Consider the following 45,639-nt stretch of genomic DNA (forward strand, 5'->3'; position numbering starts at 1 on the left):
CGGGCCCGCGTATAGGGCGGAATTTTCTTGAGTTCGAATTCTTCGAACCGGATCGCGCCGCCCGAAATCGGATGTGTTCCCGTGATCGCGCGCAACAGCGAGGATTTTCCAACCCCGTTGCGCCCCAGGACAGAGGTGATCTTGTTGGGCTGGGCGGTGATCGAAACTGTCTTGAGCGCCTGCGCGGCGCCATAATGCAGATCGACATCGGTAACGGTCAGTGTCGTCATTTCAGCGTCCCAGGTAGCGTTCGATGACCAGCGGATCGGCCGAGACATGTTCGAGCGAACCCTGCGCAAGCACGGAGCCTTCGGCAAGACACGTCACCCTGCAGTCGAGATCGCGCACAAAGCTCATGTCGTGTTCCACCACCACCACAGAGTGATGTTTGGAAATCGACTTCAGCAATTTCGAGGTTTCCTCGGTTTCCGAGTCGGTCATGCCGGCCACCGGCTCATCGACCAGCAGCAGCTTGGGATCCTGGGCGAGCAGCATGCCGATCTCAAGCCACTGTTTTTGACCGTGAGAAAGGTTGGCAGCGTATTCATCCTTCCGGTGAGTGAGCCGCACAGTGTCCAGTATCTCCGCTATATGGTTCGTGTCCGTCGCATCGCGAGTGTAGAGCCAGGACGAAAACACCCCGCGCGGCTTTTTGAGTGCCAGTTCGATATTGTCCCAGACCGTATGGCTCTCAAACACCGTCGGCTTCTGAAATTTGCGTCCGATCCCCAGATTGGCGATTTCGGTTTCATCCTTTTTGGTTAGGTCAACCGATCCCTCGAAAAACACTTCCCCGGTATCGGGGCGCGTCTTGCCGGTAATTATGTCCATCATCGTCGTCTTGCCCGCACCATTGGGGCCGATAATGGCCTGCAAATCGTCGCGCTTGACGAGCAGCGAGAGCGAGTTGAGCGCCTTGAACCCGTCAAAGGAAACGGTGACGCCGTCGAGATAAAGGAGCGATCCTTCGCGCAGTGTATCAACCATTTGCTTACTCCGCCGGAGAGGGTCTTGCGCCGTGGGGCGTCTGGTCGTGTTCATGGCTTTCGACAGGTGCATCGTCCAATACCGGTCCCGGTGCGGGCCCGGCGCCTTTTTCGAAAGTATCGGAGGCACGGCGCTGCTTGAGTGCCGTCCAGACCGATGTGCAGATCCCCACGATCCCCTTTGGCATGAACAGCGTCACGAACACGAACATGCCGCCCAGGATAAACAGCCACAAATCGGCGAACGTGCCGGTGAAGTAGGACTTTGCGGCATTGACGATCACCGCGCCGATGATCGGTCCGACAAGCGTCCCGCGCCCGCCCACAGCCGTCCAGATCACCACTTCGATGGAGTTGGCCGGTGCAAATTCTCCAGGATTGATGATCCCCACCTGCGGCACATAGAGGGCCCCGGCAAGCCCGGCCATCACCGCCGAGACGGTAAAGGCGAAGAGTTTGACGTTTTCCACCCGGTACCCGATGAACCGCGTCCGGCTTTCCGCATCGCGCACCGCAACCATGACCTTGCCGAGCTTTGAGCGAACAATCAGCGAGCACAGGGTAAAGCACAGCGCCAGAAGGATCGCAGAGGCAGCGAAAAGGCTGGCGCGCGTGCCGGCCGCCGAGATCGGCGCGCCCAGTATTTCGCGGAAGTCGGTGAGCCCGTTGTTGCCGCCAAATCCCATGTCGTTGCGGAAAAACGCCAGCATCAACGCGTAGGTCAGTGCCTGGGTGATGATCGAAAGATAGACCCCCGTCACCCGGCTGCGAAACGCGAACCAGCCAAAGACGAACCCCAAAAGTCCCGGCACGAACGCCATCATGACAAGGGCGAACCAGAACATATCGAACCCCTGCCAGTACCAGGGCAACTCGGAATAGTTCAGAAACACCATGAAGTCGGGCAGCACAGGATTGCCATAGACACCCCGGTCGCCGATCTGGCGCATCAGGTACATGCCCATGGCATAGCCGCCCAGCCCAAAGAATGCACCGTGTCCGAGCGAAAGAATGCCGCAATAGCCCCAGACCAGATCGAGCGCCAGCGCGAGCGTTGCATAGGTCAGGTATTTGCCCATCAAGGGCACGAGATAATTGGGTACCCGCAAGGGATGACCGGTCTGGAGCATCAGGTTGGAAAGGGGAACTGCGATGGCTACGACCAGCAATATGGCGACCACCCAGACGGCCTTCGCTCCGAGCTTTTCAAAGATCTTGCCGGTTATCATGGCGCGGTCCTTCGCTGGGCAAGCCGGCCGGTGTCGTCGCGACCATCCTTTTGTTCTGTGACGGGCCGCGCCATCGTGCCAAGAGCGCGAAAAATAGCGGTATCCACGGTCAGCCTCATGCCTCCACCGCCCTTCCCTTGAGCGCGAACAGGCCCCGTGGGCGGCGCTGGATGAACAGGATGATAAGAACAAGGATCAGGATCTTGGCCAGCACCGCTCCGGCATAGGGCTCAAGGAATTTGTTGGCGATGCCCAACGTCAGAGCGCCGACCAGTGTCCCCCACAGATTGCCGACCCCGCCGAACACAACAACCATGAAACTGTCGATGATGTAGCCCTGTCCGAGATTGGGCGAGACGTTGTCGATCTGGCTCAACGCGACCCCGGCCAACCCCGCAACCCCCGAGCCGAGCCCGAATGTCATGGCGTCCACCCATGGGGTTCGAATGCCCATGGCCGATGCCATGCGACGGTTCTGGGTCACCGCCCGCATCTGCAGACCGAGCGGGGTTCGATTGAGGACCAACAGCAGCAAGGAAAACACAACGATCGCAAACACCACGATCCACATGCGGTTCCAGGTGATTGCCAGCCCCCCCAGCTCGAACGCCCCCGACATCCAGGAGGGATTGCCCACGTCGCGGTTTGTAGCGCCGAAAATCGTGCGCACGCTCTGCTGGATGATCAGTGAAAGCCCCCATGTGGCCAGAAGCGTTTCCAGCGGTCGGCCATAGAGCCAGCGGATAACGCCACGCTCAATGGCGATGCCGATCATCGCCGTGACCAGGAAGGCCATCGGTATGGCGATGGCGAGCGAATAGTCGAACAGGCCCGGGCTGGTCGTACGAATGATTTCCTGGATGACGAAGGTGACATAGGCCCCCAGCATGACCATCTCGCCATGCGCCATATTGATGACCCCCATCACCCCGAACGTAATGGCAAGTCCGATCGCGGCCAGAAGCAGCACTGAGCCGAGCGAGATGCCATACCAGACGTTCTGGCCAACGCCCCACAGCGCCAACGCCTGATTGATCTGGGCCATGCCCGCCTCGATGGCTGGCCGCTGGTCATCGCTGGCGCCAGCGAGGCTGGAATTGAGAATGGCCAGGGCCTGCCGATCGCCGCGGGCCGAAATGACCGCAACGGCATCAGCGATCTCTTCCTCGCTGGCGTCGGTGTTGAGCATGGCGGCGGCCCGTGCCTGCTCCATGACTCTGAGAACCGAAGAGTCGGTTTCCTGGGCAATCGCCTCGTCCAGCATCGGAATGGCGTCGGGCTCGGCCGTGGAAAACATTTCCCGCGCTGCGGCCAGTCTGGCGCCGGGATTGTCGCTCATCAGCGTCAGGCTGCCCACGGCGGCCGCAATATCGCGGCGCAGGGAATTGTTGATCCGGATGACGCTCATTTCTCCCGTCGTATCGAGATCGGCCGCCTCGCCGGTCAGGGCGTCGGCGTAGGCATTGCGCCCTGTTTCGATGAAGATGCCGCCGGTGTCGGATTCGTAGAGTTCGCCCTCGCCAAGTGCTTGCAGGATCGGCAGCGCCGCGTCCTCGCCGCTGGCGACAAGCGCCGCAACGGCATCTTCGAGTTCGCCGAGGCTGGCGTCATACATCGTGGGCAAGATTTCGGAAACGCCTTGGGCCCGCGCGCTACCAGCCGCAAGAACGGCGAGCGCGAGAAAAACCATTAGAGAAAGATATCTGGTGAGCCGATTGAGACTGCGCATGATCGCGATCCCCTTTCACAATCGAGCCGGTCGGAAGGATTTCTGGTCAATGTTGACAGCAGAGCCGGGGGCGGGACGACCCGTCCCCGGCAAACGCGAAATGTTCGGCCTATTCGGCTGAGCCGCCGCCGCAGGTTTCGGTTTCGGTGTTGTAGTTGCCGCACATGATCGGGTCGGTCCAATCGGCTTCGAGCATTGCGGACTCGGGCAGATAGTCGGACCAGGCATCGCCCGGCACCAGATCGTCGGTTTCAGAGACCACGAAGAACTGGCCGTCATCCTGAATTTCACCGATCAGCACCGGCTTGGTGATGTGGTGGTTGGGCAGCATCTCGGCCATGCCACCGGTCAGGTTCGGCGTTTCCAGCCCGACAATCGCTTCGATCACCGCGTCGGCATCGGTGGTTCCTGCCGCCTCGACGGCATCGACCCAGAGATTGAAGCCGATGTAATGGGCCTCCATCGGGTCGTTGGTCACACGATCTTCCGAGCCGATGAAGTCCTGCCATGAGGCAATGAATTCTTCGTTCTCGGGCGTTTCAACGCTCATGAAGTAGTTCCAGGCGGCAAGGTGGCCCACAAGCGGTGCGGTGTCGAATCCCGAAAGCTCTTCTTCGCCCACCGAGAACGCGACGACCGGAATGTCTTCGGCTGCGACGCCCTGATTGGCCAGCTCGCGGTAGAACGGCACATTGGCATCGCCATTGATGGTCGAGACCACTGCTGTCTTCATGCCTTCCGAGCCGAAGGCCACGATGTCGGATACGATCGTCTGCCAGTCCGAATGCCCGAACGGGGTATAGTTGATCATGATGTCTTCCGAAGCCACACCGCTATCGAGAAGATACTGCTCGAGGATTTTGTTGGTGGTCTGGGGATAGACATAGTCTGTGCCGGCCAGCACCCAGCGCTCGACGCCTTCTTCGTTCATCAGATAATCGACAGCGGGAATCGCTTGCTGGTTGGGCGAGGCGCCGGTGTAAAACACATTGCGCTGGGATTCTTCGCCTTCGTACTGGACCGGATAGAACAGCAGCGAGTTCAGCTCTTCAAATACCGGAAGCACCGATTTGCGGCACACCGATGTCCAGCAGCCAAAGACCGCGTCGACTTCGTCGACTTCGATCAGCCGGCGCGCCAATTCCGCAGCGAGCGGCCAATCCGAAGCGATATCCACGACAACGGGTTCGAGCTGGCGGCCCATCACGCCACCGGCCTCATTCTGTTGCTCGATGAGCATCAGCATGACGTCTTTGAGCGTGGTTTCCGAAATCGCCATCGTGCCCGACAGCGAATGCAGAATCCCGACCTTGATCGGCCCCTCGTCCTGCGCAATGGCCGGCGCCATCGGCAGGCTCATGCCACCGGCCAGAACCGTGGCAAGCAAAGCGCGCGATGCGCTGAATTTCTTCATGGTGATGTCCCTCAGTTTGGTTCCCCAAGGCGTCATTGACTGACGCCCTTGCCGGACTTTGGGACACTTCGTTGAGCTGACCCTATACGTCGATTGACGTAATCAGGAAGCCATTGCAGGAGCCAACTCTTGCGCCGGGGCATGAAAAGCCGCGTGATTCCAATGCAATCCATGCTATGGAGAGGTTGGAAAATTTTTGTGCAGCCAAATAAAATGGCTAAAAACTAGACGATTCATGGCGCGACAAAGAATCATCCCCATCCGGCGCGAATACAACCGCTGGGTGGCCAACGAAACGCTGGAAGACTACGCCCTGCGCTTCACCGCCAAGTCGGCGCGGCGCTTTTCCAACGACCGCATTTCCCAGACTGCAATCGGTGCAATTTCGTTTCTGGCGCTCGAAGCCATCGGTGGCGCCATCACTCTGAGCTATGGCACGACCAACGCGATGATCGCCATCGCGGTCGCCTCCATAGCGATCCTGTTTGTGGGAGTGCCCATTGCCCGCTATGCGGCGCGCCATGGCGTCGATGTGGATCTTTTGACCCGCGGGGCCAGCTTTGGCTACATCGGGTCGACCATCACCTCGCTGATCTATGCGGGCTTCACCTTCATTCTCTTTGCCATTGAAGCATCGATCATGTCGAGCGCCCTGCAACTGGCCTTCGGCATTCCGCTGTGGCTCGGCCATATCATTTCGGCGATCGTTGTGATCCCGCTGGTCACCCATGGGATCACCATGATCTCGCGCTTCCAGATTCTGACCCAGCCGGTCTGGATCGTCCTCAACATACTGCCGTTCTTTTTCATAGCCTTCATGGATTGGGAAAAGTTCGATCTCTGGCGCGCCTTTACCGGACTGGACCAGCCGCCGGGCGAACCGGGCTCAATCGCGCCCTTCGAAGTCGCCAAATTCGGTGCCGCATCGGCCGTCATTCTGGCGCTGATGACCCAGATCGGTGAGCAGGTGGACTTTCTGCGCTTCCTGCCGGCGGAAAAAATGCCCAAATGGCGGCACAAACTGGGGGTGTTTCTTGCCGGCGCGGGCTGGGTGGTGGTTGGCGCACCCAAGCTCTTGGCGGGTTCTTTTCTTGCCTTTCTCGCACTTTCGGCCGGCGTTTCGCCCGAACACGCTTCCGAGCCGGGCTACATGTTTGCCATCGCCTTTGGCTACATGATCCCCAACGAGTTTCTGGCACTGATGCTCATGGCCGTATTCGTGGTCATAAGCCAGCTCAAGATCAACGTAATGAACGCCTATGCGGGCTCGCTCGCCTGGTCCAATTTCTTTTCCCGGCTCACCCATTCCCATCCGGGCCGCGTCGTCTGGCTGATGTTCAATGTGTCCATCGCGCTGCTGTTGATGGAGTTGGGCATCTACCGGCTTCTCGAAGAAACGCTTGGCATCTTTTCGATTGTTGCCATGGCCTGGCTGTGCTCGATTTCCGCCGATCTGTTCATCAACAAGCCACTGGGATTGGCCCCGCCGGGGATCGAGTTCAAACGTGCCCACCTCTATGACGTCAATCCCGTCGGTGTCGGCTCGATGTTTCTCTCGGCCACCATTGCACTGGCCGCCCATTTCGGAGCCTTCGGCACCATGGCAGCGGCCTTGTCTCCCTACATCGCGCTGGTTGTGTGCTTTGTCGCATCCCCCACTCTCGCCTGGGCCACCAAGGGCAAATATTATCTGGCCCGCAAGCCTCGCCGCCAATGGCAAAAGCTTAAAACGCTCACCTGCTCGATCTGCGAACACCCTTTCGAGCCCGAGGACATGGCCTGGTGTCCGGCCTACGCCGCTCCGATCTGTTCGCTGTGCTGCTCTCTCGATGCGCGCTGCCATGACATGTGTAAGCCACACGCCCATTTCCGTGCCCAGACTCAGGCCGTGGCCGCCACAATATTGCCCGGCTGGGTCGTGGAAAAGCTCCAGTCCCGTCTGGGGCGATACGCGATCGCGACGCTGGTTGCCGTATCGATGCTCGGCGGCGCGCTGGCGCTCATCTATGGACTGGCCGCCCAATACGCGCCCGAAACCGCCGATGTCGTGGGCGGAACGCTGCTCGTGGTCTTTTTCGTTTTCTCGGTGACAGCAGGGATCATGACCTGGTTCCTGGTGCTTGCCCATGACAGCCGCCTCGTTGCCGAGGAGGAAAGCACGCGCCAGAACACCTTGTTGCTCAAGGAAATCGATGCGCACTCGAAAACCGACGCCGAACTGCAGCGCGCCAAGGAAAAGGCCGAAGCAGCAAACAACGCAAAGTCCCGTTACGTCGTTGGATTGAGCCATGAACTGCGCACCCCGCTCAACGCGGTTATGGGCTATGCCCAAATCCTCGAGCGTGATCGCGAGATTCCCGTCAATCGACGCGGCTCGGTCGAAACCATCCGCCGCAGCGCCGAGCATCTGTCGGGATTGATCGACGGGTTGCTCGACATCTCGCGTATCGAGGCGGGGCGGCTCCAGGTCTATTCCAACGAGATCAATATCGAGGACTTCCTCGACCAGCTCGTGGAGATGTTCCGGCCGCAGGCGGAGGCCAAGGGACTCGCGTTCAACCATGTGCGCTCGCCCATGCTGCCCCAGTATGTGCGAACCGACGAAAAGCGCTTGCGTCAGATACTGGTCAATCTCTTGTCCAATGCCATCAAGTTCACGTCCGAAGGCACGATCACATTCGAAATCGGATATCGCTCCCAGGTCGCGACCTTTACCGTCGCGGACACGGGAAGCGGCATTTCCGAAGACGATCTGCAGCATATTTTCGAGCCCTTCGTGCGCGGCGAGGCCGAGCGCTCCCGCTTTGCCCCTGGTCTCGGGCTGGGGTTGACCATCACCAGGCTGCTGACCGAAACCCTCGGCGGTGAAATCACCGTCTCCAGCGCGCTCGGTTCAGGCACCCGGTTTCAGGCACGGCTGATGCTTGCCCGCGTCGAGCGCCTCGCCAAGGCAGGTGCGGACCGGCGCCGGGTGACGGGCTATAGGGGTGAACGCCGCACCATCATGGTGGTTGATGACAATGCCGAGCATCGTGACGTGATGGACCAATTGCTGACGCCGCTCGGCTTTACGGTCCTGACCGCTGTCGATGGCCCCGATTGCCTCTCTCGTCTCGACGCGGTTCGCCCGGACCTCTATTTCCTCGATATCCGCATGCCGGGCATGAGCGGGTGGGCGCTGGCCGCGGCCTTGAGGCAGAGGGCCGTCAGTGCGCCAATCGTTCTGCTTTCGGCCAATATCGGAGATGGCGCCGGCCCGACGGGCGGGGATGCCGGCCACACCGACACACTGGCCAAACCTGTCGATCTCTATCAGCTGCTCGACAAACTCGGCGCCCACCTCAAGCTCGATTGGGAGTACGCCAACCCTGGCCCTGCAGCGGAGGTCCGGCCCAAAAAAATGCGCTCTCCGGGCAGCGAGCACCTGCGCGACCTTGCCGGCCTGGGACAGATCGGGCATGTGCGGGGCATTGATGCCAAGCTTGGCGAACTGGCCGGCGACCCCGAAAATCTCCCGCTGGTCCAAGCCCTGCGGCGGCATATGGAGGTGTTCGATTTTGACGGCTATGCCGAGCTTCTGGAACGGATGAGCCATGAGCCCGATTGAGCGCGAAAACGATATCGTGCTTCTGGTCGATGACTCCCCGGAGTCGCTGGGGTTCCTGACTGCGGCGCTCGAGGATGCCGGCCTGACCGTGCTCGTTGCGCGGTCAGGAGAAATGGCGCTCGGTATTGCCGATCGGGTGACGCCGGACGTGGTGCTCATGGACGCGGTCATGCCGGGCCTTGACGGCTTTGAAACGTGTCGCCGGCTCAAAACTGTGCCTGCCCTCGGCCACATCCCGATCATCTTCATGACTGGTTTGACCGAGACCGAGCATATCGTCCATGCCCTCGATAGCGGTGGGGTCGATTATCTCTCAAAGCCCATAAACGTCGATGAATTGAGGGCTCGCATCCGCGTCCATCTGGCCAATGCCCGACGCGCGCAAAGCGCACACATTGCGCTTGATGCCGCCGGGCGCCACCTTGTGGCCTTTGCCGCCGAGGGGCCGCTGCTCTGGTCGACGCCGCAGGCCAGCCGCCTCTTGACGCGCTCGGGCATTGATGCCGAACAGGAGGGCCCCATGTCGGAGCGCTTTCTGGAGTGGTTGAAGAGCGCCGGTGGTTCCCCCGATGCCGGCGGGGGCTTTGATGTCGCTGCTGCCGGTTCGCCCGGTTTGCAGTTATCGTTTCTGGGTCTTGTTGCCGGCGAAGAATATCTGTTCCGTCTGTCGAGCGCCCGGACGGAAGGCACCGAGGATGCCCTGCGCCAGGCTTTTGGATTGACTCAGCGCGAAAGCGAAGTGCTGCTCTGGATTGCCCGCGGCAAGTCAAACAAGGACATCGGCGATATTCTCGGGCTCAGCCCCCGGACCGTAAACAAGCATCTCGAACAGGTTTACACCAAACTCGGCGTTGAGAACCGAGCTTCGGCCGCGATCAAGGCCGTGCAAGCGCTTCAGGTTGTTGCGGAATTCTAGAAGCGATTGCGCAGCCGGTAGGTGATTAAAAACTGACCGCAACGATTATGGTTGCTCCTGCGATATGCACATTTTTCGGGCATTTGTTAAATGACAAACCCGTCATAGTGCGCTAAGACAATTGCGCCGGATATCCTCCGGCAGAGGTTGTTTGCACCACAATCTCAGCGCCCCGTACGTTCGCGAGGCGTACGGGGCATTATCAAAACCGTGCGCGCACCCAGATAAATGGCAACAGAGTTGACCGCCTTGGGCGGTACGGTCACGGTTCTGGCCAGTGATTCGATGCGCAAGGACCGCCATGACCGCTCTTGCCGAGTTTGCAATGCTCGCCCATGGGTGGCGGCGCATCCTGATGCTGGTCCTCGCAGGTGCGTTGGCAGGGCTGTCGGCACCTCCGATCTTTTTTCTTGTTGCTCTGTTTGTCACAATGCCGGTGCTGGTCTGGGCCCTTGATGGTGCGGAACGCAAGCGCTCGATCCGTTCCATGGTGGTGGGTCCTGCATTTCGCATCGGGCTTGCCTTCGGCTTTGGCTATTTCCTCGTCGCCCTGCACTGGATCGGCGCAGCGTTCTTTGTCGACGGCGGGTGGCTCCTTGTCGTCATGCCGTTTGCCGTGGCCGGGCTTGCTCTGCTGCTTGCGGTCTTCTGGGGGCTGGGCACGGCCCTGGCGCATTTCTTCTGGTCGGCCGGGCCTGGACGGATATTTGCCCTTGCTACGGCGCTGACCCTGGCCGAACTGGCGCGCGGCTATCTTTTCACCGGCTTTCCTTTCGATCTCTTGGGTTACGCGCTGACCGCCAACCTCGAAATGATGCAGGCAACCAGCCTTGTCGGTGTTTACGGGCTGACATTTGTGGCCGTCCTTATTTCAGCCACCCCGGCGCTGGTGTGGCCGGCCGCGGAGCGTTCGCTGATTGCCCGCATCCTTCCCTTGTTCGCCGCGTTCGGGTTGCTCGCCGGCCAGATCGCCTGGGGCAATTTTCGACTCAATGAGACGCAGACCGAGCCCTTCGAGGACGTCGTTCTGCGAATCGTCCAGCCGGTCATCCCCCAAGACGTCAAATGGCAGACCTTTGCGCGCGAGGAGACAGTTAGCCGCCTGCTCGATTTGTCCACCATGCAGACCAATCCTGACGATCAGGCACTTGGCGACGTCACACATCTGGTCTGGCCCGAGGCCGCCATTCCCTTCTTTTTGTCCGATGAACCCGAGCTGCTCGCCCGAATCGCCCGCATCCTGCCCGACGACATCTGGCTTCTGACCGGCGCGCCCCGCCAGCCCTATGGGGCCAATGGTGAGATCGTGCCTGGCGCCAAGCCATTCAATTCGGTGCTGGCCTTCAACGGGGAGGGCGAGGTCGTCACCTCCTACGACAAGACCCATCTCGTTCCGTTCGGCGAATATTTGCCGTTTGGCGACTTTTTGCGTCAGTTCGGCATCACCCAGCTGGCCGAAGGGTCGCAGGGTTGGGCCGCCGGCGCCGAGCGCAGATTGTTTCACCTGCCTGGCTCGCCCGCCATCCTGCCGCTCATTTGCTACGAGATCGTGTTTCCCGGCAGTCTTGGTGCATCGGTCGATGAAGCGGGCTTCATCCTTGTCGTCACCAATGACGCATGGTTCGATGGATCAATGGGGCTGGCCCAGCATTTTCACCATGCACGGGTCAGGGCGGTCGAAGAGGGAAAGTCGGTGGTTCGGGCGGCAAATTCCGGCATTTCGGCCATTGTCGACCCCATGGGGCGCATCGACGCAATGATGGCAGAAGGTATGGTGGGTGCCATCAAGGGCACGCCCGCTCAACCGCTGTCTCCGACTTTTTTTGCCCAATATCGCCATTGGCCACTGGTCGGCATGCTGATTTTGGGGGTGCTGTTGTCCTTGCCGGGCCGGCGCCGCCGCCTCAGGCGTCTCGACTGACCCTGTCCATATAAAGCTTTCTTTATATGGCCCTTGCTTTCTGCGTCCCAACCTGCGAAAAGCAAGTTCGAAAGTGCCCGGGATTGAGCCTGGACACGCGCACTTCCGCGTGCGCCCTCGCCAGTTGAAATGAGGTTTAACGTGGCCAGTTCTTCTTATCTCTTCACCTCGGAATCGGTTTCCGAGGGTCATCCCGACAAGATTTGCGACCAGGTCTCCGACGCCATAGTGGACGCATTTTTCGCGCAAGATCCCTATTCGCGCGTTGCCCTTGAAACCTTGGCGACCACCAATCGCGTCGTTCTGGCGGGTGAGGTGCGCGGCCCTGCATCCATAGATGCCGGTCGTATGGAAGATATCGCGCGCGGCGTTGTCAAACGGATCGGCTACGAGCAGGAGGGGTTCAATTGGCGGACCCTTGATGTGTCGTGCCATGTGCACGAGCAGTCCGCCCACATCGCCCAGGGCGTCGATGCCTCGGGCAACAAGGATGAGGGCGCCGGCGATCAGGGCATCATGTTCGGCTTTGCTGTCAACGAGACGCCCGAGCTGATGCCGGCCCCGCTCACTTACGCTCACAAGATCCTAAAGAACATGGCGGCGGCCCGCCATTCCGGCGCCGTTTCCGAATTCGGCCCCGATGCCAAGAGCCAGGTGACCCTGAAATACGAGAACGGCAAGCCGGTCGGTGTTTCCGCCGTCGTCGTTTCGACCCAGCATATCGAGAATGTATCCCAACAGTGCGTCCGGGACCTCGTGCGCCCCTTTGTCGAAGACGTCCTGCCCAAGGGCTGGATGCCCCCTGAGGACGAATTCTACGTTAATCCCACTGGCGCTTTCGTCATCGGTGGGCCCGATGGTGACGCGGGGCTGACAGGCCGCAAGATCATCGTGGATACCTATGGCGGCGCGGCGCCTCATGGTGGCGGCGCGTTCTCGGGTAAGGATCCCACCAAGGTCGACCGCTCGGCAGCATACGCAGCCCGCTATCTGGCGAAAAATGTTGTGGCGGCGGGCCTGGCGGAAAAATGCGTCATCCAGCTCTCCTACGCCATTGGCGTGTCCAAACCGCTCTCGATCTTTGTCGATACCTACGGCACCGGCACCGTTGATGAGGACCGGTTGGGCGCAGTGCTGCAAAAGGTCATGAACCTTTCCCCGCGCGGTATCCGCGAGCATCTGGGGCTCAATAAGCCAATCTATGAACGCACGGCCGCCTATGGCCATTTCGGGCGTGAGCCGGAGGCCGATGGCGGGTTCTCATGGGAGAGAACCGATCTGGCCGAAGCGATCCGGGCCGAGCTGACCTGATCCTTGCTCGTCCGATCCATTGATTGTAAAGCGCGGCGCAACACGCCGCGCTTTTGTTTTCGATAGTGAAACCATGACGTCCAAATCCATCCCGCAGGACCCCAAAGGACCGCGCGCCTTTTTCGGACGCCGTTCGGGCAAAAAACTCCATAAGGGCCAGCAGGCGCTGTTCGAAACGCTGCTTCCCGAGCTGACTGTCGATATTTCCGCGCCTGTCGACCCCGGGACGCTGTTCCCGCAGGCAGGGCGCATTCATCTCGAAATCGGCTATGGCGGCGGCGAGCATCTCGCCCGCATGGCGCGCGAAAATCCCAAAGACGGTTTTATCGGCTGCGAGGTGTTTACCGGCGGCATCGGCAAGCTGCTGGAAACAATCGACATCGAAGGCATCGATAATATCGCGCTGTTCCCTGACGACGTCATCAAGCTTCTCGGCGTGATGCCCGCCGCCTGCATCGATTGTCTCTACGTTCTCTATCCCGATCCATGGCCCAAGCCGCGCCATCACAAGCGACGCCTGATCCAGTTCAACATGCTTGCCGAGTTCGCCCGCGTGCTCAAACCCGGCGGCACATTTCGGTTTGCCACCGACATCGAGGATTACGCCAACTGGACCTTGGCCCATATTTTAAAGACCGAAAGATTTGCATGGCCCATCGCCGAACCCGGCGCCTGGCATCTGCCCTATCCCGGCTGGCAGTCCACGCGGTACGAGCAGAAGGCCCGCCGGCAGGGACGCATGAAGAGCTTTTACTTCGAGTTCTTGCGTTCGTGACGATGCGGCGCTATATGATGCCTAACAATCTCGGAAAATGAGAGAGTGGGTGCCGACCGGCCCCGCTCTTTTTTATTACCTCAATCAGGGTAAGCATGACTGCCAATACAAAACGCTACATCCGCGAATCCGCACTCGAGGCGCGTGTTGCGGCAATCGTCGAGCCGGTGGCCCAATCGCTGGGCTATGATCTGGTTCGCGTGCGCATCAGCAATGACAATGGCTGCACGCTGCAGATCATGTGCGAGGACGAAAATGGACATTTCGCCATCACCGATTGCGAAAAGCTTCACCACGATCTCAACCCGGTACTGGATCTCGAAGATCCCATCGACCGCGAATATCACCTCGAGATATCCTCACCCGGCGTCGATCGGCCGCTGGTTCGGGCCCGCGATTTCCAGGCTTGGGTCGGACACGAAGCCAAGGTCGAGCTCGGCGAAATGATCGAGGGCCGCAAGCGCTTCCGCGGCGATATCGTCGGCGCTGACGATGACACGTTTTCGATCCGCCTGCCCGACGCACCGGTTGGAACCGATCCCGTTCATGTGCTGCCGCTGGCACTCTTGGCCGAAGCAAAGCTTTTGATGACCGACAAGCTGCTCGATGAGGCGCGCAAGCGTCAGGCAGAAAATCCCGATTACGACGAAGCCGATGAGGACGTCGAGACCATCATTGAAGAAACCGACGGCGGCGACGCCGACGAGCGAACCCAGGAGAATTGATCCAATGGCCGTTTCAGCGAACAGGTTGGAGCTTTTGCAGATCGCCGATGCCGTGGCGCGCGAAAAGTCCATCGACCGCATGATCGTCATCGAAGCTATGGAAGAGGCCATTCAGCGCGCCGCCAAGGCTCGCTACGGTGCCGAAACCGAGGTCAAGGCCGAGATCAATCCCCGCACCGGCGAATTGCGCCTGTGGCGCCTGCTCGAAATCGTCGAGCGTGTCGAAGAATATGGCCGCCAGATTTCCCTCAAGGAAGCGCTTGCCAAAAACGACGCCGCCAAACTCGGCGATTACGTGACCGAGCCGCTCCCCCCGATCGAATTCGGCCGTATCGCAGCCCAGTCGGCAAAGCAGGTCATCGTCCAGAAGGTGCGTGATGCCGAACGCGACAGGATGTACGAAGAATATGCGGACCGTGTCGGCGAAATCGTCAACGGTTCGGTCAAGCGCGTCGAATATGGCAATGTGATCGTCGATCTCGGCCGCGGTGAAGCCATTATCCGCCGCGACGAGCTGATCCCGCGTGAACAGTTCCGCTATGGCGACCGCGTCCGTGCCTACATTTATGACGTGCGCCGTGAGCAGCGCGGGCCGCAGATTTTCCTCTCGCGCACCCATCCCCAGTTCATGGCCAAGCTCTTCGCCCAGGAAGTGCCGGAAATCTACGACGGCATCATCACCATCCGCTCGATCGCCCGTGACCCGGGCTCACGCGCAAAGATCGCCGTGACCTCCTCGGATTCTTCGATCGATCCGGTCGGTGCCTGCGTGGGTATGCGCGGTTCGCGTGTTCAGGCGGTTGTCGGAGAATTGCAGGGTGAAAAGATTGATATTATCCCCTGGACGAACAATATAGCAGATCTGGTCGTATCCGCGCTCCAGCCTGCCGATGTCGCCAAGGTGGTGCTCGACGAACAGGCAGAGCGCATCGAAGTGGTGGTTCCCGACGAACAGCTTTCGCTTGCCATCGGTCGCCGTGGCCAGAACGTGCGACTGGCCAGCCAGCTGATCGGCTGGGACATCGACATCCTGACCGAGCAGGAAGAATCCGAACGCCGCCAGAAGGAATTCACCGAGCGGACGGCGCTCTTTATGAACGCGCTCGACGTGGACGAGATGGTTGCCCAGTTGCTCGCATCGGAAGGCTTCTCCTCGATCGAGGAACTGGCCTATGTCGATCTGGCGGAAATCGCCTCGATCGGCGGCTTTGACGAGGAAACGGCTGGAGAGATCCAGAACCGTGCCACCGAATTCCTCGATGCGCAGGAACGCGAGCTTGATGAGGAGCGTAAAAAGCTCGGTGTCGAGGACGCACTTTACGATATTCCGGGTCTTTCGGCAGCAATGCTGGTTGCCTTGGGCAAGGATGAAATCAAGACTGTCGAAGATTTCGCCGGCAATATTGCCGACGATCTGATCGGCTGGACCGAGCGCAAGGACGGTGAAACCAAGCGCTTCGAAGGCACGCTTTCGGCCTTCCCGTTGTCCAGGGAAGAGGCCGAGGACATGATCATGGCCGCGCGCCTCAAGGCTGGCTGGATCACTGAGGACGACCTGCCTCAGGCAGAACTCGTTGAAGGTGAAGACGGAGTCCCCGCCGAGGGCGAGGTCGCACAATAGCGACATTGCTCCTCATCGGGGCGTTTGGCAGAACAAGGACAAAAGGGCGCCGCAATTGGGCCGCGAAAAAGATGTAGAGAGGATGTGCGCGCTCACGCGGGCCGAAAAGCCCGCATCCGCGCTCATCCGCTTCGCGGTTTCCCCCGACGGGGTTCTGGCGCCCGATGTCGATGCCAAGGCCCCTGGCCGCGGCGTCTGGATCACCCTTTCTGCCCCTGCAGTGGATGAGGCGGTGCGCAAAAAGGTTTTTGCGCGGAGCCTCAAGGAAAATGTGTCCGTGCCGCCCGACCTTGCAGAACTGGTGCGGACCCGGTTAGAACAACGCCTGACAGGCACTCTGGGGTTGGCGCGCAAGGCCGGCATCCTGGTGACGGGCGCCGCCAAAGTCGCTTCGGTTCTTCAATCGGGACGGGTGGGCGCGCTGATTACCGCCAGCGATGCAGCCCCCGACGGACGCCGCAAGATGCTGCAATGGGCCCGGCGCGGCGAGGTCGCTGACAGGTTGGTCCATATTGAATCTCTCTCGTCGACCCAATTGGGTTTGGCATTGGGGCTCGAAAATGTGATACACGCTGCGCTGACTCCCGGCGCGGCAGCAAATTCGGTGATTGAACGGGCAAATCGGCTTGCCCTTTTCAACGCCACAGACAGAGAAGAAGACGGCAACATATGACCGATAAGGATAAGACCAGCGACAATTCGGGCTCGGGGAAAAAGACCCTGACCCTCAAGGGCGCGCCCAATCTTGGCGCACGGCCCGGCATGTCGCGGTCCTCACGCACCGTCGTGGTTGAAAAGCGCACCCGCCGCGTGGGTGGGCCCGGTACGGGCGCGCCTCAACAGTCGGGTGGCAATGCATCAGGTGGCGGCAGGCCTCAGCCTTCTCGTCCGGGCGGCCGCCCGCAGTCGGCGAGCCCGCGACAGAATGCAAATTCGGCCAGCCTCACCCAAAACGAGAACCAGGCCCGCGAGCGCGCCCTGCGCGAAGCGGCGGCTCGTGCCGAGGAAGATCGTGCCAAGGCCGAGGAAGAGGCCCAGCGCCACGCCGAGATCGATGCCCGCCGCAAGGCCGAGCGCGAAGAGGCCGAGCGCCGTGCGGCCGCGGTTGAAGCCGCCAAGGCCCAGGAAGCCGTCAATGACGAGCTAGACGGCATCGTGCCGGTCAAGGCCGGACAGGCCCGGCCCAAACCCGTTGCCAAGCCCAGTCCGCGCGCAGCTCAGCCCGATATGCCGCCCCCGCCGCCTCCGGGTGAAGGCGAGGATGACCGCGTGCGCCGCCGCGCTGCGCCCGGTCCAAAAGCGCTTGTCGACAAGGACGAGCTTGAACGCGCCAAGCGCAATGCCGCACCGCGTCCCAGCGCAACCCCTGCTCGCCGCGATTCCAACTCGCGTGGGCGCCTGAACGTCAATTCGGCGCTCGACGATAGCGATCGGCGCGGACCGTCTCTGGCTGCCATGCGCCGGCGCCAGAACAAGAAGATGGGTCGCAACACCAAGGTTGCCCAGCCCAAGCTGGCCCGTGAAGTCACGATCCCCGAGGCAATCACCGTGGCCGAACTGGCCAACCGCATGGCCGAGCGTGCCGTGGACGTCATCAAGCTCTTGATGGCCCAGGGCCAGATGCTCAAGATCAACGACATCATCGATGCCGACACTGCCGAACTGGTCGCCACCGAAATGGGTCATACCGTCAAGCGCGTTGCTGAAAGCGATGTTGAAGGCGGTCTGTTTGACGACGTTGGTGGTGATGACGCTGGCGATCTGGTCAACCGGCCGCCAGTCGTGACCATCATGGGCCACGTCGACCACGGCAAGACCTCGCTGCTCGATGCGATCCGTGAAGCCAATGTTGTCTCGACCGAAGCCGGTGGCATCACTCAGCACATCGGCGCCTATCAGGTCGAAAAGAACGGCCAGAAGATCACCTTCCTGGACACGCCGGGCCACGAGGCGTTCACCGCCATGCGCGCCCGCGGTGCGCAGGCTACAGATATCGCCATTCTGGTGGTGGCTGCCGACGATGGCGTGATGCCCCAGACCATTGAATCGATCAAGCACGCCAAGGCGGCGGGCGTCCCGATCATCGTGGCGATCAACAAGATCGACAAGCAGGGCGCCGATTCCACCCGCGTGCGCACCGAACTGCTTCAGCATGAAGTTTTCGTGGAATCGATGGGCGGTGAAGTGCTCGACGTGGAAGTGTCCGCGCTCAAGAAGACCAATCTCGACGGCCTGCTGGAAGCGGTGTTGCTACAGTCCGAGGTGCTCGAGCTCAAATCGCCTGAAAAGGGCGCCGCTCAGGGTCTGGTCATCGAATCCAAGCTCGACAAGGGCCGTGGTGCCGTTGCGACCGTTCTGGTGCAGCGCGGCACGCTCAGCGTTGGCGACATCGTCGTGGCCGGTAACGAATGGGCCAAGGTTCGTGCACTGATCGACGACAAGGGCGAGCAGGTGAAATCCGCCGGTCCTTCGACGCCGGTCGAAGTGCTTGGCTTCTCCGGTGTTCCCGACGCGGGCGACCGTTTCGCGGTGGTCGAAAGCGAAGCTCGCGCTCGTGAGATCACCGAATACCGCCAGCGCGTCATTCGTGAAAAGACCGCCGGTGGCGGTGCGACCTCGCTCGAGCAGATGATGAATCAGCTCAAGGCTTCGGGCATCGCCAAATTCCCGTTGCTCATCAAGGGCGACGTGCAGGGTTCGGTCGAAGCGATCGTTACTGCGCTCAACAAGCTCTCGACCGACGAAGTGTCGGCCCAGATCCTCTATTCAGGCGTGGGCGGGATCACCGAGTCCGACGTGACCCTGGCAACGGCGTCCAGTGCGGTGATCGTCGGCTTCAACGTGCGCGCCAACAAGCAGGCCGCCGAACTGGCGCAGCGTGAAGGCATCGAAGTCCGCTATTACAACATCATCTACGACCTGATCGACGACGTTAAGGGCGTGATGAGCGGGATGCTGGCGCCTGAAGTGCGGGAGACGTTCCTGGGCAATGCCGAGATCCTCGAGGTGTTCAACATCTCCAAGGTCGGCAAGGTCGCCGGCTGCCGGGTTACCGATGGCATGGTCGAGCGTGGTGCCGGCGTGCGCCTCATTCGCGACAACGTGGTTATCCACGAGGGCAAGCTCTCGACGCTCAAGCGTTTCAAGGAGGAGGTCAAGGAAGTCCAGTCCGGTCAGGAATGCGGCATGGCATTCGAAAAATACGAAGACATGCGCCCCGGCGATGTTATCGAATGCTATCGGGTCGAAAAGGTTCAGCGCACGCTTTAGGCCTGCCAGCCTAACGATTTCAAAAGGCGCTGCTCATTGGGCGGCGCCTTTTTCATGGGCGCGTATCGCGGCGAGATAGCTGCGCGATACTGGGAGCATTTCCCCTGTCGCAAGCTGGACGACCACGCGGCTGTCAACGCGCCTGACCGATGAAATTGCCTGCTTGGCGACCCAATGGCTGCGATGAATCCGAAGGCCGTCAATCCCTTCGGTTTCGGCGATCGCGTCGGAAAGGCGCATTAAGAGCAATGACTTACCCTTGTCCGTATGAACTTCCACGTAGTGATCGGCCATCGACATGTGGCTGAGCGGCCCGCGCATATGATTAGGCAGGCGGTCGAGAATTTTCGGTATCTTTGCCGCTTCCGGTGTCGTTTGATCCCTGCGCCTTTCGAGTTGGGGCTCAACCACCCCTTCCATAACACCCATCAGCGCCAGGCTGATTAAAAGGCAATAGATATAGAGTTCGAAAAGACTTAGTCCGGTGTAGCTGAGGTCGGGAAAGAACAGCCAGCTGATCATCGCGACAGCGACCGTAACGGGAATCGAGGACCCGATGCCCAGCACGGCGATGCGCGCCAAAAGCGGGCCGCCACGGGGCAGGATCAGCGCCCGGGCAAGCGCCGCCCCGATTGTGCCCGCTCCATAACTGCCCACAACGATGAGCAGCCAATAGACGATGCGCCGCGTCGGCGCCAGAAGCGCAAATGTTGAAAAGGGCCCGGTAATCCCGGCGATTACCCCCACCCCCACCATTATCCCCCACGCCAGCGGACTGGAAAAAACGCCGTGCAGTTGGCGAAGCGTGAAATGAATGGGGCTGTCGTTCACGAAGACAAATTCCTGGTTCACGTATCCGGACTTGCGGCTGTGACGCCCATTGGACACTCGGTGCACATCCGCCTCACGCCCAAACTACATGCCGGAGCCGTCCAATGGATGCAACAGCCCTTATCGCGTCGCCCCTCGCCATCCAGATTCATGCCGTTAGCGCCATAGCGGCCCTTGCCCTGGGAACCATCGTTCTGCTGATGTGTAAGGGAACAGGACTTCACAAGGCGATGGGCCGCATCTGGATCGGGTTCATGATAGTGGTCGCGCTTTCATCCTTTCTGATCGCCGAGATCAGGATGTTCGGGCCCTATAGCCTTATCCATGCCCTTTCGCTCTATACACTCCTGGGTCTGGTCCAGGCGGTGCTCGCCATCCGGCGCGGCCATGTCCGCGCCCATCGAAGCCATATGATAGCTCTTTATTCCGGTTCGCTCATTCTTGCCGGAGCGTTCACGCTCCTGCCCGGACGCCGCATGCACGCTGTGGTGTTTGCCGATGGCGGAACCACGGCTTTTCTTGCAGCGCTGGGTATCGCGGCCATTCTGGGAGCGCTCTACTACCAGCGACGGCGCGCCAAGCTATGAGATATCGCCAGCGAACAGGTTTGCATGACCCCTCATCAGGCGTGCGATCCGGTTGGCGAGCGTCCTGACGGGTGGACTGTGGCGCTCCTCATGATGCAGGATCAACCATTGATGCGACGCAAGGTCGGGAATGGGGCCTCTGATGCGCGACAGGCGCGGATCGACGTCGCCGATAAAGCAGGGCAGTACGGTGATACCCGTGCCCGCTGCCACCAGTTCACGCACCGAGTGGGCATCATTGCCGCTGACCACGATGCGATCGCCGTGATGGGCCTGCAACCAGCGCGCCGAGCCCGTCGCTGCCGCGGGGCCGGAGACCCCGACGAACAATCCATCGCGTACGCCCGCAACCAGACGTGGCGCGCAATAGAGCGCATAGGCGACCGGGGTCAGCTTGCGGCCGGCAAGGCTCTGCTCGGTCGGCGCCGAATTGCGGATTCCGATATCGGCGGCGCGGCGCCCGATATCGACCTTGTCATAGGCGGTGACAAACTCGACCCGGAAACCGTCATCGGGTGACCAGAGCTCTTCGATATGCCGGGACAGAAAATCGGTGGTCCAGCCTCCTGCCGACACCCGCACCACCCGCGCGCCGATCGCCCCGTCGCGCCAATGGGTAACCGCCCGCATTGCGGCTTCGACATCCTCGGCGCGCTTGAGCAGCGCTTCGCCGGCGCTGGTGAGGGTAAACCCTCTCTGAGCGCGCACAAAAAGCGTTTCGCCGATCTGGCGTTCGAGCGCAGTGACCCGTCGCCCCAAGGTCGCCGCGCTCAACCCTGTCGTGGCGCGCGCTGCCGACAGCCCGCCAAGCCGGGCAACGTCGAGAAACAGCCGAAGATCATCCCAGGACACATCCATGTTTCAATTATGAAACGATAGTGTCGCTAGAACAAGGGAGGGTGCGTGCCTTTGCCCCCGGTCTTTGGGGTTAGACGGTTCAATTATGCATTGCCGATGATGATACCTGCGGCAAAGACCAGGGAGCCGCCGAGCACCACCTGCATGACGGCGCGCCAGAAAGGGGTGTCCATGAACCGCTTCTGAATCCAGGCGATGGTCCAGAGCTCAACGACGACGACGGCCATGGCGATGGTGGTGGCGGTCCAGAAATGGAGAATGAGATAGGGCAGGGCGTGGCCCAGGCCACCCACGGCCGTCATGATGCCCGAGGCGAAGCCGCGCTTGATGGGCGAGCCCCGCCCGGTCAAACGCCCATCGTCGCTGGCCGCTTCGGTAAAGCCCATGGAAATGCCAGCGCCCACCGATGCGGCAAGACCGATCAGAAATGTCGACCATGTGTCGCCCGTGGCAAAGGCGGCGGCAAAGATCGGCGCCAGGGTGGAGACCGAACCGTCCATCAGCCCGGCAAGTCCGGGCTGGATATAGGTCAGAACGAAATTGCGGTGCGCCGTGGTTTTTTCGCTGTCGCGGGTTTCAGGATCGAGATGGGCGTCATGGAGGGCTTCGGCCTTGTGTTCGTGCCCGCGTTCGGCGCGTTCGAGATCGCCCAAAAGCTTGCGGGTCTCGGCATCCTCGGTCTGCTTGATCGCCTCAGCATAAAACCGCGCCGCGTCCTGCTCCATGTCGCGGGCCTGGTTGCGCACCGTGTCCAGATCGAGCTCGGCCATCAGCCAAACCGGCTTGCGGGCATAAAAGCCGCGGACATGCTCGCGCCGGATCGGCACAATCGAGGGCCCGAAACGCGATGCATAGCGGTCGATCAGCAGGCGACGGTGCTGGTCCTCTTCGGCGGCCATGCCATCGAAAATTGCGGCGCTCGACGGATAGTCCTCGCGCAACCGCTCGGCATAGGCCGCATAGATGCGCCCATCTTCTTCTTCGGACGATATGGCCAGCGCAAGGATTTCCCTTTCGGACAGGGATGAAAAATCGCGCCGAGCGGGGCGGAAGGTGGTCAGCATTGAAGGACACCCGATCAAATAGTTTAGAACTATTCTAAACTATAGGGCGTGGCTGGCAACCACCTTTTGCGTCGCGGTTTCGCACGCTTCCATCTGGCTCACCAGCCATGAGCGGAATTTGCGTGTGCGGGCAGGCAACTCACGACCCCTGGCAGTCGCAAACCAGTAGCCGAATTTCGAATGCGTAATGGTGGGGAACGGAGCGACCACCTGACCGCGCTCCAGTCCATATTCGGCCGTGATGCCAAGCGCCAACAGCACGCCCTGGCCGGCAATGGCCGCGTCGAAAGCCAGGGCAGGATCGGAAATCGCGGGGCCCGAAAGTTTCAGACCCGTCTGGCCCACGGCCGCCAGCCAGTCGGGCCATGAAAGCATAGACGCCTGATCCATGATGACGGGAACATTGGCCAGATCAGCCGGCGTTTTGAGCCGCTCGGCCAGTCCGGGCGCGCAGACGGGAAACACCGCATGGGTGCCGATGGGCTCTGCCATAACGCCCGGCCAGTCACCGGCCCCGAACCGGATGGCGCAATCGACGTCCGGTCGTCCGAGATCGACAAGTGCGCCGGTGGTCAGGAGTTTCAGCTCGATCTCGGGATGGACGGCACCCAGATCGGCCAACCGCCAGATGAGCCAGCGCGAAGCAAAAACATTGCCCACGGTGACGGTCAGAAGGTTACGGTCCTGTGAGGGCGCCATGAGACCTGCCTGCGCGCGGCCAAGGGCGACAAACCCGGCCTCGAGATCGGCCAGAACCGCCAAGAGGGCACGGGTGGGCACCAGCCCTTTGGTCGTGCGCTCAAACAGAGCCAGCCCACACCGGTCCTCCGCGCGGCGAATCTGCTGACTGACAGCGCCCGGCGTCACGCCGAGCGCCCCGGCGGCTGGGCCAAGCGCCCTGTGCCGCGCCACAAGAGCGAGGGCATGGAGGGCATTGAAGGGAATGGTGGTCGCTTCATCCATATAGTTTTTCTAAACGCGGGTGCAGAAGATGTCGATGGTCGCAGCTGTTCTGCTGGTCGATACTGAGGGAAAATTTATCCAAGGCCACGACAAATGTTAAAAGCACTCTTCCGGTTTCTCACTGAGCCCGATCCCCAGATCGGAACCCGACCGCACGATTTCGAAGCGCTGGACCATCTCGATTTGCACACTCTGGCCGACCTGCCGGCCTATCACCCGCGCCAGGAAGCCCATTGCCCCATGGTCGCACATGACAGGCCGCGGTCAGATTGCTAAAGTTTGACCTCGGGCGCCGGGTGGATGGCGCCCAGATGAGGAGAAGACCCATGAAAAATCTGACGCTCGCCCTTCTGGCGGCTTGTGCCGCATCGAGCCTTGCACTGCCGGCCCTGGGCATGGAACTGACCGAATCCTGGCGCCTGGAAGGGTTCCAGATGCCAGAATCGGTGATTTACGACACCGCCAACGAGCGCATTATCATCGGCAACATGGTCGCCATGGGCGCCGAGGCCGGCGAAAACGGTTATCTCTCGCTCGTTTCGCCCGATGGCGAGATGGTCGAGGAGCAATGGGTGACCGGCCTGCAGGACCCGCGCGGCATGGCCATCGTCGACGGCCAGTTGTTTGTCGCCGACAATATGGGCTTCCATATTGTCTCGTTGGACGACGGGACGCTTGTGGAAACCGTCACCATGCAAGGTGCAGCGTTTCCCAATGATGTCACCGCCGATGATGATGGCAATGTCTACATTTCCGACATGTTCGGCCAGACCATCTGGCGCTATGCCGATGGCGAGGCGTCGATCTGGTTCGGCCCCGATGACGGGATTACCTTCCCCAATGGGCTTTTTGCCCATGACGGGCAGATCATCGTCGGCTCGATGGGTGCCGATATGGGCGAAAATTTCACCTTCGGGACACCGGGAGGACTCTATGGCGTCGACGGGAACGCCACCGGTGTAACCCCGCTGGATGGTGCCACTGAAATCGGCGCTATCGACGGGGTGGCGGCCATCGGCGATATCATCGTCTTTAATGACAACCCGACCGGCACCATCTATGGCTGGCGCGATGGGGACACTGTCGAACTCGCCACTGTGGGCGCCGGCGCTGCCGATATTTCTGCCCACGAGTCGATGGTTCTGGTGCCCCAGATGCAACAGGGTGCGCTGATCGCAATGAGCCTTACCCAGTAGGTCTATTCACAGATCTGGGCTGTGCAGCTTTGGCCGTGACAGCCCAGATCGAAGTGGAAATGGTCCTCGTGTTCGGAATTGGCTTCGGGGCCGAGGACCGTTGTGAACCGCCCACACGCCGCCGAATGGGCAAAGCCTAAGAATTTGGCTTCCGGCTGGGCCGGCAGGGCACGCCAATCGTCAAGCACCGAAATGGTGCTCCCATCGACCAAATCGACGGCGGTGATGTCGATCGCGTTGCCCAGGCCGTGTTCGGATACGAACCCCGTATCGGCCCCATTGCGCAGGCGGCAGGTGTAGCCCGGCCCGGTGACGAGGCTTTCAATTTCTGTATCGAGCACCGCGACGGCATAGGCATCGACCTCGCCGGCCCAATCGGCCAACGCGGTGGCCATCGTGCAATTGGTGACCGGCGTGCCCGAAAGCGGGATTTCCCTTCCATTGACGACAATACCTGACACCGCGATCGGGCTTTGCAACCCGCAACTGCCTTCCGATAGAGGCGACACCATTTGTCCGATAATCGATCCGGTGAGCAGGGCCGGACAGGCGGCCTGATAGACGCGTTCGAGTTCGCCGGTTTGCCGCTCGGGCTTATCCACTTGCTTGGTCTCGGGCTCGGCGAGAGGCGCCTCCTCAACCCCATTGTCGCCGCCCAACTCTTCGGGGCGCGGTTGGGGCAGCGGGGGCTCGGCCTGGATTTCCTGGCCGATGGTCGGCATTGCTGTGAACAGGACCAAAGAAAACAGCACGGCGATGCGGGTCATTTGCGGCTCCGAAAGGCGATCAGACCCATCTCCAACGCGCAAAGCCGCGACATGTTGCCAAAACTCGCGTTAACCGCGCACAAACCATCTTCCCGAAACGCCGGGTTTGCTGCTATCAGCGGCCCCATGAAAACACCGCAGAAGACCCCGCTTTCCCGGATCCGCAATTTTTCCATCGTGGCCCACATCGACCACGGGAAATCGACGCTTGCCGACCGCCTGATCCAGCTCACTGGCGGGCTCGATCTGCGCGAGATGAAAGAGCAGGTGCTCGATTCCATGGATATCGAGCGCGAGCGGGGCATCACCATCAAGGCCCAGACCGTGCGGCTCGAATATGAGCACACCGATGGCGAGCACTATGTGCTCAACCTGATCGATACCCCGGGCCATGTCGATTTTGCATATGAGGTCAACCGCTCGCTCGCCGCGTGCGAAGGCTCGCTCCTTGTTGTCGATGCCGCCCAGGGCGTCGAGGCGCAGACATTGGCCAATGTCTATCACGCCATCGAGGTGAACCACGAGATCGTGCCGGTATTAAACAAGATCGATCTGCCGGCCGCCGAACCCGAGCGCGTCAAGCAGCAGATCGAGGACGTGATCGGCATCGATGCCTCCGAGGCGGTGGAAATTTCCGCCAAGACCGGGCTGGGGATCGACAAGGTATTAGCCGCAATCGTCGAGCGTCTGCCAGCGCCGAAAGGCGATGAGAATGCTCCGCTCAAGGCCATGCTTGTCGACAGCTGGTACGACCTCTATCTGGGCGTGGTGGTGCTGATCCGGGTGATCGACGGACGTATCAGGAAGGGCCAGAAGATCCGCATGATGCAGGCAGGCGCCTCCTATGAACTCGACCGGGTGGGTGTGTTTACCCCCAAGCTTGTCGAAGTGGGCGAACTGGGGCCAGGCGAAATCGGGTTCTTCACCGCCTCGATCAAGGAAGTGGCCGATACCAATGTCGGCGACACCATTACCGACGACAGAAAGCCGACGGCCGAACCGCTTCCCGGTTTCCGTCCGGCCCAGCCCGTTGTGTTCTGCGGCCTGTTTCCGGTCGATGCGTCGGATTTCGAAGATCTGCGGGCTGCCATGGGCAAGCTGCGCTTGAACGATGCGAGCTTTTCCTTCGAGATGGAAACTTCGGCGGCGCTTGGGTTTGGGTTCCGTTGCGGCTTTCTGGGACTTTTGCATCTCGAGATCATCCAGGAGCGGCTGACCCGCGAGTTCAATCTCGATCTCATCACCACGGCGCCCTCCGTGGTCTATGAGGTGCAGATGACTGACGGCACAGAGCTGTTGCTGCACAATCCGGCCGACCTGCCCGATGTGGTCAAGATCGAGGAAATCCGCGAGCCCTGGATCAAGGCGACGATTCTGACGCCCGACGATTACCTCGGCGCGATTTTGAAGCTCTGCCAGGACCGGCGCGGCATCCAGACCAATCTGAGTTATGTCGGCCAGCGGGCCATGGTGGAATATGATCTGCCGCTCAACGAAGTCGTGTTCGATTTCTACGATCGGCTCAAATCGATCTCCAAGGGCTATGCGAGTTTCGATTACCAGCTCGACGATTATCGCGCCGGCGATCTGGTCAAGATGAGTATTCTGGTCAACGCCGAGCCGGTCGATGCGCTCTCGATGCTGGTGCACCGTTCCCAGGCCGAGCATCGCGGACGCCAGATGTGCGAAAAATTGAAGGATCTGATCCCCCCGCACCTGTTCGTCATTCCCATCCAGGCCGCCATCGGTGGGCGCATCATCGCCCGCGAGACGGTGCGCGCCATGCGCAAGGACGTGACCGCCAAATGCTATGGCGGCGACGCGACCCGCAAGCGCAAGCTGCTCGAAAAGCAGAAGGAGGGGAAAAAGAAAATGCGCCAGTTCGGCAAGGTCGAAATCCCCCAGGAAGCTTTCATCAAGGCGCTCAAGATGGATGATTGATCCAGATTTTCTGTCTGAATAAAAAATGTCGGGTGGCCTAAGCTCCGGTCGTCCTTTGGTCGGCCCGCATGGCGGGTCGGCTCAATATGGAGAACGGACAGATGAAATATCTCACCATGGTGACCACCACCAACGCGGCCGAAATCGGCCAGCCGCCCGCCGAACTGATGATGGCGATCGGGGGTTTGGCCCAGGAGGCCGGGCCCAAGCTCATCGACAATGGCGGCATGGCCAGAATGGGGTTGGGCGCGATCAAAAAGGGCAAGCTCAAGGTGGACGGCCCCTTCACCGAGACCAAGGAAGTGGTCGCCGGCTTTGCCATCTACGAGCTCGACAGCGAGGCTGAGGCCGTCGCCTGGGTTCGTAAATTTCTCGAACTGCACGAGACCCACTGGCCGCAGTGGGAGGGCGAAGTGGAACTGCTCGAGATCATGTCGATGGGCTGACAGCATGGGGGCGCCGAAACGATCGGCGCCCTTGATGCCTATTCCAGCGCGAAGCTTCCCGTCTGGACCGCGCCGGCAACTCCGTAGCGGTTGATGGTAACCCCGCTCGGTGAGGTGACCGAACCGATCAGCCTCAGCGCACTGGGCGCCTCGCCGCCACCGAACAGCCGCTTGCCCTTTCCCAGCAGCACCGGGAAGGTGAGGGTGTGAATTTCATCGACCACGTCTGAGGCGAATAGCGCTTGGATCAATTGCGCCGAACCTTGCGTGAGAAGGTTTCGCCCCTCTTCGGTTTTGAGCTGGCGCACCGCCGCAACGGCATCGCCCTTGAGAACATGGCTGTTTTGCCAGTCCGTTGCATAGCCGGGGTTGCAGGTGGCGACATATTTGTTGATGGCGCCGAACTCGTCGGCCAATTCGTCTTGCCCCTCGAGCTTTGGCCAGTGATTGGCAAAGATCTCATAGGTCCGGCGACCCAGCAACAGATCGTACGGATCGGAAAGAATGGCCTCCATGGCCTTGCCGACGGCTTCGTCGAAATAGGGCACCGTCCATCCGCCGAGCGTAAAGCCGTTATCGGTATCTTCCTGCGGGCCGCCAGGGCCCTGCACAACCCCGTCAAGACTGACAAAGGCAGCAACACTGAGCTTTCTCATTTCATCTCTCCTTTGAGCGCGCCGCGCGGGATCATGTCCCGCGTCCTGCCCCAAGGACGAGCTATCTCTAGGTCAGCCGACATTTTGGCTTATGGTTTTTCAGTTCGCGTCCGGATGCCGGCGCGCCAATGGCGCATCGCGTTCGAGACTGTAAAAGACTCCCGCTTGTACGGCCTGCCATTCACCTTCGGTGCCGTCAGGCCAGAGCATACGGATATCCGCCCTTTGCGCATCGCCCAGCCCGAAATGAGCAAATCCCGCGACCCCGCTCACATGCCCGCCGCCCGATGTGATCTCGCGGCGCTGAACACCATCGCCCGTCCGCACCTCGATCCAACCGCCGATGGCATCGCGATTGGCGCCAGACTGGTGGGGGGCTATTGCCAGCCAGTTGCCCAAATTGTCGCTGACATTTTGCCAAAGCTGGGCGTTGGCGTGCCGATTGACGACGACGAGATCGAGCCGACCGTCGAGATTGAAATCGGCCAGTGCTGCGCCGCGCGCGGTCAGAAGACTGGCAACCCCCGCCTCTTCTCCCGCTTCGAAGAACGTGCCGTCCGGCTGCTGGAGCAGTAGATTATTGGGATCGAGCAGCGCGAAATCGGGCATCTCCCACACATTGCCCTTGGCGACGAACAGATCGGTCAGCCCGTCATTGTTGATGTCCTCGAATTGGGCATGCCATGCCGTCGAGGGCTTGATCTCTCCGCCAGTATAGGGGCGGTGCGCGGTGACGCCGCGCGCATAGGCAAGGTCGGAATAGACCGGAAGCGGGGCGCCCGCGTCAGGAATTTCGGACAGCACCTGAAGCTTGTTGTCGGCCATCGAGGTGAGGAAATATTCTGGATAGCCATCTGAATTGAGATCGTGGCCGGCAATGCCCATGCCCCAGATGCGCAACCGCTGCCAGCCGTCGTCGGGGCCGTAAAGTTCAGGCGCCAAGCCGGCATGGATGCGCCAGAGCTGTTCCTGCCCGCCCTTGTAATACTCCCTGTCATTGGAAACGCGCAGCGATGGCGTGCCCGACCGGTTCCAGTCGGTAAACAGCATCGAAAGCGCGCAATAGCTCGGTGTCAGCGGGATCGGCCCGCCGAAACGATCGTCAGTGATGTCCGGACGGTGCAGCCAGTTGTCGGTGCACGATCCCCAGGGCATCATCGTTTCATATCGATCGACATAATTGCCGATGGCGATTGTCGGCCAGCTTTGCCCGGCCTCCCAGGTGGCGGCAAAGGCCGTGGACCAGCCGTCCCCACCATCAAACCCCCAATCGGTGTTGGCGCTTTCGAACCGGCAATCGCCCAGCCCGCGCATGAGCTGGTTTTCACCCACCCTCAGCAGTACCACATCCATAATGCCGTCGCTGTTGATATCGAGGGGATAGGCGCCGGTTACGGCGTCCATCTCCAACCCGCTTGCCGCTTCTGCAAAGCTGAGCGCGCCGCCAACTTCGCCGGTGTTGCGGTATAATTTTGCCATAGCGGAGCCACCGGCCAACACCATATCGGGCAAGCTGTTGGCGTCACAATCAAAGACGGCTACACCCCCGCCCACCATATACTCCCACTCGCCCGAAAAGACGCTGTCGATCTCGGCGCTGTCGGTGACCTCGACAAAACGTGGAATGGTTGACTCCTGACCCAACGCGGGTGCCGCAAGAAGGATTACCCCGATCGCAAATCGCATCATGACGAGCCCCGCGTTACCAGCGCGTTGGTGAATCCGGCGATGCACAAGCCCTGTTCGAGCCCCTGTTCTATGGCTGAGCGGAAGTGAATACCGCCATAGAGCCGCGAGATCGCCGCTTCTTCGGCTGCCTCCCAGAAACTTAAATAGTGCCGGACAGCCAGCCCGTCATCTTCATGGGTCCGGTCGGAAAAAGCGAACTTTTCGCCGAAATGAGCTTGCAGCATGCCCGCGGCAGCGCCCGATTGGGTGGAATGACCCGAAGGATATTCGGGAAAGGGTGGGGTGATCAGGATGGGCTGCCAATTCGGATCGACCAGTCGGTTGAGATAGGTCACCGGGCGCACGAGGTTGTACTGATATTTTGCGTCCCAACACCCGATAAATGAATCAGCCAGCACGATACCGAGCCGGGCCAGAACATCGACGGTTTCGGCGAGATCGGCATCCTTGCCTTCGAGCGCATCGAGCGTGAGGAAGATCCAATGGCCCGGCGGCGTAGGCGACAGCATCGGATCGTCCGACCAGAACCGGGCGATGGCCTCCTGCTCGTCAGTCAGGTTGACCACCGCGTCGTGGACCTCCATGGCCTCCTCGTAAAACGCCGAGCCCGGCTCTTGGCTGAAGGCGGGTGGTGGCGGCAGAGCACAACTGTTGCCTGCGGGCATGGCAAAGGGGCGGTTGTGTCCCCAGCCGGGCAACAGCGGCGCCTGCTGCACCGCTACCCGATTGGTGGGGACCCAGAGAGCGGGGTCTTCCACGGTCTCGAAATCATAGGGGAAACCCAGATTTTCAACGACCGCCCCGCCATCATCGAGTGACCAATCCAGGATATGCTGTCCGATTGCGGTGCCCAGCGTCGTGCTGCGGGCAACGATTTCCTGATCGATCCCCTCGGCCAGCATCGCTGCCGTGCGGGTGTCCATGGTATTCATGGCGCGCTGGCCAGTGGGACCGGTATTGCCGAAAAACGCATTGGCGCCAAAGCTCATCGCCGCATGCAGCAGGATCGCTTCATCGTAGGCGGCGTCGGGTTCCCGTGTGGGCAGGGGCTCAAGCGCATTGAGCTGGCCGGCGAGCGTTAGGAACCGGTCGTCCCCGCTTGCCACCGTCTCATAAGCGGTAACCCCCAGATAGGCAAATGCGCGGCTGGCCACGGGCGGAGAATAAGTGGGCGTGTGCCGAACAAGTTCAAGAATCAGCCGATTCCAGCCCACCAGCATATCCTGCGCATCGGGCCGCTGGGCCTGTGCCGGGTGAGCTGCGCCAATGGCAACAGTGAGGGTCACCGCCAGAAGCCGCAGCCACGCCAAGCCATTTATATCCCGATTTCCCCCCAAGGCGAGCCTCCCAACTCGATAGACTTTAGTCGCATCTATGCACGGTGTTTGCCACCCCGCAAGGTCCGCTGCAGGCCATGGGCCCCGAGAACCATTCCCTGGTCGCACCGGGTCAAATCCCTGTTGCACCCCGCTCGCGCTTACAGTAGGTTCCCGCCGAACCGTTTGGGCGCCCAGCGCCCCGGGCACCCGTAGCTCAGCTGGATAGAGCGCTGCCCTCCGAAGGCAGAGGTCACACGTTCGAATCGTGTCGGGTGCGCCAATATTTTCAATGGTCTGATCGACATGCTCGGATAGACTTTTGGTGAAATATCTGTGACACGTCCCATTTTTGCTGCGGTACACGGCTAAGTAAGTGCCATCACCCTGCAACGCAAAGGCGGCTCTGCGCCCTCGTCTTGGTCATCTAGAGTCCCTCGGCGGACTCCCAAAAGCTGCCTTGCCTCAAGATCGTGACACTGATTCGAATGGGGTCGGGGCTGACAGTCCGGCATCCTGTATCTTAGCGTCTGCTGGCTCCAAGCCACCACGGCCGGTTAGGAGGGCAAACGAAGGAAATGGCGTGGGCTCTGCCAATCAGCACACGGCCTCATCCGGACGTGCAAGAAGTTATGGCAAGGTCATGACAGCCGACTATCCTGCAGCATAGGCTGCTCGTGCCTATTCAACTCCGCGTACCAGCATCAACAGCCTTTGGAACTCGGCGTTGTCGCTATCGCCCTTCCAGAAGTTGATGAACTGGCAGACCACTTGGAGATTGCCCACCTCGTAGTGTCCGGCGCTGTCGATGCGATCGAGCGAGGGCAAGAGGTTCTTGTCGGCCTCGGGGCCGAGAAACTGGAAGGGGATGCCGGTCAGGGCGCAGCGGTTGTCCTGAAGATCGAGCAGCGAAGCCATCAGCTTCTCCAGCTCGGCCGATGTCATCCGCAATTCCTTATTCTTCAGAACGCGCTGAACGATCTGCCCGTTTGCGTTCTTGACGGTGTTCTCGACCGAAAGGCGCATGGCGATGATAGATTTCTCGCGTCCGCCAAGGATGCGGCCCTCGTCCTTGCCGCCAGCCGCCTTGGTGATCGAGCCTTCCGCCTCCAGCTTCAGCAGCGTCGAGAAAATCCAGCAGAAGGAATGCGCATCGACCAGGCGGACATTCTTCAGGCCGGTGGACGCCTCGATCAGCGGACGCAATGCGACGAGCGTCTCATTGTAGGTCGAATAATTCGCCCAACTGCATTGGCGCAAAGTCGAGAAGTCGATGCCGAGGGCGCGGAAGGCGCGGTCGAAACCCGTCGGCTGAATCGGCATGAACCGATCCATGTCCTTGAGAAAGAAGAAGTAGGCGAGGAGCGGATACTTGCCGCCCGTCAACTCGCTCAGCCGGTCAAAGGTCGCACCCTCATCGGCGCCGCCGCGAAACAGGCCGAACAGCAGGCCCTCGATCTCGCGACGCAGCTTCGGGTTCGAACCTGCCTCCAGCAAGGCGCGGTGATCGCGGTTGGCATGTCCGAAACGGTTCTGCCAGAAGACAAGATTGTTGGTGAGGTTGCTCCGGCCGTCGTGAATTTCGATTGCTTCGATCATGCGATCCAGAATCGCGCCCGAACCGATATCGGTTTCCGACCATTCCCCGGCGCGAAGTAAGCCTAGTGCATGGTCTCGCAGGCGCGGCTTGTAGCTCTCCCAGACGGCGGTAAGCCCTTCCCGGAAGCCCGTAAAGGGATGGCCGGACTTTGCCGCGATGAGCGCCTGGAAGCGCGCGAAGGCTTGGCGGAAGGCAGGCGGATCAATGGCGGCACGTGCGGCGATGTTGCGGGGTGCGCTGCCCGGACCGGCATACCAGTCCAGAAACCTGTCCAACGCGCCGGGGCTATCGACCTCGACACGCAGCGTCGTCGGCGCCCGAAGCGGCAGGAGCGGCCCGTTGATGTTTGAGTTGCGATTCGAAGCGGCATCCATAAGGCGCACGCCGGCGAGGTTCGGCGGCGCGGGCGGCTGGAACCAGATGCGCGTCTCGGTGGCCTCGCGATGAACGGCAAGAGCTTTGCCTGATGGCGTCTTGAACCCGATCACATAGTCGGTGGGCGGCTTGACCGGTTCGCCCAGCCGAGACCTCAGGATCGCCTCGGCATCTGTAAGCGCGAGAGTCATTCCGCCGCCTCCGTGACTGCTTCGGCGGTGGGGGCTAGCGCCTCGTGGAGGAGGGCTTCGAGGAGGCGGGCGCGGGTGGTGTCGACACTGGTGAGCGCGGCCTCCAGCCGGTCGCAGAGGGCCATAAGGGCATCGACCTTCGCCACGATGCGGTGTTGTTCGGAGAGGGGTGGAAGGGGGATCAGCATGTTCTTCAACGCCGATCCACTGACATTCGCCTGGCCCGTCTGCTGCTTGATGTGCGGAACGATCTGAGTTTCCCGAAAGTCGGGGGCGTTCATTGCGAGGTTGACGTAGATCGGCGAAGTATCATCGACGCTCAACCGGATGCGGATCAGGTAAGACGCGAAGGTCAGGCTGTCGTCGACTCCCCGATATAGACCCGTCTTTCCGACCAGTTCGGCACTATTCGTCCGGTTGTAGAGCAGGTCTAGGTTCTTCAAATACAGGCTCGGCAACTCGTCCGAAGTTTCGGGGATGCGTTTCTCATTCGTGCGAAAGACCGCTCCGTCTTGAATGTTGCCCATCGTGAGAACCGGTATCCCCGTTTCCGACGGTGCAGCCTTCGCTGATGTTCCGTATTGTGTGAACAGTGCCAGATCGCCGACGCGCACCCATTGCCAAGTGGACGGAATCTGAAACGGCGCATCATCCTCTTGAGCGGGACTCAAAGGCTTCTCGCGCCTCAGTTCCTTACTTCGCACCATTGCATCTCGCTTGGCGCTGATCGCTTCGAGGGAACCGGTCACCGGCTCGTCGGTCGGGTCCTGCTCCACCAGTTCGCCGCGGACGGCGAGGTTGAGGATGGTCTGGCGGAGGGGCTTGATCTGGTCGGGGCGGGTGGTGAGGGCGGGGAGCGTGGCGAGCGCGAAGCGGGCGTAGGCGGGGAAATCCTCTGGGGCCATTTCGGGTGCGGTCAGGCGGGCTAGGCTGGCGGCGGTCAGCCGGTCGCGGGTGGCCTCGCGCGCGGTGCGGGCAGCCTCCAGCCGGTCCAGCAGCGCCATCAGCTCCTCCACCCTCGCCACGATCCGCCGCTGCTCGGAAAGGGGCGGGAGGGGGAACGGAATGGTCATGAGTTCATCGAGCTTGATGCCTTTGACGGTGAGGCCCGTGCCCTCAAGGCTATTGGTCAGGAAGAAGTTGTACACGAAGTCAGTTTCGAGATGTGACGACAGGAACAGCGCTCTAAGGTCCTGATTGATCGCCACAGCAACGCGACTGATGGACAGTTGTCCTAACCCCATCCGCGTAACCACAATGAGGTTGCCAGGAGGAATCAGGTTAGACGAACTGTTTGCAAGGCCATCTCTGGTGATCCGATCTAGCGTATCATCAATATACTTCGACTTTCCCACGTCTTTGACGCTCGCCCAGCGAATATCTCCATCCCAGTAGGAATGGTTGTTCTTAGACGGAGTGCCGCCGCCCATGTGGTTGTTGATTATGTTACCTAGCGGAACGATCGCCCACCCATCCGGGATGACGGTGTCGAAACTGTTCGGCAGTTCGTAAGTCTTTGGCTGCTTGATCTCCCCCGCTTTCACCAGCAGCGCCTTCTCCGCTGCGATTCGCTTCAACAACTCCGATGCCGGTTCGTCGCCCGCGTCCTGCGCCACCAGCTTCCCCCGCACGGCGAGGTCCAGCACGAAGCGGCGCAGACGGACGAAGGCGTCGGGCGCCTCGGCCACCTTCTCATAGAGTGCCAGCAGCCGTTCCGCATTCATCGCGCAAGCGCCTCGGACAGGATCGCCTTCAACTGGTCGCGGAGCGCCGCCACCTCGGTCTCGGCGTTGGTCAGATCTTCCAGCAGCGTCTCGGGGTCGCCGTGATCCTCGGCCAAAGTGTGGGGGTTCTTGATGTCGAGGTTGTAGCCGCGGGCCTTCACGTCCTCGGCGCTGACCTTCCACGCGCGCTCGGACTCAACCCGCCCTTCGCGGCGCGGCCCGCCCCACCAGGCAGCGCAGTCCGAAAGATGCTCCAGCCGGATGGGTCGGGTCATGGAATAGGCCTTCTGCCCCTCGGGCACCCGATGCTCCCAGAACCAGATGTCCTGCGTCGGCGCGCCCTTCTCGAAAAACAGCAGGTTCGTGCCGATTGAGGCGTAGGGGCGGAAGACCGAGTTCGGCAGGCGCACGATGGTGTGGAGGTTGCATTCCTCCATCAGGTGCTCCTTGAGCCGGGTCTTGACGCCCTCGCCGAAGAGCGAGCCGTCGGGCAGGACCACCGCCGCGCGGCCGCCGGGTTTCAGCAGGCGGATGATCAGCGCGAGGAAGAGGTCGGCGGTCTCGCGGGTGCGGAAGTGCTGGGGGAAGTTGGACTCGATCCCGTCCTCCTCGCGCCCGCCGAAGGGCGGGTTGGTCAGCACGATGTCCACACGGTCCGACGCGGTGTAGCTGATGTAGGGGCGGGCCAGCGTGTTGTCGTGGCGCACGAAGGACGGGTCCTCGACGCCGTGCAGCAGCATATTGGTGACGCAGAGCATGTGGGGAAGTTGCTTCTTTTCGACGGCGTGCAACCCTGCCTGCATCGTCTCGCGCTGCGCGGGCGTGCGGACGTATTTCTCCTCCATGTGCCGGATGGAACATGTGAGGAAGCCGCCGGTGCCGCAGGCGGGGTCGAACAGAGTCTCGCCTGGATGCGGGTCGATCATCTGGACCATGAAGGAAGTGACGGCGCGGGGCGTATAGTATTCGCCCGCGTTGCCCGCCGATTGCAGGTCGTTGAGCAACTGCTCGTAGAACTCGCCGAAGTGGCGGCGTTCGTCGAGGCTGTTGAAATCGACCTGATTGATCTTGTTGACCACCTGCCGAAGCAGCTGGCCGGATTTCATGTAGTTGTAGGCATCCTCGAACACGTCGCGCACGACGCGGCGGCGATCGCCCGGCTTAGCCGAGACCTGGAGGCCCTTGAGGGCGGGAAACAGCTCGTCGTTGACGAAATCGAGCATGGCCTGCCCGGTGATGCCCTCGGGGTCCGCCGCCCAGTTCCGCCACTGGAAACGCTCGGGGATCGGCGAGCGGTAATCGTGGCGCGTGATTTCGAGTTCCTGGTCCTGATCGTCGATGATCTTGATGAAGAACAGCCATGTGAGCTGGCTAATGCGCTGGGCATCGCCATCGACGCCTACGTCCTGGCGCATGATGTCCTGAATGGATTTGACGGTGGTACGGACGATCATGTTTCAGGCAGTCTCCTGGTATAGCGCGTCCTGCAACTCGTGGACGGCCTTCTCGAAGCCTGCCTTGCCGCCGAACGCGTTGATGAGTTGAACAACGCTGCCCATGTCGGTGAAGGGGGTCACCTTCAGCACATTAGCGTCGTCGAGATTGAGCACGCCCTCGTCGCGGTACTTCTCCAGCAGGGCATCGAGGACGGCGCGAGCTTGCGGCCCGTACTTGGTGAACACGTCACGCTTCTTCACGTTTTCGGCCCGTTCGCGGCGCGTGAGGGGCTTGGCATCGAAGGCGACATGGCAGATCAGGTCGAACGGATCGAGGTTCTTGCCAAGTTCGTCGGCGATGGCGTCGAGGGCCAGCCCTTCGGCCTCCAGCTCCTCGACGACGGCCTGCTTGCGCTCGGTTGAGTTCCAGCGCTTAAGGAACTCGTCGAGGCTGGCGAAGCGTTTCCTGAGGGCGTTCTTGGTGAAATCGCGCAGGGATTCGGTGACTAGCTTGCCGTTCTCGTCGAGGTATTCCACGCGCTCGGCGATGATGCGGGCGCCGACGCCATCGACGTAGATCTTGCGGACGGGATCGCCCTGCGGCAGCGGCAGGCCGGGCTGATCGACGATCGTTTCGTCCACGCCCGGCGTCGGGGGGATCGGGTCCTCGCCCTCAGGCGATGCAGGTTCCTCGTCGGGCGGCGACATCGGGTCATCAGCGCCGGGCGCGTATATCTGCACCGGGTCGCCATCGAAATCCGGGTCCGCGAAATGCGCGGTCGCGCCACGGAAATCGATCAGCGTGAAATAGAACTTCCTGGTGTCCTCGTGCACGCGGGTGCCGCGCCCGACGATCTGCTTGAACTCGGTCATCGAGCCGATTTCACGGTCGAGCACGATCAGGCGGCAGGTCTGCGCATCAACGCCGGTGGAGAGCAGGCGCGAGGTCGTGACCAGCGTGGGCCACTTCGATTCCGGGTCGATGAAGTTGCCAAGCTGGTCCTGGCCCTCCTTATCGCTGCCGGTGATGCGCATGACATAACGCGGGTTCTCAGCCACCAGATCGGCGTTCTCGTTGATCAGCGCCTGGCGCATGCGGGCGGCGTGTTCCTGATCGACGCAGAACACGATGGTCTTCTGGTACCGGTCGCCGCTCTCTTTGAGGAACGCCGTGATCTTCTTCGCCGTCAAAAGGGTGCGGTCGTCCAGAACCAGCGTGCGGTCGAAATCCTTGGCGTTATAGATGCGGTCCTCGACCTCGTTGCCGTCGCGGTCCAGCTGGCCTTTCTCGGGCCGGTAGCCTTCTACGTCACGGTCGATGTGAACTTTGATGACCTTGTAGGGAGCCAGAAATCCGTCGCTGATCCCCTGCTTCAGCGAATAGGTGAATACAGGCTCGCCGAAATATTCCGTGTTGGAGACATATTCCGTCTCCTTCGGCGTGGCGGTCAGGCCGATCTGCGTCGCACCGGAGAAATGGGTCAGGATTTCACGCCAGGCGGAATCCTCGGCGGCACTGCCACGATGGCATTCGTCGATCACGATGAGATCGAAGAAGTCCTTCGAGAACTCCTTGAACAGCTTCTGGCGCTCTTCCGGCCCGGTGATCGCCTGATAGAGGCCGAGATAGACCTCGAAGGAGGTGTCGATGCGTCGTTTCCTGTCGAGCGCCAGCGTCAGGTCGACCGAGGTGCCGTCCTGCCGTTCGATGGTCTTGGCATTGGTTGAAAGCTTTGCCATTGCCGCGCCAAAGGGGCGGAAGTCGTTCACCATCGTCTGGTCGATCAGCACATTCCGGTCGGCGAGGAACAGGACGCGCTTATTGCCTTCGGGGTTCCAGCGCCGTGATTTCCATAGGCGCCAGATGATCTGGAACGCGGTGTAGGTCTTGCCCGTGCCGGTCGCCATGACCAGCAGCACCCGGTCCTGGTCCTTGGCGATGGCCTCGATCGCCGCGTTGACCGCGTTGACCTGGTAGTATCGCGGCTCTTTGCCGCTGCCGTCGTCGTGGTAGTCTTGAAGAACAATCTCCTCAGATTCGCCGTCGAGTTCTTTCCAGGCGCGATAGCGCGCCCACAGGTCAGCGGGCGACGGGAAGGCGTCGAGACCAAGGTTCAGCTCGTGCGGCGAACTGGCGCCGGTGCGGTCATGGAATACGAAGCCGTCGCCGTTCGAACTGAAGACGAAGGGGATCTTCAGCGTTTCGGCATAGTCGAGCGCCTGCTGCATGCCGTCGCCGACGCTGTGGGAGTTGTCCTTCGCCTCGATCAGGGCGATCGGAATGTTCGGCTTGTAGTAAAGAACAAAGTCGGCCTTCTTCGCCTTGCCGCGCGTCACCAGCTTCCCGCGCACGATGATGCGGCCCTTGGTGAAATAGACCTCCTCCCGAACCTGCGCCATCTCGTCCCAGCCGGCGTGTTTGACGGCCGGCAGGATGAACTTGGTGCAGATGTCGCGTTCGGTGAGCGCTCGTTTGTCCATGCTTCCCCCACGGACTTATCGCACGCTCGCCCGCTTTCGCAATAAAAAATCGAGCCAATTGAGTGTCGGCATAGATCAGATCACTCAAAGAGGGCCTCACGCGATCGAATTGATCGGGTTACCCACATTCTCTAATGGTTCGCAAGTACAGCCTCGTGGAGTGCCGGCCTGATCATACCCCCTGCGAAGTGGAATGAAAAATGCCCTCCAACGTCGGTACTATAACGGATGCCGAACGTCCGCTTCGTCCCAATCCTCGTTAAAAGCCGCAATTCCGCTAACGGCCCCGATCCCGCCATTACATTTGTGATGGAAAATGCCCGCGCGCAAAGGGGTTGGCGTGCACCGCTGACCAACCGCCTACAGTCTAGCAATTGAATTGGGCACGCTGGACACCGTGTCATGCATGGCTCGATCAGTCACACGCTATTGCGCCTCCGTGTTGATGCTGACCAGATCGCGGACGATCCCGCCCAGATAGCTGGCGCATCCGCAACGTGGACTATTCGGGCAATAACTGCTGACGCCAATTGCTCAGCGCGTAGCAAACCTCACGCTGTTCGTTGCAGCTCATCTACTGGAATGCCACCAAGGTCGATCTCTTTATCATCGTCGATCGTCACGCTCGCCTTCACCTCACCGGAAGTGTGGAATTCGATAGGCATTCCCACAAATGTCAAAATGAGCGGCTGGCTGGCGTCTTCAACGAAAAACGCGCCTTCCGCCGTGCACTTTGAAGGCTCTTTTCCGGTGCCTGTTATAGTAAATAAGAACTTGTGATCGCCCTTTGGCGGTCGAAGCATCTTAAACCAGACGGACATGAAAAATGTTGACGGGAAGCTGTTGAGTATAATGTTACTGCCGTAAACGCCGACCAAGATGTGCTTTCCACTATCCTCGCGTCGGATATCATCGCAGAATACCAGCTGAAAATCGTGCGCCGTTATCATACAGTCTCTAATTCGCTATGCGACTGGTCAGCGTAAAGCTTTCTGACCATCACGCGCATTGACGTATTCTTTTCAGAACTCACGGGGGACGTCCGCCTCGAGTTCGAGTAGTCGCCAAAGCAGTTCGGCTCCCGCATATTTGCGGGGGGCTCGCCCAAGGGCTTATAACTATCTACCCGCAAAGCGCTGCCATCGATCGCGAACAAAATCTCAGCGCATGTGTCAATCGTCCAATTACCGGGCGCGCCTAAGAGCCTAGAAATCTGTGACGGTTCCTTATGCAGGCGTTTTGCGAGGGTTGCTTGCGTGAGGCCCGATTCCATGAATTTGCGCACGATATAGTCGTACAGCCCATCCCTAGTCATTTCGGCAACGTACCCAAGAGCACGGCGCGAAATCGCATAGTCACCAGCGGGTTCAGCCAGGAATGGTGTTTGTTGAGAAATATTGTTCATGGTTCCGACCTACTAAAGGCTGTTTATCTGGGAACATTGACGTCCAAACTTGTTGGCATCGATCAACTTCCGCTTTGAATTTTAAGTTTTTTCGCTTGGCCCAAGTCAGAAGGACCAGCACGTCGCACCCTGCCGAGCAGCCAAAAATACGAAGTTCGGGCTTCGGATCGTTGATCCGCACATCGAGAACGCCTTGGGGGATATTGTGGTTGCGAGCCACTAGGCTTGTTACGCTCTTATTCATTGGGTCCATCGCGAACACGAACACGCCCCCACTGGCGATATAATCAATCTTCGCTCTAGCTTTACCCGAGACCCTTTCCAAGTCTGGGCTTACCACCGCTTCATCACCCACGAGATCGTACACCTCCTGGCTGACAAAAATATCGCGCTTCACCGAAAGCCCAGGCAAAGCAGGCACGATAAAGTGCAGTTGACCATCTTTGAGCAGTTCCTTGATGGTCTCCGCTATTGACATATAAGTCAACACACTCGCTGTTTCAAATTAACTTTCGGTTACCGTCCTGCGGTCATTCGTCCCGCACCGGCCACTTTTGCTACCCCGAATCGGTCGAGGGGATTAAATTTCGAAGCAGTGTAGTTGAAGTTTTGCCGCGGCAGCAATCAAACTAACTAGAAGTCCAATCGCCGAGGCAGTTGAAGGGAACTGGAAGTAGCAGAGCCGCTGTACTATTTAACCGCTGTGAGCAGAGGCATGAGAGCTAATCCAATAGAAAGAACGATGGAGAGCGCGCCGCAAGCAATCAAAAATCTGATCAGCCAGCCAGTTCTCAAGTTCACGCCCATCTGCACCGAACTGCGATTGTCCGACTTGCAATCAATCGCACCACCACTCGTCGCCGTCCGGCCACCACCGCGCCAAGCGTTCTTCGACCAGGATTTCGCCGACGTCGCGCCCTTCGATATGGATCGTGCCGATCTCACGACCGAACCCGCCCTGAGAGCCCGAAAGCTCGAGCTTCCACGACCGCGTATTCAACAGCTCGACAAGCCGGTCGGACGCTTGTGCGGCCAGTGCCTTTTCACGATCGCCACCGCAGATGTTCGTTTGAGGTTCTGGCGTGTCGTAGCCTTCCATGCGGACGTTCACACCCTGGAGCCAGATCGTATCGCCATCGACGACACATGTCTTGTCGGCGGTGTTGGGCTGGCCCGGCCGGCACTTTTCCCACTGGATTGCCTGGGCGGCACATGGCGGGGATACAAACATCGCGACCGCGACACGCAAAATCGGCAAGCGCTTCATCACCGAAGAGATTCGCACGCTATGCCATCATTGTCGGCGTCGAGCCGATGCGGGTCGCCGGGCCGGTTGGCTTCGTAGAAGGCTTGGGCCTCCTGCCAGGAACGGAAATCGGAACAGTCGCGGTCACCGGCTTGCGCCCAGACCGGACCAGATGGCGCGGCCATAGCGACGGCGACCACCGCGGCGCGGATGAGATTGCGTTTCATGAATTCCCCCAAAATCTACCCGCCGATGATTGCCGCCCCTGGTGGGCGTGTCAAATCGGTTGTCGAACGGCTCCGCTGCGACGCTCACCGATGAGGTCATGCCGAGCATGGCGTCGGCACCGGCACATTTCCTGAACCTTTTGCCCCAAGCGAGCGTTTTGCATCGCGCGTGCGGTGCTCTGAAAGCGATTCAATGACTGATGCCGTTCGATCTAGTGGCGATGGCACTGGACACTCAGATAGGCCATTGTCCAAGCTGATCGACGAGCTGAAAGATCGTACCGAGAACGGGCAAGAGGTCTCTATTGGCCTCGTGCAGGAGATTGCGGGCGCGCGCTCAGCCGGCCCAGTACTGCTGCTGCCGGCGCTTATCGTAATGTCGCCGCTGAGCATTATACCGGGCCTCCCTTCCATTGTTGGGATCAGCACAATTCTCATCGCCGGGCAGGTTGCTTTGGGGCGCGACCGTTTGTGGCTTCCACGATGGCTTACAAAACGCTGTATTCCCGCGAAGCACGGTCGGGCTCTTCTGCGCTTTCTGGCACCAGTCGGTGCGACGGTTGACAAGCTCGTGAAACCTCGTGCGGAAGAAACAGCCGGACCGTTCTTCCGGCGGATTGGCGCGCTCGTCTGCGTTCTGATCGGAGCTATCATGCCTGGCTTGGAACTAATTCCTTTCACCTCGACCTGGGCAGCGAGCGTCATTGCCGTTTATGCACTCGCCATTACGGTCAAGGACGGCTTTCTTGCATTGGCTTGGTCAGGGATGGTGCTCGGTATTTTATTGGCGGCCTGGGCAGTCTTTTCTTGACTGCGAACACCACCTCGGGCGGACCTTAAAGGGCGAGGCTCGGGCATAGAGGGACCGCAAGCCTCGCCGGCCGAGCCACATACGGACGCATGATGGCCGGCGCGACGACACCATGGCCAGTCCGGAATGGAAACCTGCCGTCGCCTATTGCCGCTATGCCGATGACTTCGTCGTCATCGTCAAAGGGACGAAGGCGCAAGCCGAGGAAATCCGGGAGGAATGGCGGGTGTTTCTGGAGGGCGATCTGAAACTGACGCTGAACATGGACAAAACCCATGTCACCCACGTCAACGACGGGTTTGTCTTTCTGGGGCACCGGATCATTCGCAAGCGAGGGTCGGGCGGACGAATGTCCGTCGTTACGACGATACCCAAGGAGAAGGCCAAGGCTTTTGCTCGCAAACTGTCCGAGGTTCTCTCCGGCGATCATGATCTTGGCAAGGTCGACATGGTCGACCGAGCGAAGAGACCAAACCTAACCCCGACGGTGTTCTACAGAACGCGGGGCTATTCAACCGTGGACTAATTTTACACCGCGGCTCTCAGCTTGAATCACGCCAGAACAAACCGTTCAATGGACTTCTCAAACAGTCTCTGAGTGAAAACAGTGTTTGACAGGATACCGTGTGAAAAGTAGCTTGGATTAGTTAGAGAGCTAAACGTTTTCACCGCTCCGGTGAAGCGTCTGGCTTGTTCAGGAGGAGAACAAGATGACCTTTGACACGCTTGAGAAAAGCTATCGCAAATATCTGAAGAACGGCACCGCAGCGCTCGCGTTGCTGGCGACGCTTGCCGCCAGTCCAATGGCGCAGGCACAGCAAATCGAAGAGATGAGCGGCACCCTGCCCGACGGCACGGCCTGGCTGATCAGTGTGCCCGCCGACTGGAACGGCGTGCTCCTGCGCGATCTCGACTATGCGGCGAACTCGGAAACGGAGCGCTTTACGGATCTGCTGAGCAGAGGTTACGCCTTCGCCGGTCTAGCGCGCCACCCCATGCGCACCTGGCAGTATGATCCGCAGCAGGAAATACACAACCTCGAGGCCGTTCAGACGATTTTCGAGGAGCAATACGATCCCGAGTGGGTGCTGGCATTCGGCTGCTCGGGAGGGGGTCACGTCAGTCTCGCCGCCGCCGAGGATTTCTCCGATCGCATAGACGGCGCGGTCGTTCTGTCAGCGCATACACCGGTGTGGATCATGAACAGCTACCTTGATGGCTGGTTTGCCATGCAGACGCTGCTCGCGGACGCATATGAGGAAGCCGGCCTAGGGTCCGCGAGCGACCTTCGCATTGTCAATATGCCGAACGGCGCCGGCGCTGACGGCAGGACGTTCAGCGACATTCAGGCCTCCTGGCGCAGTGCAGTGGAAACATTGGGAGCGACCCCCGAAGGACGGGCGCGCCTGGCCCTGGCCTTCGCGATCGGCCAATGGTCTCCTTGGGAAGCTGCGGATCAGCCACTCCCTGATCCTCTCACGCCGGAAGCGCTGGCCGATCAGCTCGTGGCCTCGGCGCTGCGCCTTACGGGTACCGTCGGCGGCCAATCGCGCGTGATGTTCGAGAATTCAGCCTCCGGGCAGCAGCTTTCGGGGAATGAGGGCATCGATTACGCGGCCTTCTACGAGAACGCATCGCCAATTATGAAGGAGCTCGTCGAAGATCTCTATGCAGAGGCGGGGCTGGACATCGACGAGGACATTGAGCGCATCAATTCCGCTCCCCGTATCACGGCGTCCGATTATGCGCTCGAGTACTGGGGCCAGCCGGGAAGAACTGCGGACGGGAACCTGCTAGTACCCACGATCCGCGTGCACAGCTTGGGCGACAACTCGATTCCCTATAGCCTGATGCAGGGCTACCAGGCGCTTGTCGAAGAGAAGGGAAAAACCGATCTCTACCGTCAGTCGCTTCTCAAGTTCACCGACCATTGCGGCTTTGAGACGGCCGAAACGACCGCTCTCGTTGAGGTGATGATGGAGCGGCTGGAAACGGAAGAATGGCCCGACACCTCGCCCGAAGCCCTGAATGCCGCCGCCGCCGAGCTCGATCTGGACGAGGCCCGCTTCATGGAGGAAGACGGTTGGCGCGTTGAAGAGTACAATCGTACCTGGATAGCCGGGGAATAAAGGCATTCCATGCAATGATGCGGAACGCGGATTGGTCGGCTCCGGCCTTCACCGCCGCTTTCGCCGCACTGTCCCCATCCACGGCGCGATTTATCGATACTCGTGCCGTGGACACGCTGGGCATTCGCTGGCGACGGCTCTTCCGTGCTCCCGCAGTCAGGCGGCGTAAGCTCACGACCCTGCTGATCAGCATTCC

At 60.4% G+C, this 45,639-nt stretch carries 38 protein-coding genes, 1 tRNA gene and 1 pseudogene; 19 read left to right on the top strand and 21 right to left on the bottom strand.

The window, feature by feature from the left end; all coding sequences use genetic code 11:
- From AACZ55_RS03995 to urtA, 5 genes are all read right to left on the bottom strand, one after another.
- Positions 1-230 (bottom strand): ATP-binding cassette domain-containing protein (locus tag AACZ55_RS03995; protein ID WP_339643339.1); only part of this gene is annotated, 230 nt, incomplete at its 3' end.
- Between the two features lies 1 nt (position 231).
- Entirely contained in the window at positions 232-987 is a 756-nt protein-coding gene (gene urtD, locus AACZ55_RS04000) for an urea ABC transporter ATP-binding protein UrtD (RefSeq protein ID WP_339643342.1), read from the bottom strand.
- Between the two features lie 4 nt (positions 988-991).
- Positions 992-2,215 (bottom strand): urea ABC transporter permease subunit UrtC, encoded by a 1,224-nt coding sequence (gene urtC, locus AACZ55_RS04005; RefSeq protein ID WP_339643345.1) that lies wholly within the window; start codon positions 2,213-2,215, stop codon positions 992-994.
- Between the two features lie 115 nt (positions 2,216-2,330).
- On the bottom strand, positions 2,331-3,944 hold the full coding sequence (gene urtB, locus AACZ55_RS04010; protein WP_339643348.1) for an urea ABC transporter permease subunit UrtB: 1,614 nt from the start codon (positions 3,942-3,944) through the stop codon (positions 2,331-2,333).
- 109 nt (positions 3,945-4,053) lie between these two features.
- A complete protein-coding gene (gene urtA, locus AACZ55_RS04015) occupies positions 4,054-5,304 on the bottom strand; it encodes an urea ABC transporter substrate-binding protein (protein ID WP_338610762.1) in 1,251 nt (416 codons plus the stop codon).
- 289 nt (positions 5,305-5,593) lie between these two features.
- Between urtA and AACZ55_RS04020 the strand changes: the two genes are divergently transcribed.
- The 9 genes from AACZ55_RS04020 to infB all read left to right on the top strand — a co-directional run bounded on the left by AACZ55_RS04020 (position 5,594) and on the right by infB (position 19,504).
- A complete protein-coding gene (locus AACZ55_RS04020) occupies positions 5,594-8,965 on the top strand; it encodes an ATP-binding protein (protein WP_339643351.1) in 3,372 nt (1,123 codons plus the stop codon).
- Positions 8,952-9,881, top strand: coding sequence for a DNA-binding response regulator (locus AACZ55_RS04025; protein WP_339643354.1), 930 nt, complete (start codon positions 8,952-8,954; stop codon positions 9,879-9,881). The genes AACZ55_RS04020 and AACZ55_RS04025 overlap by 14 nt, the downstream gene beginning before the upstream one ends.
- A gap of 301 nt (positions 9,882-10,182) precedes the next feature.
- Complete coding sequence (gene lnt, locus AACZ55_RS04030; protein WP_339643356.1) at positions 10,183-11,802, top strand: apolipoprotein N-acyltransferase; 1,620 nt, start codon at positions 10,183-10,185, stop codon at positions 11,800-11,802.
- Positions 11,803-11,943: 141 nt separating this feature from the next.
- Positions 11,944-13,113, top strand: a complete 1,170-nt coding sequence (metK, locus tag AACZ55_RS04035) for a methionine adenosyltransferase (protein WP_338608194.1) — start codon at positions 11,944-11,946, stop codon at positions 13,111-13,113.
- Positions 13,114-13,186: 73 nt separating this feature from the next.
- Complete coding sequence (gene trmB, locus AACZ55_RS04040) at positions 13,187-13,888, top strand: tRNA (guanosine(46)-N7)-methyltransferase TrmB (protein ID WP_339643360.1); 702 nt, start codon at positions 13,187-13,189, stop codon at positions 13,886-13,888.
- A gap of 95 nt (positions 13,889-13,983) precedes the next feature.
- Positions 13,984-14,613 (top strand): ribosome maturation factor RimP, encoded by a 630-nt coding sequence (rimP, locus tag AACZ55_RS04045; protein ID WP_339643363.1) that lies wholly within the window; start codon positions 13,984-13,986, stop codon positions 14,611-14,613.
- A 4-nt stretch (positions 14,614-14,617) separates the two neighbouring features.
- On the top strand, positions 14,618-16,234 hold the full coding sequence (gene nusA / locus AACZ55_RS04050) for a transcription termination factor NusA (RefSeq protein WP_338608191.1): 1,617 nt from the start codon (positions 14,618-14,620) through the stop codon (positions 16,232-16,234).
- 82 nt (positions 16,235-16,316) lie between these two features.
- Positions 16,317-16,907 (top strand): RNA-binding protein, encoded by a 591-nt coding sequence (locus tag AACZ55_RS04055; RefSeq protein WP_338608190.1) that lies wholly within the window; start codon positions 16,317-16,319, stop codon positions 16,905-16,907.
- The gene (gene infB / locus AACZ55_RS04060; RefSeq protein ID WP_339643367.1) at positions 16,904-19,504 is read left to right on the top strand and encodes a translation initiation factor IF-2; all 2,601 of its coding nucleotides are present in this window, start codon (positions 16,904-16,906) and stop codon (positions 19,502-19,504) included. The genes AACZ55_RS04055 and infB overlap by 4 nt, the downstream gene beginning before the upstream one ends.
- A gap of 33 nt (positions 19,505-19,537) precedes the next feature.
- Here infB and AACZ55_RS04065 read toward each other — a convergent pair whose 3' ends face one another.
- Positions 19,538-20,335: a LytTR family DNA-binding domain-containing protein gene (locus AACZ55_RS04065; RefSeq protein ID WP_339643370.1), complete on the bottom strand. Its 798-nt coding sequence runs from the start codon at positions 20,333-20,335 to the stop codon at positions 19,538-19,540.
- Positions 20,336-20,439: 104 nt separating this feature from the next.
- Here AACZ55_RS04065 and AACZ55_RS04070 point away from each other — a divergent pair, with 104 nt between their 5' ends.
- Positions 20,440-20,922 (top strand): DUF2306 domain-containing protein, encoded by a 483-nt coding sequence (locus AACZ55_RS04070; protein ID WP_339643373.1) that lies wholly within the window; start codon positions 20,440-20,442, stop codon positions 20,920-20,922.
- Here AACZ55_RS04070 and AACZ55_RS04075 read toward each other — a convergent pair.
- From AACZ55_RS04075 to AACZ55_RS04085, 3 genes are all read right to left on the bottom strand, one after another.
- Entirely contained in the window at positions 20,917-21,774 is an 858-nt protein-coding gene (locus AACZ55_RS04075; RefSeq protein ID WP_339643376.1) for a LysR family transcriptional regulator, read from the bottom strand. The genes AACZ55_RS04070 and AACZ55_RS04075 overlap by 6 nt on opposite strands.
- 89 nt (positions 21,775-21,863) lie before the next feature.
- Positions 21,864-22,844 carry an iron exporter MbfA gene (mbfA, locus tag AACZ55_RS04080; protein WP_339643379.1) on the bottom strand — a complete coding sequence of 327 codons (981 nt, stop codon included), beginning with the start codon at positions 22,842-22,844 and terminating at the stop codon, positions 21,864-21,866.
- A 39-nt stretch (positions 22,845-22,883) separates the two neighbouring features.
- A complete protein-coding gene (locus AACZ55_RS04085; RefSeq protein WP_339643382.1) occupies positions 22,884-23,807 on the bottom strand; it encodes a LysR substrate-binding domain-containing protein in 924 nt (307 codons plus the stop codon).
- A 93-nt stretch (positions 23,808-23,900) separates the two neighbouring features.
- Between AACZ55_RS04085 and AACZ55_RS04090 the strand changes: the two genes are divergently transcribed.
- Both AACZ55_RS04090 and AACZ55_RS04095 read left to right on the top strand, forming a co-directional pair.
- Positions 23,901-24,083 carry a hypothetical protein gene (locus tag AACZ55_RS04090; RefSeq protein WP_339643385.1) on the top strand — a complete coding sequence of 61 codons (183 nt, stop codon included), beginning with the start codon at positions 23,901-23,903 and terminating at the stop codon, positions 24,081-24,083.
- A gap of 50 nt (positions 24,084-24,133) precedes the next feature.
- Positions 24,134-25,003, top strand: coding sequence for an ATP/GTP-binding protein (locus AACZ55_RS04095; protein WP_339643388.1), 870 nt, complete (start codon positions 24,134-24,136; stop codon positions 25,001-25,003).
- A gap of 2 nt (positions 25,004-25,005) precedes the next feature.
- Here the strand turns inward: AACZ55_RS04095 and AACZ55_RS04100 are convergent, their stop codons facing one another.
- Positions 25,006-25,770, bottom strand: a complete 765-nt coding sequence (locus AACZ55_RS04100) for an extensin family protein (RefSeq protein WP_339643391.1) — start codon at positions 25,768-25,770, stop codon at positions 25,006-25,008.
- A 126-nt stretch (positions 25,771-25,896) separates the two neighbouring features.
- Here AACZ55_RS04100 and lepA point away from each other — a divergent pair, with 126 nt between their 5' ends.
- Positions 25,897-27,711, top strand: a complete 1,815-nt coding sequence (gene lepA / locus AACZ55_RS04105; RefSeq protein WP_338608179.1) for a translation elongation factor 4 — start codon at positions 25,897-25,899, stop codon at positions 27,709-27,711.
- A gap of 101 nt (positions 27,712-27,812) precedes the next feature.
- Positions 27,813-28,157 carry a YciI family protein gene (locus AACZ55_RS04110; protein ID WP_338608178.1) on the top strand — a complete coding sequence of 115 codons (345 nt, stop codon included), beginning with the start codon at positions 27,813-27,815 and terminating at the stop codon, positions 28,155-28,157.
- A gap of 38 nt (positions 28,158-28,195) precedes the next feature.
- Here the strand turns inward: AACZ55_RS04110 and AACZ55_RS04115 are convergent, their stop codons facing one another.
- The 3 genes from AACZ55_RS04115 to AACZ55_RS04125 form a co-directional block, all read right to left on the bottom strand.
- Positions 28,196-28,813: a dihydrofolate reductase family protein gene (locus tag AACZ55_RS04115; RefSeq protein WP_339643395.1), complete on the bottom strand. Its 618-nt coding sequence runs from the start codon at positions 28,811-28,813 to the stop codon at positions 28,196-28,198.
- 99 nt (positions 28,814-28,912) lie between these two features.
- Positions 28,913-30,502, bottom strand: coding sequence for a CRTAC1 family protein (locus AACZ55_RS04120; RefSeq protein ID WP_339643397.1), 1,590 nt, complete (start codon positions 30,500-30,502; stop codon positions 28,913-28,915).
- Positions 30,499-31,812, bottom strand: coding sequence for a vanadium-dependent haloperoxidase (locus AACZ55_RS04125; protein WP_339643400.1), 1,314 nt, complete (start codon positions 31,810-31,812; stop codon positions 30,499-30,501). Before AACZ55_RS04125 ends, AACZ55_RS04120 begins: the two co-directional genes overlap by 4 nt.
- A 212-nt stretch (positions 31,813-32,024) precedes the next feature.
- On the opposite strand from AACZ55_RS04125, the gene AACZ55_RS04130 reads away from it, so the two are divergent.
- Positions 32,025-32,101: transfer RNA gene (locus tag AACZ55_RS04130), tRNA-Arg, on the top strand.
- A gap of 398 nt (positions 32,102-32,499) precedes the next feature.
- On the opposite strand, the gene AACZ55_RS04135 is transcribed toward AACZ55_RS04130, so the two are convergent.
- The 8 genes from AACZ55_RS04135 to AACZ55_RS04170 all read right to left on the bottom strand — a co-directional run bounded on the left by AACZ55_RS04135 (position 32,500) and on the right by AACZ55_RS04170 (position 42,503).
- Positions 32,500-33,984 carry a hypothetical protein gene (locus tag AACZ55_RS04135; protein WP_339643403.1) on the bottom strand — a complete coding sequence of 495 codons (1,485 nt, stop codon included), beginning with the start codon at positions 33,982-33,984 and terminating at the stop codon, positions 32,500-32,502.
- On the bottom strand, positions 33,981-35,708 hold the full coding sequence (locus AACZ55_RS04140) for a restriction endonuclease subunit S (protein ID WP_339643405.1): 1,728 nt from the start codon (positions 35,706-35,708) through the stop codon (positions 33,981-33,983). The genes AACZ55_RS04135 and AACZ55_RS04140 overlap by 4 nt, the downstream gene beginning before the upstream one ends.
- Positions 35,705-37,162 (bottom strand): class I SAM-dependent DNA methyltransferase, encoded by a 1,458-nt coding sequence (locus AACZ55_RS04145; protein WP_339643408.1) that lies wholly within the window; start codon positions 37,160-37,162, stop codon positions 35,705-35,707. Before AACZ55_RS04145 ends, AACZ55_RS04140 begins: the two co-directional genes overlap by 4 nt.
- Before the next feature lie 3 nt (positions 37,163-37,165).
- Entirely contained in the window at positions 37,166-39,625 is a 2,460-nt protein-coding gene (locus AACZ55_RS04150; protein ID WP_339643411.1) for a DEAD/DEAH box helicase family protein, read from the bottom strand.
- Between the two features lie 551 nt (positions 39,626-40,176).
- Complete coding sequence (locus AACZ55_RS04155; RefSeq protein WP_339643414.1) at positions 40,177-40,575, bottom strand: hypothetical protein; 399 nt, start codon at positions 40,573-40,575, stop codon at positions 40,177-40,179.
- A gap of 417 nt (positions 40,576-40,992) precedes the next feature.
- A complete protein-coding gene (locus AACZ55_RS04160) occupies positions 40,993-41,517 on the bottom strand; it encodes a hypothetical protein (protein ID WP_339643417.1) in 525 nt (174 codons plus the stop codon).
- 351 nt (positions 41,518-41,868) lie between these two features.
- Positions 41,869-42,261, bottom strand: coding sequence for a thermonuclease family protein (locus AACZ55_RS04165; RefSeq protein ID WP_339643420.1), 393 nt, complete (start codon positions 42,259-42,261; stop codon positions 41,869-41,871).
- Positions 42,262-42,296: 35 nt separating this feature from the next.
- Positions 42,297-42,503, bottom strand: coding sequence for an excalibur calcium-binding domain-containing protein (locus tag AACZ55_RS04170; protein WP_332716122.1), 207 nt, complete (start codon positions 42,501-42,503; stop codon positions 42,297-42,299).
- A 247-nt stretch (positions 42,504-42,750) separates the two neighbouring features.
- On the opposite strand from AACZ55_RS04170, the gene AACZ55_RS04175 reads away from it, so the two are divergent.
- From AACZ55_RS04175 to AACZ55_RS04190, 4 genes and pseudogenes are all read left to right on the top strand, one after another.
- A complete protein-coding gene (locus tag AACZ55_RS04175; protein WP_339643427.1) occupies positions 42,751-43,314 on the top strand; it encodes an exopolysaccharide biosynthesis protein in 564 nt (187 codons plus the stop codon).
- 118 nt (positions 43,315-43,432) lie between these two features.
- Positions 43,433-43,774: pseudogene (locus tag AACZ55_RS04180) on the top strand (reverse transcriptase domain-containing protein); the annotation flags it as partial.
- Positions 43,775-44,024: 250 nt separating this feature from the next.
- On the top strand, positions 44,025-45,443 hold the full coding sequence (locus tag AACZ55_RS04185; RefSeq protein ID WP_339643430.1) for an alpha/beta hydrolase: 1,419 nt from the start codon (positions 44,025-44,027) through the stop codon (positions 45,441-45,443).
- A gap of 14 nt (positions 45,444-45,457) precedes the next feature.
- Positions 45,458-45,639, top strand: a 182-nt coding sequence (locus AACZ55_RS04190) for a hypothetical protein (RefSeq protein ID WP_339643433.1), incomplete at its 3' end; no start/stop codon positions are given.

This window comes from uncultured Pelagibacterium sp., assembly GCF_963972885.1.
GTDB classification, from domain to species: Bacteria; Pseudomonadota; Alphaproteobacteria; order Rhizobiales; family Devosiaceae; genus Pelagibacterium; species Pelagibacterium nitratireducens.

Coding starts and splice junctions, on each gene's coding strand:
- AACZ55_RS04095 (WP_339643388.1), top strand. CDS start 24,134: ATGAAAAATCTGACGCTCGCCCTTCTGGCGGCTTGTGCCGCATCGAGC.
- urtC (WP_339643345.1), bottom strand. CDS start 2,215: ATGATAACCGGCAAGATCTTTGAAAAGCTCGGAGCGAAGGCCGTCTGG.
- trmB (WP_339643360.1), top strand. CDS start 13,187: ATGACGTCCAAATCCATCCCGCAGGACCCCAAAGGACCGCGCGCCTTT.
- urtB (WP_339643348.1), bottom strand. CDS start 3,944: ATGCGCAGTCTCAATCGGCTCACCAGATATCTTTCTCTAATGGTTTTT.
- lnt (WP_339643356.1), top strand. CDS start 10,183: ATGACCGCTCTTGCCGAGTTTGCAATGCTCGCCCATGGGTGGCGGCGC.
- AACZ55_RS04115 (WP_339643395.1), bottom strand. CDS start 28,813: ATGAGAAAGCTCAGTGTTGCTGCCTTTGTCAGTCTTGACGGGGTTGTG.
- AACZ55_RS04170 (WP_332716122.1), bottom strand. CDS start 42,503: ATGAAACGCAATCTCATCCGCGCCGCGGTGGTCGCCGTCGCTATGGCC.
- AACZ55_RS04055 (WP_338608190.1), top strand. CDS start 16,317: ATGTGCGCGCTCACGCGGGCCGAAAAGCCCGCATCCGCGCTCATCCGC.
- AACZ55_RS04155 (WP_339643414.1), bottom strand. CDS start 40,575: ATGATAACGGCGCACGATTTTCAGCTGGTATTCTGCGATGATATCCGA.
- AACZ55_RS04135 (WP_339643403.1), bottom strand. CDS start 33,984: ATGACTCTCGCGCTTACAGATGCCGAGGCGATCCTGAGGTCTCGGCTG.
- AACZ55_RS04110 (WP_338608178.1), top strand. CDS start 27,813: ATGAAATATCTCACCATGGTGACCACCACCAACGCGGCCGAAATCGGC.
- AACZ55_RS04020 (WP_339643351.1), top strand. CDS start 5,594: ATGGCGCGACAAAGAATCATCCCCATCCGGCGCGAATACAACCGCTGG.
- AACZ55_RS04150 (WP_339643411.1), bottom strand. CDS start 39,625: ATGGACAAACGAGCGCTCACCGAACGCGACATCTGCACCAAGTTCATC.
- lepA (WP_338608179.1), top strand. CDS start 25,897: ATGAAAACACCGCAGAAGACCCCGCTTTCCCGGATCCGCAATTTTTCC.
- AACZ55_RS04185 (WP_339643430.1), top strand. CDS start 44,025: ATGACCTTTGACACGCTTGAGAAAAGCTATCGCAAATATCTGAAGAAC.
- infB (WP_339643367.1), top strand. CDS start 16,904: ATGACCGATAAGGATAAGACCAGCGACAATTCGGGCTCGGGGAAAAAG.
- mbfA (WP_339643379.1), bottom strand. CDS start 22,844: ATGCTGACCACCTTCCGCCCCGCTCGGCGCGATTTTTCATCCCTGTCC.
- AACZ55_RS04025 (WP_339643354.1), top strand. CDS start 8,952: ATGAGCCCGATTGAGCGCGAAAACGATATCGTGCTTCTGGTCGATGAC.
- urtA (WP_338610762.1), bottom strand. CDS start 5,304: ATGAGCCTGCCGATGGCGCCGGCCATTGCGCAGGACGAGGGGCCGATC.
- AACZ55_RS04100 (WP_339643391.1), bottom strand. CDS start 25,770: ATGACCCGCATCGCCGTGCTGTTTTCTTTGGTCCTGTTCACAGCAATG.
- rimP (WP_339643363.1), top strand. CDS start 13,984: ATGACTGCCAATACAAAACGCTACATCCGCGAATCCGCACTCGAGGCG.
- AACZ55_RS04165 (WP_339643420.1), bottom strand. CDS start 42,261: ATGTTTGTATCCCCGCCATGTGCCGCCCAGGCAATCCAGTGGGAAAAG.
- AACZ55_RS04120 (WP_339643397.1), bottom strand. CDS start 30,502: ATGATGCGATTTGCGATCGGGGTAATCCTTCTTGCGGCACCCGCGTTG.
- AACZ55_RS04070 (WP_339643373.1), top strand. CDS start 20,440: ATGGATGCAACAGCCCTTATCGCGTCGCCCCTCGCCATCCAGATTCAT.
- AACZ55_RS04145 (WP_339643408.1), bottom strand. CDS start 37,162: ATGATCGTCCGTACCACCGTCAAATCCATTCAGGACATCATGCGCCAG.
- urtD (WP_339643342.1), bottom strand. CDS start 987: ATGGTTGATACACTGCGCGAAGGATCGCTCCTTTATCTCGACGGCGTC.
- AACZ55_RS04085 (WP_339643382.1), bottom strand. CDS start 23,807: ATGGATGAAGCGACCACCATTCCCTTCAATGCCCTCCATGCCCTCGCT.
- AACZ55_RS04140 (WP_339643405.1), bottom strand. CDS start 35,708: ATGAATGCGGAACGGCTGCTGGCACTCTATGAGAAGGTGGCCGAGGCG.
- AACZ55_RS04090 (WP_339643385.1), top strand. CDS start 23,901: ATGTTAAAAGCACTCTTCCGGTTTCTCACTGAGCCCGATCCCCAGATC.
- nusA (WP_338608191.1), top strand. CDS start 14,618: ATGGCCGTTTCAGCGAACAGGTTGGAGCTTTTGCAGATCGCCGATGCC.